This is a genomic window from Streptomyces sp. NPDC006655, from assembly GCF_040703965.1.
Lineage (GTDB): Bacteria > Actinomycetota > Actinomycetes > Streptomycetales > Streptomycetaceae > Streptomyces.
The window spans coordinates 25,201-81,880 of sequence record NZ_JBEYJU010000009.1 but is presented as its reverse complement, the minus strand read 5'-3'; the positions used below and the strand labels follow the sequence as shown (position 1 = coordinate 81,880).

The window sequence follows — 56,680 nt, the reverse complement described above, 5'->3', positions numbered from 1 at the left end:
GTGCCGCAGTGGCTCGGCCGGCTCGGTGCCGGACTGACCGAGATGGGCGAGCGGTTGGACGAGCGGCGGGCCGAGGTGGAGCGGGAGCACGGCGAACCGGAACCGCACCCGTCGTCCGCGCCGGCATCCGCGCCCGTGCCGGCCCAGAAGGCCGAGCGGCCCCAGCGGCTCCGGAAACCCGCCCCGCGCCCCGACCCCGTGACGGCCGTCCCGTGGGGAGTGCGGGTCGCCGCCGAGGCCGGCTGGCGGCTGCTGGTGCTCGCCGGCACGGTCTGGGTCCTGATGCGGGTCATCAGCGCCGTGCAGCTCGTCGTCTTCGCCTTCGTCATCGCGCTGCTGATCACCGCGCTGCTCCAGCCCACGGTCGCCTGGCTGTGCCGGCGCGGCGTGCCGCGCGGTCCGGCCACCGCGCTCACCGCGATCTCCGGGTTCGTGATCATCGGCCTGATGGGCTGGTTCGTGACCTGGCAGGTCATGGAGAACATCGACACGCTCTCCAACCAGATCCAGAGCGGCATCGACGATCTGCGCAACTGGCTCCTGAAGAGCCCCTTCCACGTCACGGACAAGCAGATCAACCAGATCGCCAAGAACCTCCGTGAGGCGATCGGCGCCAACACCGACCAGATAACGTCGTTCGGTCTGGAGGGCGTCCAGGTCGTGGTCGAGGCGCTGACCGGGCTGCTGCTGGTCTTCTTCTCGACGCTCTTCCTGCTCTACGACGGCGCGCGCATCTGGCAGTGGTTCCTGAAGCTGGTCCCCTCCGCCGCCCGCGAGGGGGTGGCCGGTGCCGGACCGCGGGCCTGGCGCACCCTGACCGCCTATGTGCGGGGCACGGTGCTGGTCGCCCTCATCGACGCCATATTCATCGGCCTGGGCATCTACTTCCTGGACGTCCCCATGGCCGTCCCGCTCGCCGTCTTCATCTTCCTGTTCTCGTTCATCCCGCTGGTCGGCGCGGTCGCCTCGGGCGCCCTGGCCGTGGTCGTCGCCCTGGTCACCCAGGGCGTGTTCACGGCGGTCATGACGCTGGTCGTCGTCCTCGCCGTGCAGCAGATCGAGGGCCATGTCCTGCAACCGTTCATCCTCGGCCGGGCGGTCCGGGTGCACCCGCTCGCGGTGGTCCTCACGGTCGCGGCCGGCGGCATGGTCGCGGGCATCGGCGGCGCGGTGGTGGCCGTACCGCTGGTGGCGGTGACGAACACGGTGGTCGGCTATCTCCACCAGCACTCGCACGAACGGTACCTGGAGGACGCGGACGTCGAGGCCGAAGCGGCGGAGGCGGCCGACGCGGAGCCCGAGTTCGTGGAGCCCGAGGACGCGGAGCCCGAGGACGTGGAGCTGGAGGCGGCCGAAGACCCCGCCCACTGACCGGTGGGCGGGGTCTTCGGGGGGCTCCCGGGGTCCGCTACTCGGTCCGCAGGCCGTCGGGGCGCATCAGCCGCAGCAGCGGCGGCAGACTGAGCAGGGTCACCGCGACGACGACCCCCGCGCCGAAACCGGTCATCGACAGCACGCTCACCCAGTCCACCCGCAACGGCACCGCCGTCATCTTCATCAGCACCCCGCCGAGCGTCAGCCCGACCGCCGCCGCGAGCAGCAGGCCCAGCGCGATGGGGATCGCCGACTGCCAGAGCACGGACAGGGTGAGGGTACGTCGCCGGGTGCCGAACGCGATCAGCGCCGACAACAGCTTCCTGCGCTCCCGCAACTGCTCCAGCTGGGTGACCAGCAGGCTCGCCCCGATGAGGGCGAGAACGGCGGCCGCGCCCACGAACAGGCCGGTGCGGATGGTGTCGTACTTCGGGTTGCGGGTGGTCGCCTCCCAGGCCCAGGTGTAGGCGAGCGGGGCGATGCCCATGGCGACGGTGCGCACCTGCTCCTCCGCGTCCGGCACCGCCGTGTCCAGCCGCAGGTACACGGTTCCCCTCAGGGCCGTCAGCGCCTTCGCGGGCAGTGCGGACGGGGTGACCAGGACCCCGTTGAGGTCGGTGCTCAGCGCGTCCTTGCGGGCGGCCACCTTCGGCAGCTTCGCCGGTACGGTCCACGGGGCCTCGACGCCGGGGCTGCCGCTGTAGGACGGGCCGACCCACACCGCGTGGCCCGGGGTCAGCAGCTTGCGGGCCGGGGGGTCGTCGGACCAGGTGGCGGACAGGAAGGCGTCCCCCTCGCGGCAGGCGGGCAGCACCGCCACCTCGCGCAGGGCCGCGCAGTCCCCGACGACCACCTGCATGGTGTTCGCCGGGTCGAGGCGCTTGTCGCCGTACTCCGTCCGGGACAGCGCCACCGCCCCCTTCACCCCCTTGGCCGCCTTGAGTTCGGCCCCCGCGGCGGCCACCTGGACGCCGTCCGGCAGGTCCACCTCCATCTGGGCGCGGTGCGGGTCCTTCCCGGTGTTCTTGGTGTAGTCGGCCTGCACGCCGGAGAACAGCATCTGCAGGGCGATCGCGCCGGCCACCGCCACCGCGACGCCGTTGACCATCCGGGCGGCCGTACCGCTGCTCAACTGAAGTCTGCGCACCGCGAGTTGCCAGGAGACGGGGCCGTCGCCGAGGCGGCCGACGGTGCGTTCCACCACCCAGGGCAGCAGCGCGGTGACGCCGACCAGCAGCGCCAGGACACCACCGGTCACCAGGTACTGGTTGAAGTCCCCGCCGTCGGCGCCCTGTCCGAGCATCGGGTAGAGCATCGCGAGGCCGCCGACCGGCAGCAGCAGCCGCCACCACAGCCGGCGCCGCGCGGGCCGCGCCGTGCGGACCACGCCGAGCGGTTCGATGACGACCCGGCGCATCGTGAACAGGGTGACCAGGACCGCTGCGGCGGGCACCGCGACGGCGACCAGGGCGGCCAGGGCCGGCGTCGGGGTGAGGTAGTCCGGGTAGACGCTGACGTCGAACAGCTCGATCGTGGCCGCCGCCTGGCTGCCCAGCAGGAAGAACCCGGTGCCGAGCACCAGGCCGAGCACGGCGCCCGCCAGGGCCTCCCCGGCGGCGATCCGGCGCACCATCCGGCCGTCGCAGCCGACCAGCCGCAGCGCGGCGAGCCGCCGGTCGCGGCGCTCACCGCCGAGCTGTACGGCGGTGGCGATGAAGATGCCGACCGGGGCCAGCAGCACCACGAAGACGAGCAGCACGAGCAGCAGCAGAATCGGGTCCAGCCCGTCCGCCGACCCCCCGGAGGAGTCACCGAAGTGCTTGATACGGCCGACCTCCGGGCCCTGGCCGATCTCCCGCTCCAGCCCCCGCACGCCCATGTAGTAGGCGAGTTCGGTCGGGCCGATCAGCCCCCGCTCACCGATCGTCCCGACCACCTTCGCGGGCAGCCGCTCGCGCAGCAGTCCGTTGCCGGGCGCCTTCAGCAGCTTCTCCAGGGCGGGGGAGACGTACATCTCGCCGGCCGCCGGGACGCGGTCGATGCCCACCGGCACCGGCGCGTGCGGTCCGTCGGGGTCGACCAGCCGGGCCCGGATGTCCGCGCCGTACCACGAGGTGTTCACATGGCCGACGACGATCGTGTCGTCGGCCGCGGGGATCTTCGGCGGTGTCACCACGAAGTCCTGCCGCGCGGCCTCCTTCGCGTGCCGGGCGTCCAGGATGTTCGGCACCGCCGTCGTGAGCAGCAGCAGTGCGACGCCGAGTCCCACGCCGACCGCGGTCAGCAGGGCCCGGATCCAGCCCTCCCGGCCGCCGGTGAAGGCGAACCGCGCCCCCATGGCCAGATCCCCGGCCCAGCGCCCGCTCATACGGTCCGCTCCATGTCCCGGGACCTGCCGTCCCGTACGACGATCTCGCGGTCGGAGTAGGCGGCCACCCGCGCCTCGTGCGTGACCAGCACGACGGCCGCGTTGGTGGACCGGGCGGCGTCCGTCAGCAGCTCCATCACGCGCTCGCCGTTGAGCGAGTCCAGCGCACCGGTCGGCTCGTCCGCGAACACCACCCGCGGCCCGGTCACCAGGGCCCGCGCCACCGCGACCCGCTGCCCCTGGCCGCCGGAGACCTCGCCGGGCCGCTTCTTCGCGAGGTCGTCGACCTCCAGGCGCGCCATCCATCCGAGGGCCGCCTTCTCGGCCTCCTTGCGGGAGGTGCCGTTCAGCCGCAGCGGCAGCGCCACGTTCTCCACGCAGGTCAGTTCCGGCACCAGTTGCCCGAACTGGAAGACGAACCCGAACTCGCTGCGCCTGAGCGCACTGCGCTCGGCGTCGTTCATGGTCGCCATCTCCCGCTCGGCGTACCGGATCGAACCCGCGTCCGGCGGCACGATCCCGGCGAGACAGTGCAGCAGGGTCGACTTGCCGGACCCGGACGGGCCCATGACGGCGACCACCTCGCCGGCGTGTATCGAGAACTCGGCCCCGTCGAGGGCGACGGTCGGGCCGTAGGCCTTCCGCAGCCCCTCGGCCGCGAGCAGCGAACCAGCGGGAGCACTCACTTGGCCACCTCCGTCCGGAGCCTGTCGAGCCGCGCGGCCGTCAGTTCCAGCCACCGCAGGTCCGCCTCCAGGTGGAACAGGGCGTGGTCGCAGATGAGCTGGTCGGCGAGATCGCCGCGGCGCTTGCGGTCCGTCAGGATGCGCATGCTGCGCAGGTGCTCGGCCCGCTGGCCGTCCAGGATGTCGGCGGCGTCGCGGTGCGTCAGCAGCGCGAGCACGACCTTGGTGTAGAGCGTCGACTGGAGGTACTCCTCCGGCTTCTCGGGCGTCGCCAGCCACCGCTCGACGTCGGTGATCCCGGCGTCCGTGATGGCGTAGCGCTTCCGCTCCGGGCCGCCGCCCGCCTCGATGCCGTCGACCTCGACCAGGCCGTTCTTCAGCAGCCGGGACATCGTCGAATAGACCTGGCCGTAGTGGAGCGGCCGGTCGTGACCGAACTTCTCGTCGAAGGCCCGCTTGAGGTCGTAACCGTGGCGCGGGCCGGACTCCAGGAGCCCCAGGAGGGTGTGACCGATGGACATGCGGAGCACTCTACACACTGTGTATACGCAAGGTGTATACACACCGTGTGCAGGTCGTGGCCCACGGTCCTCCCGTCGGCCTCGCGCCGGGTGTCCCCGCAGGTGGGGGCCGAATGTCACGGTTCTGCGACACCGCGGCGGGTGACAGCGGGGGTGGGTGCCGAGGGCTTCGTCAGGAGCCGGCCGCGTGCCGACCGGGCCGGGATCGGAGCGGGCCCGGCGCCGGTGCGGAAGGCGGGTGCCGACGGGGGCGCACGGCAGGGTGCGAACTCGCGGCACTTCGGGCCTCGGCGCGGCCCGGGGTGTTCAGGCCGACGGGGGTCCCGGGGTGGCGCCGCCCGGTGGCCGGCCCCGGCGTGGCAGGGGGCCTGCCTCGCCGGGGAGACGGCCCGCTTCCGCGAGGGCGCGGCGCAGCAGGAACTCGATCTGGGCGTTGGCCGAGCGCAACTCGTCGCCGGCCCAGCGCGCCAGCGCGTCGTACACCGACGGGTCCAGCCGCAGCAGCACCTGCTTGCGCTGCTGCGGCCGGCGCCGCGGCGCCTCCTCGGGAGAGGGCGAGTCCGTCACTGGTAGAGCGTCCCGGTGTTGAGCACCGGCTGCGGCGCCCGGTCCCCGCACAGCACCACCATCAGGTTGGACACCATCGCCGCCTTGCGCTCCTCGTCCAGTTCCACGATGCCCTGCTCGGCGATCCGCGCGAGCGCCGCCTCCACCATGCCCACCGCGCCGTCGACTATCTGCCGCCGCGCGGCCACCACCGCACCGGCCTGCTGCCGCTGGAGCATCGCGGAGGCGATCTCCGGAGCGTACGCGAGATGCGTGAACCGCGACTCCACGATCCGCACCCCGGCCGCCTCCACCCGCGCCTGGAGTTCGACGGCCAGTTTCTCGGTGATCTCCTCGGCGTTGCCGCGCAGCGAGAGCCCGCTCTCGTCGTGGGCGTCGTACGGGTACTCGATGGCGATGTGCCGCACCGCGGTCTCGGTCTGCGTGGCGACGAACTCCGTGTAGTCGTCGACCTCGAAGACGGCCTGCGCGGTGTCCTGGACCTTCCACACCACGACCGCGGCGAGCTCGATCGGGTTGCCGTAGGCGTCGTTGACCTTGAGGACCGCGGTCTCGTGGTTGCGTACCCGGGTGGAGATCCTCGTGCGCGAGGTGAAGGGGTTCACCCAGCGCAGCCCGTCCTGCCGGATCGTGCCCCGGTACCGCCCGAACAGCTGGACCACCCGCGCCTCGCCCGGCGCCACCGTGTTCAGTCCGCGCATCGCGAGGACGGCGGCGAGGAAGACGAGGACGCCGCCGACCGCGAAGGCGGGGTTGACGGAGGCGGCGGCGAAGAGCGCCACGGCGGCCGCCAGCCCCGAAAGGCCCAGCAGCAGCGCGAGCCCGCCGCCGATGCTGTGCGCCGTGAACTCCCGCACGCGCGGGGCGGGCATCTCGGGTACGTCGGCGGTCAGTGTCGAGTCGTGGACGGACATGGGTTCCCCCCTGAGTGACGATGCCTAGCTCTGTTCTAGCTAAGTGATATCACTTTAACGCGCCGAGCAACCCTGCGTCTCCCCTGGTCGTCGGTTCCGTTGGACAGGGTGCTGATTGTCACGTCGGCGAAAGGCGTGATCGTGCGTCCTTTGTCATAGAGAGCGGTGTTAGCTTTCTGGACTGACCTGAGCCAAGTGCTTGTGCGACAGCCGCACACACGTGTGACAGCCGAGACGAAGCGGAGCAGACGGACTCATGGGACGAGCGGAAGAGAGAAAAGCGCGGCAGCGGGGTGGCCGCCGTGCCGCGCCCCGGAACCGCCCGTCCCCGCCGCCCGAGTCCGAGACGCCGGCGGCGGCCGGCACCACTGCCGCCGCGGCCCCTTCCGTGGCCGAGGGTGCCACCCGCGCGGAGCGCCGCAAGGCCGCCGCGAAGACGAAGCCCGGCAAGCCGGGCAAGGGCGGCAAGCCCGCCCAGGGCCGGATACGCCGGCTGTTCACCTGGAAGAAGATGCTCGGCACGTTCCTGGGCGTCTGTCTGCTGGGCATCGGCACCTTCGTCGCGCTGTACGTGATGGTCAGCGTCCCCGCGGGCAACGCCCTCGCGCAGACCCAGAGCAACGTCTACAAGTACAGCGACGGCACGGTCCTCGCCCGCAAGGGCACCGTCAACCGCGAGATCGTGGACCTGTCGAAGGTCCCGAAGGACGTCCAGCACACCTTCGTCGCGGCCGAGAACAAGACCTTCTACAACGACAACGGCATCAACCTGCGGGGCATGGCCCGCGGCCTCTACAACACCGCGATGGGCCGCGGCACCCAGGGCGGTTCGACGATCACCCAGCAGTACGTCAAGAACTACTACCTCGACCAGGACCAGACCATCACGCGCAAGCTGAAGGAACTGGTCATCACGCTGAAGGTGGACCGCGAGAGGTCCAAGGACTACATCCTCGCCGGGTACATCAACACCAGCTACTACGGCCGCGGCGCCTACGGCATCCAGGCCGCCGCCCAGGCCTACTACCACGTCGACGCCAAGGACCTCAACGTCCAGCAGGGCGCCTACCTCGCCGCGCTCCTCCAGGCACCGAGCCAGTACGACTGGGCGGTGGCGAGCAAGGCAGGCAGGGAGCTGGTGCAGCAGCGCTGGAACTACGTCCTGAACAACATGGTCGGCCAGGGCTGGCTGGACAAGTCCAAGCGGGACGCCATGAAGTTCCCGATCCCCAAGCAGCCGAAGGCCGCCTCCGGTCTCGAGGGCCAGAAGGGCTACCTGGTCGAACTGGCCAACACCCAGCTGGAGAACCAGCTGATGAAGGAACAGGGCATCAGCCGGTCCGACGCGGAGGCCCTCGTCGTCGACCAGGGCTGGACCATCACCCTGAACATCGACCGGAAGAAGCAGGCCAAGCTGGAGGCGGCCGTCAAGAGCCAGCTCACCAGCAAGCTCGACGGCAAGAAGCGCAAGGTCGACAAGAACGTCCAGGCCGGCGCCGTCTCCGTCGACCCCAAGACGGGCAAGATCCTCGCGCTGTACGGCGGCACGAGCTACTACGACCACTACACCGACAACGCCACCCGCGCCGACTACCAGCCCGCGTCCACCTTCAAGCCGATCATCCTCGCGGCCGCCCTGGAAGAACAGGCGAAGACGCAGGACGGCAAGGACATCAACGCGAACACGATCTACGACGGCACCAGCGGCCGTCCGGTCAAGGGCAGCGACATCGCCTTCTCGCCGCCGAACGAGGACAAGGCCGACTACGGCGACATCACCGTGCAGACGGCGATGAACAAGTCCGTCAACTCGGTGTTCGCGCAGATGGGTGTGGACGTCGGCATGAAGAACGTCATGCGGACCGCCGACCAGCTGGGCCTGGACACCACGGGCCTGCAGGCGGTGCCCGCGATGACCCTCGGAAGCATGGGCGCGAGCCCGCTGGAGATGGCCGGGGTGTACGCCACCTTCGACAACCACGGCAGGAAGGTCACCCCGACGGTCATCGCGTCGGCGGAGAAGACCGGCCGCAAGGTCGACATCCCGGACCCGATCGGCGACCAGGTCATCAACCGCACCGCGGCCGACCAGGTGACCTCGGTGCTGACCGGCGTGGTCGACGACGGTACGGCGAAGGTGTCGGTGGCCCAGAACCCGCTGCGCGACGGCCAGCAGGTGGCGGGCAAGACGGGTACCTCCGACAACAACAAGTCGGCCTGGTTCACCGGCTACACGCCCGACCTCGTCACCTCGGTCGGCCTGTTCGGCGAGGACGCCAAGACCCACAACCAGGTCCCGCTGACCGGCGCCACCGGCCTCATCCCCGGCACCGGCCGCATCAACGGTGGCGGCTACCCGGCGCAGATCTGGGCGACGTACACCTTCGGCGTCACCAAGAAGCAGAAGTTCGAGCTGGAGACCGACCTGGGCGCGGCGGTCCAGCCCACCGTGACCCCGTCGAAGTCGGCGACCCCCTCGCAGACGCCTTCCCAGACGCCCAGTGAGACCCCGTCGAAGTCGGCGAGCCCGTCCCAGACGCCGTCGCGGACCCCGTCCCAGACCCCCCCGACGACCTCCCCGCCCCCCACGACGAACGAGCCGTCGCTCCCGGTGGAGACCCCGACGGGCGGCGACACGAACAACCCGCTGGAGCCGGGCAACGGCGGCCAGTAACAACGCCGGCCAGTAACAACGCCGGCCAGTAGCAACGTCGGCCGATAGCAACGCCGTAGGGGCGACTCCCAGAAGTGCCGGGGGTCGCCCCTACGGCGTCACCGGTTCAGCTCGAACCAGACGACCTTCCCGGTGCTGAGCCGCGTCGCTCCCCACCGCCGGGCCAGTCGGTTGACGAGATACAGCCCGCGGCCGCCCTCGTCCGTCGCCCGGGCCTGCCGCAGCCGCGGCAACTGCGGCACGTCGTCGCCCACTTCGCAGCGCAGCACATCCGTCCGCAGCAACCGCAGCGTCACCGGCCGCGAGGCGTACCGCACCGCGTTGGTGACCACCTCGCTGACCAGCAGCTCGACGGAGTCGGACAGCTCCTCCAGCCCCCAGCGGGACAGCGCCCGGCGCGCGAGCCGCCGGGCCCGGCCGGGCGCCGCGTCCTCCGGCTCCAGGTACCAGTACGCCACATCGCTCGGCGCGATCCCGTCGAACCGGGCGGCGAGCAGCGCGATGTCGTCGTCACGGTCACCCGGCCCCAGCATGTCGAGCACCTCGTCGCACAGGGCCTCCAGCGGCGGCGGATGATCCGGCCCCGTCAGCTGCGCGGTCGCGGCGAGCTTCTCCCGCAGCTGCTCTATCCCGGTCCACACGTCACGCAGCCGGGACTCCACCAGACCGTCGGTGTACAGCAGCAGCGTCGCCCCGGCGGGCGCGTCCAGCTCCACCGCCTCGAAGTCGACCCCGCCGACCCCGATCGGCGCCCCCGGCGGCACCCGCAGCACCTCGGCCCGGCCGCCCAGGTGCAGCAGCACCGGCGGCGGATGCCCGGCGTTGGCGATGGTGATGCGGTGCGCGACCGGGTCGTAGACGGCGTACAGGCAGGTCGCCATGCGGTCGCTGCCCAGTCGCTGGGCCTGCTCGTCGAGGTGGTGCAGGACCTCCTGCGGAGGCAGGTCCAGGCCCGCGAGGGTCTGCGCGGTGGTCCGCAGCTGGCCCATGATGGCCGCCGACGTCATGGAGTGGCCCATCACGTCGCCGACGACCAGGGCGACCCGGCTGCCGGGCAGCGGGATCGCGTCGTACCAGTCACCGCCCACCCGCGCGGTCTCGGCCGCCGGCAGATACCGGGACGCCAGCCGTACCCCCGTCGCACTCGGCAGGTGCTCGGGCAGCATGGTCCGCTGCAACTCGTCGGCGATGTAGGCCTCCCGGCCGTACAGCACCGCCTTGTCGATGCCGAGCGCGGTGTGCGTGGCCAGCTGGGCGGCGACCAGCAGATCGTCCGCCTCGAACGCGAGCCGCTCCGGACGGCGCAGGAACAGGGCCGCGCCGATCACCCGGCGGCGGCCGCGCAGCGGGGCCAGGATCGCGCGCTGGGCGCCGGGGACGAGCGACTCGTTGCCCTCGCCGAGGAGTTCGGGCAGGGCGGAGCGTGCCGCGGGGGAGTCCGCGAAAACCGGTCGTACGCCCCGTAGTACTTCGTTGAGGGCACCGCCCGGCCGTACCTCGCACAGCTCGGCGGTGAGCTCGGCCAGCCCGACCTCGGCGGGATCGGGCTCCGGGACGGGAAGCTGCGGAAAACCGCCCTCGGTGTCCCGCTCCTCCGGGATCCGGTCGGTGCGGCGCAGCCGCAGCACCACCGCACCGGTGGGCCGCTCGTCGCCGACCGGCAGCGGGTCGCGCAGGTAGACCAGGATCGCGTCCGAGAAGGTCGGCACGGTCGCCCGGCACAGCCCCATCACGATCTCGTCGAGGTCGATGCCCCGGGCGATCCGGCGGGTCGCGGCGCCCACGAAACGCAGCCGGTCACCGTCCCGCCGCATCGGCATCGGCCGGCCGGGCGGCAGCCCGCGTCCGCTGCGACGCTCCTGGGGGCCCGCGGCCCGCTCCTGCTCCGCGCCCGGCTGGGGCGGGATGCCCTCGGTGGGGCGCGGCCGGTGCGGATCGGGCTCAGCGCTGGTGGGCTGGGCGTGCTCGGGGCCGTTGACGGAGTGCTCCTTGGACGTGCTGGTACCGGGGCCGGAGGGCGTCTCGCCCGGGCGTGCCTGCGCGGATAACGCGGTGCTGCCGAGCGGATGGGGCTGTGCCTGCGCCTGGGGCTGCGGGGCACGCAGGAGCGCCCCGCGGGCCTGAGCGGGGTCGGCGCCCGGCTGCGGGCGCTCGTAGGAGGTGGGGTGCTCCGTCACGCGTGTCGAATCCGTCCGTCCGGGGCTGCGCGCCGGGCGCGCAGGGGGTCCCGCCGAAAGTCCGATACCCGGATTACCTGCCCCAGGAACGGATTTCCGGCGTGACCGGAGACCGTTGCCGTGCCACCGGCGAACGGTCCCGGGCCGGCGCGCCGTTCGCCCGTGCTGCCCTCGTACCCCTCGCTCACGTCCTGCCGCCCCTCGGTGACGTTCGGTCAAGCCCGGAAGATCGCCCGGGAGTTGCGCACGACGCGTGTCCTCGACGCGCCCTTGCGGAGGACGATCCTACGGTTGTGGACCGGGGGCGCATCAAGGGTCTCATGAGGACACGTGCGCGGGCGTCCGGTCCCAGTCCTCCGGCAGCGACGGAACCGCCCAGGCCGGGTCCGGACGCCAGTGCTGCCAGCCGTCCGAGAACGGCGCCCGCCAGGCCCGTACCGCCTCGACCGCGGACAGGCCCGCGGCCCGCGCCGCCGCGGCCTTCGTCGCGTCCATCAGCCCGTCCTGCTGGGCCTGCGCGAACTCGTCCTCGTCGAGCCACTCCCACCTGCGGTCGGGGTGCACCGCGATGTCCAGAAAGTAGTCCTCCGAGTCCACCCCGCCGTCCCAACGGGCCAGCGGCTGCTCAAGGTTGACGTACCAGTTCTTGAAGTGCCAGCCCGGCTCCCAGAACAGCCACACCGACCAGGGCTCACCGGGCCTGGCCAGCTTCAGCACTCCGGTGCCCAGCCAGTGGCCGTGCCCCACGGTCCGCGGCTTGGTGTACCGGGACTCCAGCGGCTCCTCGCGCACCGCGGAGCCGTCGGCGAACACGGGCTTGACACACTCCGTGCCGGGCGCCAGCCACACGGCCAGCAGCTCCGCGTCGTCCCGTACGACGGTGACGGGGCGCGCGATGTGGAAGCCGGTACCGGCGTTCTCCCGGTACCGCCACAGGATCTGACTCCCGGGCGTCCAGAAACCGCTCCCGTTCCCGGTCGCGCCACCCGTTTCCCCGCGCCTCACGCGTCTCACCGCTCCACCGTCTGCCATGCACAGATATTAGGTGCCACAGGCATACGACGCTGCGGCGGACGTCACGGTTCTCACCGGGCGGCGCGAAACGTTCGCACCCGGTTACGGGCGTGTCATCCGCAGGACATCCAGCGCCTCGTCCAACTGCTCGACCGTCAGATCGCCCTTCTCGACATACCCGCCCTCCAGCACCACCTCACGGATCGTCCTGCGCTCCGCCAGCGCCCTCTTGGCGACCTTGGCCGCCTCCTCGTACCCGATGTACCTGTTGAGCGGCGTCACCACGGACGGCGAGGACTCGGCGTACTCCCGCGCCCGCTCCCGGTTCGCGGTGATGCCGTCCACCGTGCGGTCGGCCAGCAGCCGCGCCACGTTGGCGAGCAGCCGCACCGACTCCAGCACGTTCTTCGCGATGACCGGAAGCATCACGTTGAGCTCGAAGTTGCCGGCCGCACCGGCGAACGCGATGGTCTGGTCGTTCCCGATGACCTGGGCCGACACCATCAACACGGCTTCGGGGACGACCGGGTTGACCTTCCCCGGCATGATCGAGGACCCCGGCTGGAGATCGGGCAGCGCGATCTCCGCGAGCCCGGTGCGCGGCCCGGAGGCCATCCACCGCAGATCGTTGGCGATCTTCGTCAGGCCGACCGCGACCGTCCGCAGCTGCCCGCTGGTCTCGACGATCCCGTCCCGCGCGCCCTGCGCCTCGAAGTGGTCGCGGGCCTCGGTGAACGGCAGCCCGGTCACCCGGGCGACCTCCTCGATCACGGCGGCGGAGAACCCCGGCGGGGTGTTGATCCCGGTGCCGACCGCGGTCCCGCCGAGCGGCAGTTCCGCGAGCCGGGGCAGCGAGGCACGCAGCCGCTCGACCCCGTACCGCACCTGCGCGGCGTACCCGCCGAACTCCTGCCCGAGGGTCACCGGTGTGGCGTCCATCAGGTGCGTACGCCCGGACTTCACGACCTCGGCGAACTCCTCGGACTTCCTGCCGAGGGAGTCGGCGAGGTGTTCGAGAGCCGGGATCAGGTCCCGGGTGACGGCGGCGGTGGCGGCGATGTGGATCGAGGACGGGAAGACGTCGTTGGAGGACTGCGAGGCGTTGACGTGGTCGTTGGGGTGGACGTCCCGGCCGAGCCGCTCGCTCGCCAGCGTGGCGATGACCTCGTTGGTGTTCATGTTGGACGAGGTGCCCGAGCCCGTCTGGAAGACGTCGACGGGGAACTGGTCGTCCCAGTCCCCGCGGGCGACCTCCGCGGCCGCCTCCTGGATCGCCTCGGCCACGTCCTCGTCGAGCACCCCGAGCCGTGCGTTCACCTTCGCCGCGGCGCCCTTGACGCGGGCGAGCGCCTCGATGTGGGCGCGCTCGATCCGCCGGCCGGAGATCGGGAAGTTCTCGACGGCGCGCTGCGTCTGGGCCCGCCACTTGGCGTCGGCGGGCACCCGGACCTCGCCCATGGAGTCGTGCTCGATGCGGTAGTCGCTCATACCCGTATAGCGATCGGGACCGCGGGGATGTTCCGGACCGGCCCCACCCGCCCCCGTACGGACCAGGGGCGGGCGCGCCGCGCGGGATCAGCCGAGACCCGGACCCCGCACGGGGATCGTCGTGAACGTCGGCGCGGGGGCGGGGTCCTGGAAGAAGTCGTTGCCCTTGTCGTCGACGACGATGAACGCAGGGAAGTCCTCGACCTCGATCTTCCAGACCGCCTCCATGCCGAGTTCCTCGTACTCGACGACCTCGACCTTCTTGATGCAGTCCTGGGCGAGCCGGGCGGCCGGGCCGCCGATGGAGCCCAGGTAGAAGCCGCCGTGCTCGGCGCAGGCGTCGGTGACCTGCTTGCTGCGGTTGCCCTTGGCCAGCATCACCTTGGAGCCGCCCGCCGCCTGGAACTGCTCGACGTAGGAGTCCATGCGGCCGGCCGTGGTCGGGCCGAAGGAACCGGACGCGTAGCCCTCGGGGGTCTTGGCCGGACCGGCGTAGTACACCGGGTGGTCCTTCAGGTACTGCGGCATCTCCTCGCCCGCGTCCAGCCGCTCCTTGATCTTGGCGTGCGCGATGTCCCGGGCGACGACCAGCGGGCCGGTGAGCGAGAGCCGGGTCTTGACCGGGTACTTGGTCAGCTCGGCGAGGATCGTGTCCATCGGCTGGTTCAGGTCGATCTTCACGACGTCCGACGACTCGTCCAGGTGCTCGTCGGTCGTCTCCGGCAGGAACCGCGCCGGGTCCGTCTCCAGCTGCTCCAGGAAGACGCCCTCGGCGGTGATCTTCGCGACGGCCTGGCGGTCCGCGGAGCAGGACACGGCGATGGCGACCGGGCAGGACGCGCCGTGCCGGGGCAGCCGCACCACGCGCACGTCGTGGCAGAAGTACTTGCCGCCGAACTGCGCGCCGATGCCGATCTTCTGCGTCAGCTCGAAGACCTTCTGCTCCAGGTCCTTGTCCCGGAAGCCGTGCCCCAGCTCCGAGCCCTCGGCCGGGATCTCGTCCAGGTAGTGCGCGGAGGCGTACTTCGCGGTCTTCAGCGCGAACTCGGCGGACGTGCCGCCGACGACGATCGCCAGGTGGTACGGCGGGCAGGCGGCCGTGCCCAGCGAACGGATCTTCTCCTCCAGGAACTTCATCATGGAGGCCTCGTTCAGGACGGCCTTCGTCTCCTGGTACAGGAACGACTTGTTGGCCGAGCCGCCGCCCTTGGCCATGAAGAGGAACTTGTAGGCGCCGCCGTCGGTGGCGTACAGCTCGATCTGGGCCGGCAGGTTGGAGCCGGTGTTCTTCTCCTCCCACATGGTGAGCGGAGCCATCTGGGAGTAGCGCAGGTTGAGGTTGAGGTACGCGTCGTAGATGCCGCGGCTCAGCGCCGCCTCGTCGCCGCCCTCGGTGAGCACGTTCTGGCCGCGCTTGCCCATCACGATCGCCGTGCCGGTGTCCTGGCACATGGGCAGCACGCCGGCCGCCGCGATGTTCGCGTTCTTCAGCAGGTCGAGCGCGACGAACTTGTCGTTGCCCGACGCCTCCGGGTCGTCGATGATCCGGCGCAGCTGGGCGAGGTGGGCGGGGCGCAGGTAGTGCTGGATGTCGTGGATCGCCTCCGCGGCGAGCTTGCGCAGCGCCTCCGGCTCCACCTTGAGGAACGTCCGCCCGTCCGGTCCCTCGACGGTGGACACGCCCTCGGAGGTCACCAGCCGGTACGGCGTGGTGTCCTCGCCCTGGGGGAGCAGATCGGTGTACGCGAACTCAGGCATCTCAGCCCATTCCTCACTCTGACGGACGGCCGCCCGTCGGCGTCGACGGGCGCTGTCCAGCGTAGAACCTGCCGCTGACACGGAACCTGTGAGGTAGGGCTCAGTTCGACACGCCCGGCCATCTCCGACCCCTAGTCGCGATCTATCGCGTTTCGGTACGCTGCTGTCGTGGACCTTCAGAAGCAGACCGTTCAGGGGCACGCCGGAGCGCCGGTCGCCGAGCTGCGCGCCTCGGACGCCGACCGTGACCGCATCGCCGACATCCTGCGGGAGGCGCTCGCCGAGGGGCGCCTGACCGCCGACGAGCACGCCGAGCGCGTGGAGGGGGTGCTGAACGCCAAGACGGTGGGGGAGCTGGAGGTCTTCATACGGGATCTGCCCGCGGCCCACGCCCGTCCGGCCGCCCCCGGTTACACGCCGGTGCCGCCGCGCCCGGCGCCCGGCGCGATCCCCGTCGAGGCGGACAGCAACGTGGTGGCCGTCTTCAGCAGCGCCCGCCGCCGCGGCCGCTGGCGGCCCGGCCGCCGGCTGCACGCGTACGCGGTGTTCGGCTCCGTCGAGATCGACCTCACGGAGGCGATCTTCGAGTACCAGCAGGTCGTCATCAAGGCGTTCTCGGTCTTCGGCGACGTGCAGATCCGGGTCCCGGAGAACGTGTCGCTGCGCGGCACCGGCGGCGGCGTGCTGGGCAACTTCGAGGCCGACACGCTGGATTCGGCCGACCCGGACGCGCCGGTCGTCTACGTCGACGGGTGGGCCGTCCTCGGCAACGTGGAGGCGCGGCCGAAGCGCGGGAAGTTCATCGAGGACATCCTGGACCGGGTGCACGCCAAGGTCGACCGGAAGGTGCGCAAACACCTGGACCGTTGACGGTCGCGAATCGGTGCCGGTCCGGCGGCCTTCGGGGTCGTGAACAAGCCGCCGGGCCACGGCTGTTGAGGACGCTGTGCATAGGCCCGCGCACAGCGGGTAGGCCTTGCTGCATCGTCTCTCGCTCGCGAAGCCGTCGTCAGGAGTAGACCCGTGCTGCAACCGCCGCATTCGTCCCTGCAGGTAGCTGCCGTTCCGGCCCAGCGGGTGCCAGTGCGGGACAGGGACCAAGACGCACCCTGGCACACCGAGGCGGTGTGCCGGCGCGACGAGGCAGGCCTGTTCTTCGCCCCCTCCAAGGAACCCACCGCCGCCCGGCTGTCCCGGGAGGAGGCGGCCAAGCGGGTCTGCGCCCGCTGTCCGGTCATGGTCGAGTGCCGCGAACACGCGCTGCTCCAGCCGGAGCCCTACGGCGTCTGGGGCGGCCTCACGGCGGCGGAACGCCGGGTGGTGCTTGCGAGGCGCAGGCGCCGCGACATGGAGCTGAAGAAGGCGGCACGAGCGACGGCGGCGAACCGCATAGCCCAGGCAGGCTGACGAAAGGCGCCCTCTCCGCACAGAGGGCGCCTTTTCGATGCCGTAGGGGGCAGCGCCCCATAGGGGCGCGGGGAACTGCGCGACGAGCCACGACGCGCCCGCACTCGCCGGCGCATCCCAGCCCCCACCCCCGAAGGCGCTACCTCGCCTTGTCGAAGTCGATCGTGCTGTACGCCCGCAGCTTGCGCAGCCGGTGCTCGGAGTCGATCCGCCGCACCGTCCCCGACTTGGAGCGCATCACGATCGACTCGGTCAGCGCGGTCTCCGACCGGTACCGCACGCCCCGCAGCAGCTCGCCGTCCGTGATGCCGGTGGCGACGAAGAACACGTTCTCCCCGGTCACCAGGTCCTCGGTGGTCAGCACCCGGTCCAGGTCGTGCCCGGCGTCGATCGCCCGCTGCCGCTCCTCGTCGTCCTTGGGCCACAGCTTGCCCTGGATCGTCCCGCCCAGGCACTTCACGGCGCACGCCGAGATGATGCCCTCGGGCGTACCGCCGATCCCGAGCAGCATGTCCACGCCCGTGCCCTCGCGCAGCGCGTAGATGGACCCGGCGACGTCACCGTCGGAGATCAGCTTGATGCGCGCGCCGGCCTCCCGGATCTCCTTGATGATCCCTTCGTGCCGCGGCCGGTCCAGGATGACCACGGTCACGCCCTCCGGCGAGGACCGCTTCGCCTTGGCGACCCGGCGGATGTTGACGGAGATGGGCGCGTCGATGTCGACGAAGTCCGCCGCTTCCGGGCCCGTGACCAGCTTGTCCATGTAGAACACGGCGGACGGGTCGAACATGGCCCCGCGTTCGGCGGCGGCCAGCACGGAGATCGCGTTGGGCATGCCCTTGGCGGTCAGCGTCGTCCCGTCGATCGGGTCGACGGCGATGTCGACCTCGGGCCCGGTGCCGTCACCGACGTGCTCCCCGTTGAAGAGCATCGGGGCCTCGTCCTTCTCGCCCTCGCCGATGACGACCACGCCGTTCATCGACACGGTGGAGACGAGGGTGCGCATCGCGCGGACCGCGGCGCCGTCGGCGCCGTTCTTGTCGCCGCGGCCCACCCAGCGCCCCGCCGCCATCGCGGCGGCCTCGGTGACCCGGACGAGCTCCAGGGCGAGGTTGCGGTCGGGGGCCTCGGAGGGGACATCGAGCTCGGACGGCAGGTGATGATGATTCTCGGTCATCGGAGCGCACCTTTCTGATACGACGACGGCCGGATGAGGGTTTCCCGTCGACTCTATCGCCAGGCTGACAAAATGAGCAGGGGACCCCACGGATGAGCGCAAGGGGCACCTGCGACCATAGAGGGCGTGGCAGGCACGAACGGCAAGCAGAAGACGGTCCGGGACATGATTCTCTCCCTGGCCCTGATCGGCCTCGCGGCGGGCTTCGTCTATCTTCTCGTCCCGCACGACGATCACGCTCCCGACCTTCCGAGGGTGGACTACCGGGTGGAGCTGCTGACGGCGCGCCGCGCCGCGAGCTACCCGGTCGCCGCACCCGAGGGTCTGCCCAGTGGCTGGAAGGCCACGTCGGTGCGGTTCCAGGGCGCGGAGGGCGACCGCTGGCACCTGGGGTACCAGACCCCCGACGGTCAGTACGTCCAGCTCGAACAGTCCACTCAGAAGCCGGCGGACTTCATCGCCGACGCGAGCCAGGGCGCGACGGCCACGAAGACGGCCGAGAAGATCGGCGACCGCACCTGGACGCACTACACGGGCGGCCGCTACGACGCGCTGGTGCTGGACGGCACCCGCGGTTCGACGACGGTGGTGGCCGGCACGGCGTCCTTCGCCCAGCTGACGAAGATGGCGGCGGCGCTGAAGACGTCCTGAGGCGGCTCTGCGTGCTGTGCGCGCCCGTGCACGGAAGAGGCCCCCGGCGACGCCGGGGGCCTCTTCCGCATGGGGGGGGCTGCTCAGACGGTCGTGACGACGTCGTCGTAGGCCAGGCGCGGGCCGCGCGGGAACCAGGCGTCCGGGCCCGGCTTGCCGATGTTGACGACCATCAGCGGGGTGTGGTCGTCGTCCAGGAACTCCTTCTGGACGGCCGCGAGGTCCAGGCCGGTCATCGGGCCGGCGGCGAGGCCGGCGGCGCGGACGCCGATGATGAAGTACGCGGCCTGGAGGGCGGCGTTCAGGGTGGCGTTCTTCTCGCGGGCCTCACGGCTGGCGGCGAACATGTCCTTGGCCTGCGGGAAGTGCGGGAAGAGCTGCGGCAGCTCCTCGTGGAACTCGTTGTCCGCGGCGAGGATCGCGACCAGCGGGGCGGCGGCGGTCTTCTTCTGGTTGCCCTCGGCCATGTGCTGCACCAGGCGCTCACGGGCCTCGGGCGAGCGGACCAGGACGACGCGCAGCGGCGACTGGTTCATGGAGGTCGGGCCGAACTTGACCAGGTCGTAGATCGCCTGGACCTGCTCGTCGGTCACCGGCTCGTCGGTGAAGGTGTTGGCGGTGCGGGCCTCACGGAACAGCAGGTCCTGAGCGGCGGGGTCGAGAACGAGAGACATGGTGAACTTCCTGGGTCGCATCCCTTGGCGAGGGAGTCGGCACGGAATCCGGACCGTGGTCCGGATGGCTTGTCGGTGCGACCTTAGCGAAGGAAGGTTCAAGCTTCAACAAAAGCGGGATAGTGGTGAGCCGCCTCACAGCCTCGCCGTCTCATCCCCTTGTCCCCCCTCGCCCCCTCAGCCCTCCTCGCTCTTCCCTTCCGCTTCCTCCTCCTCGGCCAGCGCCGCGTCCAGCCGGGCCCGCGCCCCCTCCAGCCACCGCCTGCACACCTTGGCCAGCTCCTCGCCCCGCTCCCAGAGCGCGAGCGACTCCTCCAGGCTCGTCCCGCCGGCCTCCAGCCGCCGGACGACGTCGATCAGCTCGTCCCGCGCCTGCTCGTAGGAGAGCGCCTCTTCGGTCCTGCCGCTCATGCACATGCCTTTCTCGTCACCCTGTACTAGCCCTCGACCCGCACCGTGAAGTCGCCCTCCGCGACCCGCGCCCGCAGCACCTCACCCGGCTCGACCTCGCCGCTGTCGCGCACCACGTGCCCGTCGCCTTTCTGCAGCACGGCGTAACCGCGCTTCAGGGTGGCGGCGGGGGAGAGGGCCACCACGCGCGCGTGCGTGTGCGTCAGCTCCGAGTCGGCGCGCTCCAGCAGGTGCCGCAGGGTGCGCCGCGAGCGATCGACCAGCCCGGCCACGTGATCGGCCCGCTCGTCGAGCATCCGGTGCGGATCCTCCATGGCAGGCCGCGCCAGCGCCTGGGCCAGCCCCCGCTCCTCCCGCGCCACCACCCCGTCGACGCACCGCCGGGCCCGGTCCCGCAGCATCCGCACCCGCTCCAGCTCCTCACCCACGTCCGGTACGACCTTCTTGGCCGCGTCGGTGGGCGTCGAGGCGCGCAGGTCGGCGACGTAGTCGAGCAGCGGGGTGTCGGGCTCGTGGCCGATGGCGGACACCACGGGCGTACGGCACTCGGCCACCGCCCGCACCACCTGCTCGTCGGAGAACGGCAGCAGATCCTCCACGCTGCCGCCCCCGCGCGCGACGATGATCACATCCACCGCCTCGATCGCGTCCAGCTCCTTCACGGCCTGCACGACCTGCGGCACGGCGTGCACGCCCTGCACCGGCACGTTGCGCACCTCGAACCGCACCGCCGGCCACCGGTGCCGGGCGTTCTCCAGCACGTCCCGCTCGGCGGCCGAGGCCCGCCCGCACACCAGCCCGATCAACTGCGGCAGGAACGGCAGCGGCTTCTTCCGCTCGGCGGCGAACAGCCCCTCCGCGGCCAGCGCCTTCTTGAGCATCTCGAGCCGCGCCAGCAACTCCCCGACGCCGACCGGCCTTATCTCGGCCGCACGCAGCGACAGCTGCCCACGCGGCGCGTACCACTCCGGCTTCGCGTGCACGACGACCCGGGCGCCCTCCCCGACGACATCGGCGACGGCGTCGAACACCTGCCGGAAACAGGTGACGCCGATCGAGATGTCGTACGACGGATCGCGCAGCGTCAGGAACACCACCCCGGCACCGGGCCGCCGCGACAGCTGGGTGATCTGCCCCTCGACCCACACCGCCCCCAGCCGGTCGATCCACCCGCCGATGAGCCGGGAGATCTCACCGACGGGCACGGGGGTCTCGGCGGACGTGTTCAGAGCCATGCGGCGAGCGTAACGGCGCCCACCGACAGGACCGCCCCGCCGCCGTGCCGCGAACCGGTCCGCTCTCTCCTCAGGACCGTCACCCGGACCCGATCAACACCCCCCGGACGCGGCCTTACGATGGGTGCCATGACTGCTTCGTCTGGCCGCCGTGTCCTGCTCGCCGCCCCCCGTGGCTACTGCGCGGGTGTGGACCGCGCCGTGATCGCCGTCGAGAGGGCCCTGGAGCAGTACGGGGCCCCGGTCTACGTCCGGCACGAGATCGTCCACAACAAGTACGTCGTGCAGACCCTGGAGAAGAAGGGCGCGATCTTCGTCGAGCGGACCGAGGAGGTCCCGCCGGGCAACATCGTGATGTTCTCCGCGCACGGCGTCGCGCCCGTCGTCCACGAGGAGGCCGAGCGCGGCCGGCTCGCCACCATCGACGCCACCTGCCCGCTGGTCACCAAGGTCCACAAGGAAGCCGTCCGGTTCGCGAACGAGGACTACGACATCCTCCTGATCGGCCACGAGGGCCACGAGGAGGTCATCGGTACCTCCGGCGAGGCCCCCGACCACATCCAGCTGGTCGACGGCCCCGACGACGTCGCCAAGGTCGAGGTCCGCGACGAGTCCAAGGTCGTCTGGCTCTCCCAGACCACGCTGAGCGTGGACGAGACGATGGAGACCGTCGACGCCCTGAAGGAGAAGTTCCCGCAGCTCATCTCGCCGCCCAGCGACGACATCTGCTACGCCACGCAGAACCGCCAGCTCGCCGTGAAGCAGATGGGCGCCGAGGCCGAACTCGTCATCGTGGTCGGTTCCCGCAACTCCTCCAACTCCAAGCGGCTGGTCGAGGTCGCCAAGCTGGCCGGCTCGCGCGACGCGTACCTGGTCGACTTCGCCGACGAGATCGACGAGGCGTGGCTGGAGGGCGTCACCACGGTCGGCGTCACCTCCGGCGCCTCCGTCCCCGAGGTCCTGGTCGAGCAGGTCCTGGAGTGGCTCGCCGAGCGCGGCTACGGCGACGTCGAGATCGTCAAGGCGGCCGAGGAGTCCATCACCTTCTCGCTGCCCAAGGAACTCCGCCGTGACCTGCGTGAAGAGGCGGCCGCCCTGGTCGCCGAGCGCGGCGGCGCCGGCACCGGGGCCTGAGAGCAGACCGTACGACGGTGTGACCGCGGGCCGTCCGGCGTCGTGACTGTCCGTCGTACCACGTAACGTGGAGCCATGCAGATCTTCGGCGTGGACATCGGTGGTTCAGGGATCAAGGGCGCTCCCGTGGACCTGGCAAAGGGCGACCTGGCGCAGGAACGCTGCAAGGTGCTCACCCCGCATCCGGCGACGCCCGACGGCGTCGCCGACGGGGTCCGGCAGGTCGTCGACCACTTCGGGTGGACCGGCCCGGTCGGGCTCACCTTCCCGGGCGTGATCACGGACGGCACCCACATCCGTACGGCGGCCAACGTCGACAAGAGCTGGATCGACACCGACGCGCGCACGTTGTTCAGCGAGCGGCTCGGCGGCCTCCCGGTGACCGTGGTCAACGACGCGGACGCGGCGGGCGTGGCCGAGATGGAGTTCGGTGCCGGCCGCGGCCGCAAGGGTGTCGTACTCCTGCTGACCTTCGGCACCGGCATCGGCAGCGCTCTGTTCGTCGACGGCGAGCTGGTCCCCAACACGGAGCTCGGCCATCTGGAGCTGGACGGGCACGACGCCGAGAAGAAGGCCTCCAGCAAGGCCAAGGAGGACCACGACCTCAGCTGGGAGCAGTGGGGGCACCGGGTCACCAAGTACCTCACGCACGTCGAGATGCTGTTCTCGCCGGAGCTGTTCATCATCGGCGGCGGGGTCAGCCGCAAGTCCGACAAGTTCCTGCCCTTCATCGAGGGCGTCAAGGCCGAGATCGTGCCGGCGCAGCTCCAGAACAACGCGGGGATCGTGGGCGCGGCGATGCGCGCGGCGAAACACGCGAAGTAGCCCCCGGCCGACCGCCTCGCCCCGGGGCCGTCCTGCTCCCGGCTGTCCTGCTCCCGTCCCGGCCTTCCTCCAAGGCTCGCCTCAGGGCCTGCGTCGGCGGCGGAGCAGCCGGGCCCGGCGGACGAGGACGATCAGCCCGGTGACCAGGGTGCCGCCGTAGAGCCAGCCGGCCTGCGTGGACAGGGCCGTCACCAGGCCCATCACACTGTCGAGGAACCCGCTGCCGTCGGCGACGGTCAGCAGGCCGACGGCGAACGCGATCGGGGCGACGACGGGAGCGGTCAGCAGATCGCTCGGGCGCACCCACAGCGCGGTCAGCGCGGAGACCGGCAGGAACAGCACGCCGTACACGGTCAGGGACGGACCGAGGAGCAGGTCGTCCAGGAAGCCGAGCAGGACCATCGCCGCCCCGCAGAACAGGGCACAGCCGAGGCTCGTGAGCCGTGGACCCGATCCCGGCCCGGACGCCGCGACGGGCGCCGTACGGGACCGTCCCGTCCCCGGGCGGCGCTCGGCCGTCCCCGGTCGCCGTCTCGCCTGCGGCGGCAGGGGTGCGCGGGGGGCGCCACGGCGTGGGCCTTGCTGTCGGGGTCGGGTCCTGTGATGCTCCACCGGACCAACTTAGGTCGGTTAATGTGCCCATTCGCCGACCAGACACGCCGAAACCAAGCCGAAGAGCAGACCGTGGCCACGTGTTCGACGCGGCCGCGGGCGAGGGGCCCCGAACCCCGTAAACTGGTGGATCGGCCGGCCCGCCGGCACCGGCAGCCCCCCGGCTCACTCACCCACTCACTACGGGAAGTCGCAACGTGTCGCTCACGATCGGAATCGTCGGCCTGCCGAATGTCGGCAAGTCGACCCTGTTCAACGCCCTGACCAAGAACGACGTGCTGGCGGCCAACTACCCGTTCGCCACGATCGAACCCAACGTGGGTGTGGTCGGCGTCCCCGACGCCCGGCTGGCCAAGCTGGCGGAGATCTTCGCCTCGCAGCGGATCCTCCCCGCCACGGTCGACTTCGTCGACATCGCGGGCATCGTGCGGGGCGCCTCCGAGGGTGAGGGCCTGGGCAACAAGTTCCTCGCGAACATCCGTGAGTCCGACGCGATCTGCCAGGTCATCCGTGCCTTCAAGGACGAGAACGTCGTGCACGTCGACGGCAAGGTCTCGCCGAAGGACGACATCGAGACGATCAACACCGAGCTGATCCTCGCCGACCTCCAGACGATCGAGAAGGTCCTGCCGCGCCTCCAGAAGGAGTCGCGCATCAAGAAGGACGTGGCCCCCAAGGTCAAGGCCGTCGAGGAGGCCAAGGAGATCCTGGAGAAGGGCGACACGCTCTTCGGCCACGGCATCGTGCAGGGCTCGGAGCGCGCCGAGCTCCTCCACGACCTGCACCTGCTCACCACCAAGCCGTTCCTCTACGTCTTCAACGTCGACGAGGACGAACTGCTCGACGAGGACTTCAAGACCGAGCAGCGAGCCCTGGTCGCCCCCGCGGAGGCGATCTTCCTCAACGCCAAGCTGGAGGCGGACCTCGCGGAGCTCGACGAGGAGGACGCCCTGGAGCTGCTGGAGTCGGTGGGCGCCGAGGAACCCGGCCTCGCCACCCTCGCCCGCGTCGGCTTCACCACCCTCGGCCTGCAGACCTACCTCACGGCCGGCCCCAAGGAGTCCCGCGCCTGGACCATCAAGAAGGGCGCGACGGCCCCCGAGGCGGCCGGTGTCATCCACACCGACTTCCAGAAGGGCTTCATCAAGGCCGAGGTCATCTCCTTCGAGGACCTGGTCGAAACCGGCTCGGTCGCCGAGGCCCGCGCCAAGGGCAAGGCCCGCATGGAGGGCAAGGACTACGTGATGCAGGACGGCGACGTGGTGGAGTTCCGCTTCAACGTCTGATACGTCCGGCGCAAGGCCGTCCGACCTGTGACGGAGCGGGTCGGGCGGCCTTTGCGGTCCGCGCACAGTCCGCGGCGCGCTGGACGCGGCCGGCACGCGGGACAGCGGCGGCGCCGCTTCGGCGGCCTGCGGCTGAGCATCGGCGGGCCGGGCCGCGTACGCCGTGCCGACCGCGACCCGGGTCCGCTCCGGTCGGCCAAGGCGGTGGCCCAGCAGGCAACGCGCTCAGGAGCGCAGGGCCCGTGGTCGGCCGCTCTGTGATGTTCGACGGCTCGGCCGGTTCACGCCTGGAACTCGGTGAGATCGATGGCGTGAACGCGCAGCGGGTAGCCGTACACCGGGTGTGTCGTCTCCCGCTCGGGCACCATGCCGAGCTTGCGGATGACGTTCTCGGAGGCGTGGTCCCCCACCCGGTTGATGCTGATGACGCGGTCCAGGCCGCGGTCCTGGACCGCGAACTCCAGCGTGGCGTGTGCGGCTTCGGAGGCGTATCCCTGGCCCCAGAACTGGGGGCCGAGCCGCCAGCTGATCGCCACGGCGGGCATCACCTCCGGCAGGAACTCGGGCACGGACAGTCCTGTGAAGCCGATGAGTTCGCCCGAGGCCAGCAGTTCGACGGCGAAGAGCCCGAAGGCCTCGTCGTCCCACTCCTCCTCCCACCGCTCGATGTCCTCGGCCGTTTGCTCCAGGTCGCGCACCGAGCCGTCGTCGATCCAGCGCATGACCCGTGGGTCCGCGTTGATGTCCGCCATCGGCGCGAGGTCGTCGTCGTGCCAGCTGCGCAGGAGGAGGCGAGGTGTGCGGATCTCGGTCATGCGCCCATCCTGCCGAAGGCAGGCGCCGCACCGGTAATCCGGCGCTCGCCCCTGTCCACGACGTAGAGAGACGCCAAGAGCTTGCCGCGTCGCCGGCCTCGGTCGACGTCTGATCGCCGCGCTGTCGAACGCCGGCAGGAGGACGAGGGCCGGTACGACCGCCGCCGGGGACGGGACTCGTTCCCTATGCACCGGAGTCCCGGCGGCTCGCACGGGAAGATCACGGGCAAATCGCTTTGCAAGGCCGAGGGTTCGGGGGCGGAGCGACGCGCACGGCAGGGAGCCGCCCTGGCCGCGCTCGCCCTGGCGGCGGTGGGCACCCAGACGTATGACGTCGCCCCGGACGACCTGCCGGCGCTGCTGGCGACGGCTGGATGAACGGCACCGTGGCCGTCACGTCACCTTCGGGGCCGACGGGCAGGTGCACCGCGTCGGTCCCGGGTTCACCGCGCACCGTCGCCGTACCTGCCCGAACCTGCGGTGCGAGGGCCGCGGCCCGGAGTACGCCGGTGCCCGCGGTCCGGCCGACTGCCCGCCACGACGAGGGAGCCGTACGGTCCCGGCTGGACCCGTGGTGGTCCCGCCTGCTGCGCCGGGGCGGGTGAGTCCACGAGACGGGGAGGGCCCACGGGACCGGTTCTTCCGTCGGCAGGCGGAAGCGCACATCGGTCCGGCGGCAGGACGACCGGGAAAGCCGCGCCGCCTACGGTTCAGGCGTGAGCCAACACGGAGCGGAAGTGGCCGGAGTCGCCTTTCCCGGCCAGGCGATCGACCGGCGAGCGGTCGATGCGATCCTCGACGCCCACGGGGAAACGGCGCTGGTGCAGCGGCTGTTCGGCAGGCTGGGGGTCACCCGGGCCGCGGAGATCGACTTCGCGGACACCCGGGCCGGACAGCCGTGCACCTATGCCGCGGGCCTGCTCTCGGCGTGGCGGCGGTTCGGCGAGCACGCCGACCACCCGGTGACGCTGGGCCACAGCCTCGGCGAGATGACCGCGCTGGCCTACGCCGGCGCCATCGACCCCCTCGACGGCCTCGACCTGATGTTCGAGCTGGGGCTGGTCGGGCATGAGCAGGACCGCGAACGTCCCAGCAGACTCGTCGTCCTCATGGGGCTTGACCCCAGTGAGGTGGACTGGGTGTGCCGGCTCGCGATCGCCGACACCCGCGGCGTGCTCGAACCGTCCGGGTTCAACGGACCCGCCCAGACGATCCTGTGCGGTGACGCCAAGGCCGCGCAACTGGCGGGCGACCTGGCCAGGAACCGTGGCGCGGTGGTCCGGCTGCTGCCGATCCGCGGCGCCTACCACTGCTCGCTCATGGCGGAGGTGCTGCCCCGCTGGCGCTCGGCGGTGGAGCGGGTGCGGTACCGGGACCCCCGTGTCCCCGTGGTCTCCAGTGTGGACGCCCGCCGCCGGGTCACCGCGGACGGACTGGCGGATCTGCTGACCCGGTGGCTGCTGCTGCCGGTGCGGTGGAGCGACGCCGTCGCCGCGGCCGGCGAGGCCGGTGCCCGTGCGCTCTGGGACGCGGGACCCGGGGACATCCTGCGCGACGTGGCCCGCCGGGGCTCCGCCGTTCCCTTCGTACGCCTCGACCCGCTGGAGGTGCCATGAGCGGCCCCATGCTGCTCGCCTGGTCGGCCCGGGACGAACGGGCCGAACCGCTGCTCAGACGGAAGATACTCGGCGAACTCACCCGGCACCCGGGGCATGTCGAGCGGCTGGACCGGCTGCTGGCGGACCACCGGGATCCCGACCTCCCCGTGCGCGGGGCGGCGGTCGTCACCGGCACGCAACCCGCGGACGACGCCCCGGCGGCGGTCCGCGACGCGACCGTGCGGACGACGGCCCGGCACGGGCCGCCTCGGCCGGTCGCCCTGATGCTGGACGGCCACGGCGCCCAGCACACCCGCATGGGTGCCCAACTGTATTGCCAGGAACCGGAGTTCACCCGCCGGATGGACCAGGTGTTCGCCGCCTTCGGTGCGCACGGCGACATGCTGCGGGCCGACTGGCTGGCGGAGGACCCCGTCGTCCCCGTCGACGCCGCCGAACGCGGTCAACCCCTGCTGTTCGCCCTGGGGCACGCGCTCGCCCGTACCGTCGAGAGCTGGGGCGTACGGCCGGCCGCGCTGGTCGGGCACAGCGTGGGCGAGCTGGCCGCGGCGGCGGTCGCCGGGGTCATCGACCCGGTGGACGCGGCGGCACTGCTGGCGGCCCGCTCCGACGCCTACCGCGAGGCGGTACCGGGCGGGCTGCTGGCCGTGGCGGCTCCCGTCGAACGGCTGACGGAGTTCCTCGACGGCGACGTGAGCGTGGGTGTCGTCAACGGGCCGCACCAGACCATGCTCGCCGGCACCGAGGAGGGACTGGCCGGCGTGGCGTCACGGCTGAAGGCGGCCGGGTACACCGCCATCCGGGCGCGGATCCCGTTGCCGTTCCACTCCCGGCTGCTCGCGCCGCTCGCCGCGACGTCCGAGGCGGCGCTGGCGAGGACCGTGCTCCAGCCGCCCGGGACCGACGTCTACTCCACGATCACCGCGCGCCGGCTGCGACCGGAAGAGGCCACCGACCCCGCCTTCTGGGCGGCGCAGGTGTGCCGCCCCGTCCTCTTCGGGCCCGCGCTCGACGCGCTCCTGAGCGAGCGGGACGTCCTGCTGATCGAGGCGGGCCCGGGGCGCATGCTGACGAACCTGGCGCGGCGTCACCCCGCGGTCGTGGCGGGCCGCAGCGCCGTCGTCGCCATGCTGCCGCAGCGCCGGGGCGGCCCCGGCGCGGACCGGCGTGCGCTGCTGGGCGCGGCGGCGGCCTGCTGGCTGGAGGGGTATCCCCTCGACTGGCGTGCGGTGTCCGTTCGAGGGGACGTCTCCCACTCCGGTAGGAGGCCGGGACCCGTCCCGCCGACGGGCGACAGCCGGGACGCGCCCGCCTAGTGTTCTTCGTGTTCCGCAGTGCACGTGCCGGGTCAACTCCCTTACTTTCCAGTGCACTTGGGGTCCGGGATCCCGGCGACTCGCCGCACCCCGCTTCCGCACCACCCGTCTCGTCACCACCCGTCTCGTCACCACCCGTCTCGTCACCACCCGTCTCGTCACCACTCGTCTCAGGAGGAGACATGCAGCGCTATGCCGTCACGTTCCGGGTTCGTCCCGGTACGGAGGAGGACGTCGCCAACCTGCTGGCCAGTTACGACCCGCCGAACCCGGAGATCGACGCCGAGACCCGGCTGCTGAGCACCTCGGTGTTCATGAAGGACCAGCAGATCGTGCGGATGATCGAGTTCGAGGGTGACTTCCGCAAGGTGATGGCCCACCTCTCGCAGGACCCCAGCATCCAGTACGTGGAACAGGAGCTGGACAAGTACCTGGTCGAGGAGGACCGGCGGGACATGTCCAACCCGCAGGGCGCCAAGGAGTTCTTCGCCCGCGCCATGATGCGCACGGTCACCACCCGGGTCCCCGAGGGCTACGGCGCGGTGAAGCCGGCATGAGCGACGCACGCGTGTTCCTGGTCACCGGCCCCACCGGCGACATGGGCGAGGCGGTGACGGCGCGGCTGGCCGCCTCCGGTCACCGGCTGATGCTGGCCGCCCGCAACGAGGCCCGTCTGAAGGAGATAGCCGAGTCCGTCGACGCCGGCGACCGGATCGCCACCGTCGTGGCCGACACGACGGAGCCGCTGCGGGCCCGGCAGGCCGTCTCCGAGACGATCGACCGGTTCGGCCGCGTCGACGGACTGATCCACCTGGTCGGCGGGTTCCACATCGGCCCCGTCATGCTCACCGACCTCGACACCTACCAGCGCATGTACCGGGCCAACGTGCTGTCCGCGGTGGCGGCCACGCAGGCGGTGCTGCCCCAGCTGGAGGGGGGCGGCCACCTGATCTTCCTCAGCTCGGTGCTCGCGAGCGAGCCGTTCCCCGGGTTCGGCGCGTACGCCGCCGGCAAGGCCGCGCTCCAGGCCTGGGTGAAGTCCCTGTCCCACGAGGTCAAGGGCCGGGGCGTGCACGCGCACACGGTCGTGATGACGATGGCCGACACCGAGCGGGCGCGCGCACAGCGGCCGCACATGAACTTCGAGCAGGCGACCAAGCCGTCCGCCGTCGCCGACGTCATCGACTTCCTGGTCGGACCGGGCGCCGACGGCATGTACGGCGCGACGGTGCCGGTGCTCGGCAAGCTGGAGTTCACCACCACCCTGATGTCGGCCCCGCCCGGGGCGCCGCGGCTCGACCGGCTGTGAGCGCCGATGTTCATCGACATCCACGGCCATCTCAGCCCGCCCGGTGAGAAGGGCGGCGGCCCGCCGTCCCTGCGTGACCCGGAGGCCGTCATCGCCCGCAAACGGGCGCTGGGCATCGAACTCACCGTGATCGGCAGCCCGGTGGGGGCGGGCGTGATGCTGCCCCTGCCGGACGTCGACAACTACCGGCAGACCGCGGACCAGGTACGGGCCCACAACGAACTCATGGCCGAACTGGTCGACCGGTATCCGCAGTCCCTGCGTACCTACGCCTACCTGGACCCGACCGGCGACGAGCGCATGCTGTCCCAGGCGCAGGAGCTGATCGCGGACTGGCGGTTCGTGGGCTTCGTCGTCAACTCCAGTGTCAACGACGAATATCTCAGCTCACCGCGCGCCGAGCAGTTCTTCGCGATGGCGGGCGAACTGGCCGTGCCCGTGCTGCTGCACCCGCCGGCCCGGCCCGTGGGCGCCGCCAGCCTCGGCGACTTCGGCATGGTGGAACACGTCGGGCGGTTCAACGACGTCACCGCCGGACTGGCCGCCCTGCTGCGCGCCGGCGTGCCGCAGAAGTACCCCGGCCTGGTGCTGGTGGCGGCCGCGGGCGGCGGCGCCGTCGCCCAGCTCGCCGAGAAACTCGACCTCGCCGCCGTACCGCGGGGCGGCGGCGAACCCGAGTTCCTCCCCAGCGAGGGACTGCGCCGCGTCCACGTGGACACCTCCTGCCCCAGCCCGCACAACCTCGCGGCCAACCTGGCGGTGCTCGGCCCGGACCGGGTCCTGTTCGGTACCGACGCACCGCCCCTGATGGAGGCGCTCGAACCCACGCTGCGCCTGGTGACCGAGGCCGGTCTGGCCGCCGCCGACCTGGAGCGCGTCGCGCACCGCAACGCCCTTGAGCTGTACGGCCTGCAGTCCTCGCCCACGCCGGTTTCCTGACCGGAGAACAGGAGTCGCGGAATGGACAGTGATCTGAAAGGAAAACGCGTGCTCGTCACGGGCGGCACGCGCGGCATAGGCCGCTCCATCGTGCTGGCCTTCGCCGCACGGGGCGCCACCGTGCACACCTGCGGCCGCAGCGATGGCGAGGCGGCCGCCGCCCTGCGCACCGACCTCGGGCAGTACGGCGGCGACCATGTCGTGCACGCCGCCGACGTGGCCGACCCCGCCCAGTGCCGCTCGCTCGTCACGGCCGCCACCGAGGCGCTCGGCGGTCTCGACGTCCTCGTCAACAACGCGGGCGTCGTCAGCCACCGCACCCTCGACGAACTCGACGGGGACGAGTGGAGCCGCGTCCTCGACACCAACCTGCGCGGCACCTTCGAGGTGACCAGGGCGGCGCTGCCCACGATGGGGGAGGGCGGTTCCGTCATCAACATCGCCTCCGCCGTCGCCATGATCGGCATGGTCGCGCGCACCCACTACACCGCGTCCAAGGCGGCGATCTACGGCTTCACCCGCTCCCTGTGCAAGGAGGCCGGACCGCGCGGCATCCGGGCCAACGTGGTGGCCCCGGGGATCATCGAGACCGACCAGGCGGCGGGGCTGACCGGAGAGGTGCGCAAGCGGTACGAGGCGCTGGCCGCCCTGGGCCGGCTGGGCACCCCGGAGGACGTCGCCGACGTGGTGGTGTTCCTCGCCGGGGAAGGCGCCCGGTTCGTCTCCGGCCAGACGATCGTCGTCGACGGAGGCATCTGATGGGCGACGCGCGTACGGTGCGCGCGGTGCTGACGATGACGGTGTCGCCGCAGGCCGCCGAAGCCTTCGAGCGGGAGTGGGCGGCCGTGGCCGCCTGGATCCAGCACCAGGACGGCTGCCTGCGCCAGACGCTGTGCCGTCGGCCGGGTCCCGAGGAGATCACCTATGTGATCACCTCCGACTGGTCCGACCGCGCCACCTACCACCGTTTCGAGACCAGCGAACGACAGGACAGCGCGACCGCGGGACTGCGCGCCATGCGCACCACGGTGCGCATGGACGTCCTCGACATCGTCGAACACAAGGAGGCCTCATGAGCGTCTACGTCATGGTGTCGGCGCGTATCAAGCCCGGTACGTCCAAGGAGTTCGAGCAGGCCTTCGAGGAGGTGCGCGCCAAGGTCGGCGGCACCCCCGGCCACCTCGGCGAGCAGCTGCTGCGGCACAGCGAGGACCCCGAGCGCTACACCCTGCTCGGGCACTGGGAGAGCACCGAGAAGTTCCTCGCCTGGGAGGACGCGCCGATCCACCGGGAGAACACCGTCCCGCTGCGCCCGTTCTGGGCGGGTCCCGTCGAGCGCGTGATCCACGAGATCGCCGTCGACCGCGCCGGTACCGGGGCCAGGCCGTGACATCCGCCGACAGCGGTACGACGACGGCCCCCGCCGGGCGCAGGGCCGTCGTCACCGGCGCCGCCGGGTTCATCGGCTCCCACCTGTGCGAGGCGCTGCTGGCGGCCGGCTGGCTGGTGACCGGTGTCGACCACCTGCGCGGCCACCCGGCCGAGGTGACCGCCCGCAACCTGCGCGCCCTGCGCCCCGACCCGCGGTTCGTGCTGGTCCGCGCCGATCTGGCCACCGCCGAGCTGGAGCCCCTGCTGTACGGCGCGGACACGGTGTTCCACCTGGCCGCACGGCCCGGGGTGCGGGCCTCGTGGGGCGAGGAGTTCGCCGAGTACGCCGACAGCAACGTGCTGGGCACCCACCGCCTGCTCGACGCGGCGGGTCGCGCGGGTGTCCGGCGCGCGGTGGTCTCGTCGTCCTCCAGCGTCTACGGCGGCGCGGAGGACGGCGCGACGGCCGAGTCGAGGCTGCCGGCCCCGCTGTCGCCGTACGGCGCGACCAAGCTGATGACCGAACAGCTCGCCCTGGCCCACGCCCGCCGGCCGGGCGCGGTCACCAGCATGGTGGCCCTGCGCTACTTCACGGTGTACGGGCCCAGGCAGCGCGCGGACATGGCCATCACCCGGATGATCGAGTCCGCGTTCACGGGCCGGCCGTTCACCGTGTACGGGGACGGGCTGCAACGCCGCGACTTCACCTTCGTGTCCGACGCGGTGCGGGCGAACCTGCTGGCCGCCGACGCGGACGCGCGGGCCGTCGCCGTCAACGCCGGCAGCGGCGAGCCCGTCACCGTGCTGGAGCTCATCCGGCTGGTCGGCGAGGTGGTGGGCCGGCCCGTGGTGTACGAGCACGGGCCGGCCGCCGACGGAGACGCGCGCAGCACCCATGCCGACCTGACCGCCGCGGCGGAGCTGCTCGCCTACGGGCCCACCGTCGACCTGCGCACCGGGCTGCGGCGCCAGGCCGAGTGGATGCGCTCGGCCGCCGCCGGGCCGCGCGCGCTCCAGCCGGTCGGCGGGTGACGCCCTATGCTGCCCGCGCTGCGCAACCGCAACTACCGCATGTGGCTCATCGGGCTGTCCGTCGCGAACATCGGTACCTGGATGCAGCGGACGGCCCAGGACTGGCTGGTCCTCGAACTCACCGGCAAGTCCGGGACCGCTCTGGGCACGGTCACCGGCCTGCAGTTCCTGCCCATCCTGCTGGTGGGGCCGGTGGGCGGCATGCTCGCCGACCGGTTCCCCCGGCGCCGCCTGCTGCTGTGGACGCAGCTGGTGGCGGGGGTGTGCGGGGTCGCGCTGGCCGCACTGGTCCTCGGCGGGGCGGTGCGCACCTGGCACGTCTACCTGATCGCCCTGCTCCTGGGGCTCGTCAACGCGGTGTTCCAACCCACCGTGCAGGCCTTCGTGCTGGAGCTGGTGACCCGCGAGGAGGTGCCCAGCGTGGTCGGCCTGTCCGGCGGCTCCTTCCATGCCGCCAGGCTGGTCGGCCCCGGGCTGGCCGGCGCCCTGATCGCCGCCACGGGGACCGGGCCGGTGTTCCTGATCGCCGCCGCCACGGTGCTCTCGCCCGTCACCGCGCTGCTGCGGATGGACCCGGCCGGACTCCACGAGGTCCCGGCCGAACGGGGCGGGCTGTCGATGATCGTCGACGGGCTGCGCTACGCGGCGCGCGATCCGGGGATCCGGCTGGTCCTGGGCGTCACCGCGTTCGTCGGGACCCTGTCGGCGAACACCCAGATCACCAACGCCCTCATGGCGACCAAGGAGTTCGGCCGCGGGGCCCGGGAGTACGGCCTGCTGGGCTCGGTGGTCGCCGTCGGCTCGCTGGCCGGAGCGGCGCTGGCGGCGCGCCGCAAGGCGGTGCCGCTGCGGTTCGTCGCGGCCAGCGCGCCCGCGTTCGCCGCGGCGAACCTGGTGTCCGGTCTCATGCCGGGCTACGCGTGGTTCGCCGTGGCGCTGGTACCGGTGGGCGTCGCGCAGCTGACCTTCATCACCGCCGCCAACTCCAGCCTGCAACTGCGGTCGGCCCCGGAGATGCGCGGGCGCGTCATGGCGCTGTTCATGATGCTCACCATGGGCACCACCACCATCGGCGCCCCCCTGGTCGGCTGGCTCGCGCAGGCGTGGGGGGCGCGCGCCGCGCTCGTCGGCATCAACCTCGCCGCCCTGCTCGGCGCGGCCCTCGTACTCCTGCTGCACAGGCCCGCGTTGCGGTCCCCCGGGGCCGAGGAACACAAGGACGGACACAGGGAGGTCGAGGTGGGGACGACATGAACCCCGGGAAGGCGGAAGAGACGGGATGTGTGATCGCCGGGGGCGGACCGGCCGGGGCCGTGCTCGGCTGGCTGCTGGCCCGGGCCGGCGTCGAGGTGGTCGTACTGGAGAAGTACGCCGACTTCCGGCGCGACTTCCGCGGCGACACCGTGCACGCGTCGACCCTCCAGATCATGGACGACCTGGGCGTGGGCGCCGAGTTCCTGGCCATCCCGCACCAGCGCGAGTCGTCGGTGCTGGCGGTGACCGACGACGGCGAGATGCCCCTCGCCGACTTCTCCGACCTGCGCATCAAGTACCCCTTCATCGCCTACATGCCCCAGTGGGACCTCCTCGACTTCGTCACCTCGCAGGCCCGCCGGTACCCCTGGTTCCGCATCGAGATGAACGCGCGGGCGACCGGCCTGATCGAAGCGGACGGCCGGATCGCCGGGGTGCGCTACGAGCAGGACGGCACGGAACGCGAGCTGCGCGCCCCGCTGACGGTGGCCGCCGACGGGCGGCGCTCCGTGCTGCGCGCGGACGCGGGCCTGCCGGTACGGGAGTTCGGGACGCCGATGGATCTGCTGTGGTTCCGGCTGACCAGGAAGGACACCGATCCCGCCCGCACCTTCGCACGGCTGAGCCGGGGCAGCATGGTGGCGATGATCCACCGCGGTGACTACTGGCAGGCCGCCTACGTCATTCCCAAGGGGACCGCGGACGCCTGGTCCGACGCCGCCGGCCTCGACCAGTTCCGCCGGCGGATCGAGACGCTGATCCCGTGGCTCGGCGGCCGTACCGCGGAGATCACCTCCTGGGACGACGTGCACGAGCTGGACGTACGGCTGGACCGGGCGGAGCGGTGGTACCGCGACGGGTTCCTCGCCATCGGGGACGCGGCGCACGCGATGTCCGTGGTCGGTGGTGTCGGCATCAACCTCGCCGTCCAGGACGCGGTCGCCGCGGCGCGCATCCTGGCCCCGGCCCTGATCACCGGCCGGGTCGACGAGCGCCTGCTCGCGCGCGTGCAGAAGCGCCGGTCGCTGCCGACCGCGCTGACCCAGCGGTTGCAGCGGACCATCCAGGACCGCTTCGTGACGCCGCTGCTGGAGGGCCGGACCGAGGGCCGGCCGCCGGCCCTGCTGCGCACGCTGTTCCGGCTCGGTCCGCTGCAACGCGCCAAGGCCCGGATCGTCGCGGTCGGGTTCCGTCCGGAGCGGGCGACCGGCCTTCCCCAGGTGAAGGAGGTGCCCGACGGTGGCTGACACCCGGGCCGTCGCACGGCCCCCGCGCTCCGCCCGCCTCGGCCGCATCGCCCTGCGCCAAGGGGCGCTGGTGCTCCTGCCGGTGGCGGGGGCCCTGCTGTTGCTGCTGCACGCCCGGTCCGTGGGGGCGGGCGGCGGCGCCGCGCAGCCGACCGCCGCGAGCGGACCCGATCCGATCCCCAAGCTGCTCATGGTCCTGCCGGTGATCCTGCTGGCGTGCCGGGCGTGCGCGGCGCTGTTCGCCCGGATCGGGCAGCCCCAGGTGGTCGGCGAGATCTTCGCCGGCGTCCTGCTGGGCCCCTCGCTGCTGGGGCTCGTCTGGCCCGCCGGGTACGCGTGGCTGTTCCCGCCGTACCTGGCACCGGCGCTGAACGTCCTGGCCCAGGTGGGGCTGGTGCTGTTCATGTTCCTCGTCGGGTACGAACTGGACGTCGGGCTGCTGCGCGGCCGCGGTGAGGCCCTGATGACGGTCAGTCAGGCGAGCATGGCGATCCCCTTCGCCGGCGGTGTCCTGCTCGCCACCGCGATGTACGGGGCGCTGGCGCCGCCCGGCGTGTCCCTGCTGACGTTCGCCCTCTTCATCGCCGTCTCCATGAGCGTGACCGCGTTCCCGGTGCTGGCCGGTCTGCTGGTCGAACGGGGCCTGGACCGGACCCTGCTCGGGGCGATGGCGCTGGCGTGCGCGGCCCTGAACGACGTCGCGGCCTGGTGCCTGCTGGCCGTGGTCGTGGCCCTGGCGACCAGCGCCTCGCTCGGCGGTGTGGCCGTCACCCTCGCGCTGCTGGTGGCCTACGTCCTGGTGATGTTCCTGTGCGTCCGGCCGCTGCTGGCCCGCCTGGTCCGCTCCGGCCTGCCGCAGGGGGTGCTCTTGCCGGTCGTCCTGTCGGCGGTGCTGCTCTCGGCCCTGGCCACGGAGGAGATCGGCGTGCATCCGATCTTCGGCGCGTTCCTCCTCGGCGTGGTGACACCGCGCGGGGAGCGGAACGTGCACCGGGCGATGGCACCCGTGCGGACGTTCACCACGACGCTGCTGCTGCCGCTGTTCTTCGTCTCCACCGGGTTGCGCACCAGGTTCGGGCTGCTCGGTTCGGACCCGCGGCTGTGGGGCTGGTGCCTGCTGGCCCTCGGCGTGGCGGTGCTCGGGAAGGGGGTGGGCAGCACCGTCGCGGCACGCGCGGCCGGTGTCGACCGGCGGCACGCGCTGTCCCTCGGCGCGCTGCTGAACTGCCGCGGACTGACCGAACTCGTGGTGCTCAGCGTCGGGTTGGACCTGGGCGTGATCGACTCGACGGTGTTCGCGATGCTCGTGATGATGACGCTGGTGTCGACCGTGATGACAGCACCCGCGCTCAGCCTGATCGAACGGACGGTGCGAGCTCCTGACGGATCCGCACACGTCGCGGCCTGACCGGCCGGGGGCCTTCGGGCCCCCGGCCGGCGGCTCAGGCGAGCTCGCGGTAGCCACCCGCGTGGAACAGCAGCGGCCGGCCGGAGCCCAGGGGATGGGCGGCGACGACCCTCCCGAGCACGATGTCGTGGTCCCCGGTCGGCAGCACCCGGTGCGTCAGGCACTCCAGCACCGCGTGCGCTCCGCCCAGCACCGGCGAGCGGGTCACGCCCGGACGCCAGCGCACCGCGCCGAACCGGTCGTACCCCGGCCGGGCGAACTGCCGGGACAGCTCTTCCTGGCCCTCCGCCAGCACGTTCACCGCGAACGCGGTGGCGGCCGAGAAGGGTTCGTGCAGTTGCGACCGGTGCCGGACGCAGAACAGCACGACCGGCGGGGTGAGGGAGACCGAGCAGAACGAGTTGACCGTCATGCCGACCGGTCCCCGACCGGTCGGCACGGTGATCACCGCGACACCCGTGGCGAACTGCCCGAGGACGGCACGGAGATGGTCGCCGTCCACTTCGGAATCGAGCGCGAACACATCTGTAGTCATGTCGCGAGACTAGCCGGTGAATTCCGGCGGAGCCTCATCCGTACAGAGCTGAAGAATTCTCCTCCGTACGGGGGAGGCGTTCCTGCCGCAGTGCCGTGGTGGACGGATGCGGCCGGGGGAAGTGGCCTCGGAAACGGCTCCCTAGAATCACCGGTGAATCCGAAGGGAAACCCGGAAGGAAAACCGGAAGGAAAAGGGGGCCGAATGCGAATCCTCTTCACGTGCGTACCGGGAACCGCGCATTTCCACGCGATGCTGCCGCTGGTCCGCGCGGCGCGCGCGGCAGGACACACGGTCGCCGCGGCGACCGCCGAGACGTTCGGGGCGGCCTTCACCCGCGAGGGCGTCGAGCTGCTGCCGTCAGGGGTGGACTGGTCCCAGTCCGACCCCACGTCCCTGCCGCAGTTCCACCAGAGCTCCGGGCCTCCGATCAGGGCGTTCGCCGAGGTCGCCGGCATGGGCATGGTCGACGACCTGGTGGCCCACGCCCGCCACTTCGAGCCCGACCTGATCGTGTGGGACGCCATGGAGTTCGGCGGCTGGGTCGCGGCCGAACTGCTCGGCCTGCCGCAGGCCGCCGCCGCCTCCGCGATGGGCACCCCGCGCCCGGTCATGCAGGCCATGGCCGGGGAGGCGATCGCGGCCCTGGCCGCCAAGTACCGGCTCCCCGAGGACCCGCAGCTGCACCGCATGTTCAGCCACCTCTACCTGCACCGCAAGCCGCGCACCCTGGACCTGCCCTACGGGGAGCGGCTCGCCCACGAGTTCCGCTACCGGCCCGACATGTTCGACGAACCGGCGCCCCCCGCTCCCGGCTGGCTCACCGCCGCCGAGGGGGCCCCGCTCGTCCACCTGTCCCTGGGCACGACCTTCGTCGGCACCCCGGCCGCCCGCGCCGTGCACCGGACCGTACTGGAGGCGCTGGCCGACGAGCCGGTGCGGCTCGTCGTCTCCACGGGCCGGGGCACCGACCCGGCCGAGTACGGCACCGTGCCCTCCAACACCCGGCTGGTCCCCTACGTCGACCACCGCGCCCTGCTGCCGCACTGCGCCGCGTTCCTCAGCCACGGCAGCTTCAGCTCCATCCTCGTCGCCCTCGCCTCCGGCGTGCCGCTGTGCTTCCTGCCGATGGGCGCCGACCAGCCGGTGGTCAGCATGCACCTGGCCAATCTGGGGCTCGGCGTGAACCTCGCCAACGTGTACACCCCGCCGGCGCCGTCGCTGGACCCCGCCGCCCTGACCCCGGACGCGGTGCGCAAGGCCGTACGCACCGTGATCGACGACTCCGGCTACGCCGAGGCGGCCTCCCTGGTGCGCGACGACTTCCGCCGGCTCCCTCCCGTCTCCGCGGTGGTCGAGCGCCTCGAAGCACTCGCCGGGGGATGAGGAGGAATTCCCGCTCTGCTGCGCACGGTCGTCCTTTCTCCACCGGACGGGGGAGCGGAACCGTCCCCCGTCGGACACGTGGATTCATCACCAGGGCGGGCGACAGGAGCGGGACAGGAAATTAGTTTTTCTCCATCCAGAGACCGAGAATCTGACCGAGGGGGTCGCATGCCAGACCGTGCGCTCATTGTCGCCCGGATGCATCCGGAGAACGCCGAGCACATCGCCAAGCTGTTCGCGGAATCCGATTCCGGCCCGCTGCCGGACATTCTCGGTGTGCGGCGCAGGCACCTGTTCGGATACCGGGATCTCTACTTCCACTACGTCGAATTCGAGGGGGACCACCGCTCGGCGCTGCGCGAGGCCGCCGGCCGGGAGGACTTCCAGGAGCTCAGCCGTCGGCTGCGCCCGCTGGTCGATCCCTACGACCCGGACTCCTGGAAGAGCCCCGGCGACGCCCTCGCCGCCGAGTTCTACCAGTGGACCCCGGACAGCGGGGGACGCCGATGACCACCACCGCCGAACCGCCGGTCCTGCTCCCGGTCGACGAGCCGAAATGGGCCCGCTGCCGGGGCTGCGGCAGACCCGCCTACCTGCCGCGGCTGCGCCGGGACCTGGGGGTGTGCCGCGAGTGCGGACACCACGGCCGGCTGAGCGCCGCGGACCGCCTCGACCAGCTGCTGGACCCCGGTTCGTTCACCCCGGCCGGCACCCGCCACCGCAGCGTGGACGTCCTCGGCTTCACCGACTCACGGCCCTACGGGGACCGGCTGCGCGCCGCCCGGGAGCGGACCGGGCTCGACGACGCCGTGCTCAGCGGCACCGGTGAGATCGCCGGCCGACCCGTCCTGGTCGCCGTCATGGACTTCGCGTTCATGGGCGGCAGCATGGGCGCCGCCGTCGGGGAGGCCGTCACCGAGGCCGCCGAGCGGGCCCTCGACCTGAGGATCCCGCTGCTGGTGGTCACCGCCTCGGGCGGGGCCCGTATGCAGGAGGGGGCCGTCTCCCTGATGCAGATGGCCAAGACCAGCCAGGCCTTCGCCCGGCTGCGCCGCCACGGCGTGCCCAGCATCTGCCTGCTGACCGACCCCACGTACGGCGGGGTCACCGCGTCGTTCGCCACCCTGGGCGACATCCTCGTCGCCGAGTCGGGCGCCGCCATCGGCTTCGCCGGTCCCGAGGTGATCGCCAAGGCCACCGGGAAGCGGCTGCCGGAGGGATTCCAGCGCGCAGAGCACCTCCTCGAACACGGCATGCTCGACCGCGTCGAGCCGCGCGCCGGTCTGCGCGGCCTGCTCGGCCGGCTGCTGGCGCTGCTGGCCGGCGACCCCGCGACGGACGACGTCCCGGCGGCCCCGGCGGACGCGGAGCCGCTGACGGACCCCGAGGCCCTCACCGCCCGGCCCGCCTGGGACACCGTGCGCACCGCACGCGACCCGCGGCGGCCCACCACGCTGGACCACGTCGGCATGATCGCCGACGACTTCGTGGAACTGCACGGCGACCGCCTCTACGCCGACGATCCCTCCGTGGTCGGCGGCCTGGCGGCCCTCGGCGGACGCACCGTCATGCTGATCGGGCACCAGAAGGGCCACGACACCCAGGAACTGGTCCGCCGTAACTTCGGCATGCCCCAGCCGGAGGGCTATCGCAAGGCCCTGCGGCTGATGCGGCTCGCCGACCGGCTCGGCATCCCCGTCGTCACCCTCGTCGACACCCAGGGCGCCTTCCCGGGGCTCGGCGCCGAGGAGCGCGGGCAGGCCTGGGCGATCGCCGAGTCGATCCTCGGCATGGCCGAACTGACCGTCCCCGTCGTCTCGGTGATCCTCGGCGAGGGCGGCAGTGGCGGTGCGCTGGCCCTCGCCGTGGCCGACCGGGTGCTCATGCTGGAGAACGCCTGCTACTCCGTCATCAGCCCGGAGAGCTGCTCGACCATCCTCTTCGGCGACCCCGCGCACGCGGCCCAGGTCGCCGAGGCGCTCCGGCTGACCGCGCCCGAACTGCTGCGGCTCGGTGTGGTGGACGCCGTACTGCCCGAGCCCCCCGGCGGGGCGCAGGCGGCGCCCGCCGTCATGGCGGCGACCCTGCGGCACGCGATCGTCCGGGCCCTGGACGGACCACCCGCCGACCGCCCCGGCGAACCGGCGCGCTCGCGGTACGAGCGGTTCCGGCGGCTCGGCACCGCGTCCGCGCGGACAGGTGGTCACGATGACTGACCGGACGGCGGCGAACGGCGCGGCGGCGACCAGGATCCTGCTGCCCGACCCCGCCGAGGACCGTGACGAGCAGCGGCTGAAACTGCTGCGCGAGGAGATCGGCAAGCTGGTCCGCGACCTGCCCGGCACGCCCACCGCGGTGACCGGGCGGGTGGGGGAGGCCCAGCTGGAGGTCGTCTGGACCCCGGACCCCGCCGCACCGCCGGCCGCCCCCGGGGAGCCGGCCGGGCCGGCCCCGGCCGCCGGGTCGCCGCCCGTGCCGGGCCGCACGGTCACGGCCCCGCTCGTCGGCACGTTCTACCGCGCCCCCGAGCCCGGAGCCCGGCCGTTCGTCGAGGCGGGCGACCGGATCGTGGCGGGCCAGACGATCGGGATCGTCGAGGCGATGAAGCTGATGAACCACGTCGTCTCCGAGTGGGACGGGGTGGTGGCCGAGATCCTGGCCGAGGACGCCATGGCCGTGGAGTACGGGCAGGCACTCCTGCGCCTCGAGCCGGACGAGACCTGAGACGGGGCTGGGGGTGTCATGTTCCGCAAGATCCTGATCGCCAACCGGGGCGAGATCGCGCTGCGCGTCGCCCGTGCCTGCCGGGAGCTGGGAGTGGCCAGTGCCGCCGTGTACTCCACGGCGGACGCGCGGTCCGCGGTGGTGCGGTTCGCGGACGAGGCCGTGCACATCGGCCCGCCGCCGGCCAAGCGCAGCTACCTCGACGTGCCGAACGTCATCGAGGCGGCGCTGAAGTGCGGGGCCGACGCGATCCATCCCGGATACGGTTTCCTGTCCGAGGACGCCGACTTCGCCGAGGTGTGCCAGGACAACGGCATCACCTTCGTCGGCCCGCCCCCCGAGGTCATGCACCGCATCGCCGACAAGGCGACGGTGCGCGGCCTGATGGCCGGAGCGGGGCTGCCGGTGCTGCCGGGCTCCGAAGGCGCCGTCGCCACCCTCGCCGAGGCCCGGGAGATCGCCGACGCGATCGGCTTCCCGCTGGTGATCAAGGCGGCCGCGGGCGGTGGCGGCCGGGGTATCGCGGTCGTGCAGGAACCGGACGACCTCCCGGCGGTCTTCCGGGAGACCCGGGCGACGGCCCAGGCCCTGTTCGGCGACCCGAGCGTCTATGTGGAGCGGTATCTGCCCGCGGCGGCCCACGTCGAGGCGCAGATCCTGTGCGACGGCCGGGGCGCCGTCCTGCACCTGGGCGAGCGCGACTGCTCCCTGCAGCGGCGCCGGCAGAAACTGGTCGAGGAGACGCCCTCACCCAGGCTCTCCGCCGGGCAGCGCGAGGAGATCGGCCGGTACGCCGTCGCCGCCGCCCGCGCGGTGGGCTACAGCGGCGCCGGAACCGTGGAGTTCCTCGCCGACGAGGCCGGCCGGCTGACCTTCATGGAGATCAACGGCCGTATCCAGGTCGAGCATCCGGTGACGGAGATGGCGACGGGCATCGACATCGTCGCCGAGCAGATCCGGGTCGCGGCCGGGGAGCCGCTCACCCTCACCCAGGACGACACCATGGTGCGCGGGGTCGCGATCGAGTGCCGGATCAACGCCGAGGACCCGGTACAGGGGTTCCGGCCGACCCCCGGGACGCTGGACGTGTTCCGGCCGCCGGCCGGGCCGTTCATCCGGACCGACTCCGGCTTCGCCGAGGGCGACACCGTCCCCGCCCACTACGACTCGCTGCTGGCCAAGGTGATCGCCTGGGCGCCCACGCGAGAGCGGGCCGTCGCCCGGCTCACCCGCGCGCTGGAGGAGTTCCAGGTGGAGAGCGGGCAGGTGGCCACCACCATCCCCCTCGTACGCGACCTGATCGCCCAGCCGGAGTTCCTGGCCGGGACGCACTCGACGCTGTTCGTGGACCGGTTCCTGGCCAGGCGGGCGGAGGGCACGTGATGAGCCGACTGGAACTCACGGCCCTGTTCCCGGCCTGCCGCGACGGCCGCAACGTGGTGCTGGTCCTGCCGGTGGAGCGGCTGTGCGAGACCACGGTGCGCAGCGCCGCGGCGTACACCCGCGACCGGGGCGGGACGCTCACGTTCGCCCTGATCATGCCGTGGCCGCCGCCCATGAGCGCCGGCGCCGTGGCGCTGCCCTACGGCGAGCTGTGGTTCGAGTACGAACTGCGGACCGACATGGACCTGTCGGAGATCCTGTACGACACCGACGTGCCGTGGACCCTGGTCCCGGTGTTCCACGTGTCGCGGGACATCCCGTACCTGGCCGGCTCCGTCGGCGCCGGCGTCGTCCTGATCCCGGACAGCGGTCGCTCGGGCTGGTTCTCCCCCGCCCGGCGCAGGGCGCGCCGGCTCGCCGTCGAGGTGTCCCGGCGCACCGGTGCCGCGGTGCACTCCGTGCCGGTCCCGTGGCACGAAGGGGTCATCCCCAAGGACTCGCCCGTCTGATCCTGGAATCGGCCGTGCGGAGGAGAAGGAAATCCGCACCTCGGAGGAGGCGGAACACCGACACCCGGAGGAAGCGTCCGAACTCGCTTCGGCAGTAATTTCTTACCCAGCGAAAGGGGAGGGTTGAATGTCGTCCAGCGGCCCCACGAAAAACGACTCTGATTTCGACGTGGTGATTCTGGGATCGGGAATCGCCGGTTCCACGCTCGGGGCCATTCTGGCCCGCAACGGAGCGTCGGTCCTGCTGATCGACGCCGGCACTCATCCGCGGTTCGCGGTGGGCGAGTCCACCACCCCGCACACCCTGGTGCTCTTCAAGCTGCTGGCGCGCCGGTACGGCGTGCCGGAGCTGGAGATGCTCACCTCCTACGAGAGCTGCCTCCAGGAGATGGGCACCTCCAACGGCATCAAGCGGCACTTCGGGTTCATGGTGCACCACGAGGGACAGGAGCCCGACCCGCGTGAGGTGAACCAGTTCAACGCCCCCGCCAAGCTGAACCAGTCGAGCCACCTGTTCCGGCAGGACAGCGACGCCTACCTGTTCTACGCCGCCGTGCGCTACGGCTGCACCGCCCGGCAGGGCTACCGGGTGACCGACGTGGAGTTCGGCGACGACCAGGTGACCGTCGTGGGCCAGGACGGCAGGCGCCACACCGCGCGCTACCTCGTGGACGCCAGCGGGTTCCGTTCGCCGCTCGCGCAGAAGCTGGGGCTGCGGGAGGAGCCGGCCCGGTTCAAGCACCACTCCCGTTCCCTGTTCACCCACATGGTGGGCGTGAAGACCACCGACGAATGCCTGCGCATCCCGTTGGAGGAGATGCCCCCGGTGCCGTGGTTCCAGGGGACCATGCACCACATGTTCGAGCGCGGCTGGTTCTGGGTGATTCCCTTCAACAACGAACCGCGTTCCCGCAACCAGCTCGTCAGCGTCGGACTCACTTTCGACGAGCGCCGTTATCCGAAAGCCGCCGACCTGACGCCCGGCGAGGAATTCGCCCGGCATGCGGCCCGTTTCCCGGCGGTGGAACGGATATTCGCCGACGCCCGCCCGGTGCGGGAATGGGTGTCGACCGACCGGCTGCAGTATTCCTCGTCGCGGACGGTCGGCCATCGCTGGTGCCTGATGTCGCACGCGGCGGGATTCCTCGACCCGCTCTTCTCCCGTGGCATATCCAACACGGCGGAGGTCATCAACGCGCTCTCCTGGCGGCTGCTCGCGGCCCTCAAGGACGACGACTTCTCGACGGACCGGTTCGCGTTCGTGGAACGGCTGGAGCAGGGCCTGCTCGACTTCAACGACGCGATGGTCAACAGCTCCTTCGTCTCCTTCGAGAACTACGAACTGTGGAACGCCGTGTTCCGCGTGTGGGCGTACGGCGGGGTCCCGGGCAACCTGCGCCTGGAACGGCTCATCGACGCCTACGAACGGACCGGCGACGACAGCGTGTTCAGCGCGCTGGAGGACGGGCCGAACGTCGGTCTGTGGTGGCCGGACCAGCCCGGTTACCGCGAGCTGTTCGACCACATGGTCCGGCTCTGCGACCAGGTCGACGCGGGCACGCTCGACGCGACGGAGGCCGGCCGCGACCTCATGGGGCGCATCGCCACCGCCGACTTCGTCGCGCCCGGCTTCGGCTTCCGCGAGCGCGACGCACGCTTCGTCACCCCGACCAAGCAGATGCTCAAGGACATGATGCGGTGGATCGCCACCGACGCCCCGGAGAACATGCGCCACCTCGCCCAGGGCTTCGACTTCGCCGCACCGCCCGGCCGCTGAGCACGCCTTCCGCGCTCCACGGCAGTTCCCCACAGCGGGACCCACTGCCGGACCCGCAGCACCACGACCCCACCCCGTTTCCGTCAAAGGAGAAGCACCCATGGGTGTCCCCGTTTCCGACCAGGACCTGATCGGCATGCTGCTCGCCGTCGGCGCCGACCGCTCCCTCACCGTCGCCGACCTCGACAGCACCTTCGAAGAGCTCGAACTGGACTCGCTCGCCCGGGCCGAGTTCGCCGCCAAGCTGAAGGAGCGCACCGGCGTCGACGCCGAGGAGCAGACCACCGCCGACGCCACGCCCAACGCGGTGCGCCTGACCGTCGCCGGCGACACTCCCGTCACCACGGGCCGGTGAAGCGGAGCATGCCCGGACACACGGACAACGAGATCGTCGTCGACGCACCCCTCGACTTCGTCTGGGAGACCACCAACGACGTCCGGTCCTGGCCGGACCTGTTCACCGAGTACTCCGCCGTCGAGGTGCTGGAGTCCGGCCCCGACTCGGTCACCTTCCGGCTGACGATGCACCCGGACGAGGACGGGAACGTCTGGTCGTGGGTGTCGCGCCGCGAGACGGACCGCGCCACCCGCACGGTGCGGTCCCAGCGGATCGAGACCGGCTTCTTCGAGTACATGCACCTGCGCTGGACCTACGAACCGGTCGACGACGCCCGGACCCGGATGCGCTGGCAGCAGGACTTCACGATGAAGCCGCAGGCACCCGTGGACGACACGGCGATGCAGGAGCGTCTGAACCGCAACACCGCGATCCAGATGAAGGCCGTCAAACACGCGCTGGAGGCGCGCCGTTCCCGCGTCGTCGGCGTCGGCGACGTGCCGGCCAACCGCCGGCGCGGCGCGGACCTGCGCACCCAGCTGTCGCCCGGCACCGTCGGCACGACCTGCGGGTTCTCCGGGACCGTGCGGCTGGAGCCCGGCGAGGTGATCACCGAGCACTACCACCCGTACTCGGAGGAGTTCATCCACGTGGTGGAGGGCCGGCTCAGGGTGGACCTGGGCGAGGAGCGCCGGACGGTCGATGCCGACCAGGCGGTGTTCGTGCCCAGGAACGCCCGGCACCGCATCGTCAACGAGTCGGGCGCCGCGGTCCGCGTGGTGTTCTTCCTCGGCCCACTGGCGCCCAGGCCCGACCTCGGCCACGTCGACACCGAGACGCTGGCCGAGTGGCAGGCGGGGGCCGCGACATGACCGGCAACGGCGCCCGCCGCCCGCGCAGGGTCGTCGTCACCGGCATCGGTGCCGTGGCGCCCGGCGGCAGTACCCGCGAGGACTTCTGGGCCAGGATCGTCAGCGGGAAGCCGGCGACCCGCCGGGTGACGTTCTTCGACGCCTCCGAGTACCGCTCCCAGGTCGCGGCCGAGGCCGACTTCGACCCGGCGGTGGCGGGCCTGACCCCGCAGGAGATCCGGCGCAACGACCGCTACGGGCAGTTCGCCCTCGTGGCCGGGTCCGAGGCGGTGTCCGACGCAGGCCTGGACACCGGTGCCTGGAACGGCGAGCGCGCCGGAGTGCTCCTCGGCAGCGCCGTCGGCGCCACCATGCGGCTGGAGGACGAGTACGTCGTCCTCAGCGACCACGGCCGCCGGTGGGAGGTCGACGGGCGGTACGCGATGCCGTTCATGTACTCGGTCTTCGTGCCCTCCGCGGTCGCCACCGAAGTGGCCATCAGGCACGGCGCCCACGGACCGTCGGCGGTCGTGTCGACGGGCTGCACCTCGGGGATCGACGCCATCGGCCTCGCCGCCCAGCAGATCGAGGAGGGCACCGTCGACGTGATGCTCTGCGGGGGCAGCGAATCACCCATCTCGCCCATCTCGTACGCCTGCTTCGACGCCATCCGGGCCACCAGCCCCCGCAACGACGACCCCGAGGGCGCGTCGCGGCCCTTCGACGCCGACCGGCAGGGATTCGTCATGGGGGAGGGCTGCGCGGTGCTCGTCCTGGAGGAGCTGGAGCACGCCAGGCGGCGCGGGGCCCACGTCTACTGCGAGGTCACCGGCTACGCGAGCCACGCCAACGCCTACCACATGACCGGCCTGCACCCCGACGGAGTGGAGATGAGCCGGGCCATCGACGAGGCGATGGCCCAGGCCGCGCTGAACCCCGAGGACATCGGGTACATCAACGCGCACGGCTCGGGCACCAAGCAGAACGACCGGCACGAGACCGGGGCGTTCAAGCGCAGCCTGAACGGAGCGGCGTACCGCATCCCCATCAGCTCCATCAAGTCGATGATCGGGCACTCCCTCGGGGCCATCGGCGCCATGGAGATGGCCGCGTGCGCGCTGGTGATCGACCGGGACGCCATCCCGCCGACCGCGAACCTCACCACGCCGGATCCCGAGTGCGATCTCGACTACACCCCGCTGACCGCACGCGAGGCGCACGTCGACCACGTCCTGTCCGTCGGCAGCGGCTTCGGCGGGTTCCAGTCCGCGATGGTCTTCTCCCGTCTGAAGGAGCTGTGACGCCCATGCCTGCGACGACCGAAGCCCGCCGCCGGGCGGTGATCACAGGCATCGGAGTGGTGGCGCCGACGGGCCTCGGCGTCGCCGAGCACTGGAAGACCACGCTCGCGGGCCAGTGCCGGATCTCGCCGTTCACCCGCTACCCGGACACCTCGCCGATCCGGCTGGCCGGCCAGGTCGAGGACTTCGACCCGGCCGAGCACATCAGCAACAAGTTCCTCGTGCAGACCGACCGCTGGACCTGGTTCGCCCTCGCCGCGGCCGACCACGCCCTCGCCGACTCGGGGCTCGACCCGGCCGCCCTGGACCCGTTCGACGTGTCCGTGGTGACGGCGAGCGCCTCCGGCGGCAACGAGTTCGGGCAGCGGGAGATCGAGGCCCTGTGGGCCCGGCACCCGTCCGCGGTCAGCGCCTACCAGTCCATCGCGTGGTTCTACGCGGCCAGCACCGGGCAGATCTCCATCCGCCACGGCCTCAAGGGCAGCTGCGGCGTCCTCGTCGCGGACAGCGCCGGGGGCCTCGACGTCCTGGCGCAGGCGCGCCGGAACATCGAGCGCGGCGGAGTCGCCGTCGTGGCCGGCGGCACCGAGGCCCCGCTCACGCCGTACGCGCTGGTCTGCCAGAACGACCTCGGCCGCTTCAGCCGGGCGTCCGAACCGGCCGCGGGCTACCGGCCGTTCGACGCCGCGGCGGCGGGTTACGTCCCCGGCGAGGGCGGCGCCGTGCTGGTCGTCGAGGAACTGGCGGCGGCCCGCGCCCGGTCGGCCTCCGTCTACGCGGAGGTGCTGGGGCACGCGGCCACGCACGACGCGTACCACCCCTACGATCCCGCACCGGACGGGCGGCAGCTCGCCCGCGCGATGTCCGAGGCGATCGGCCGGTCGGGGCTGACTCCCGAGGACGTCGACGTGGTCTTCGCGGACGCCGCGGGCGTCGCCGACGCCGACGCCGCCGAGGCGCTCGCCCTGCGCACGGTCTTCGGGGACCGGGCGCGGGAGGTCCTCGTCACCGCGCCGAAGTCCATGGTCGGACGGCTCTACTCGGGCGGCCCCCCGCTGGACGTGGCCTGGGCCTGCCTCGCCCTCACCCACGGGGTCGTACCGCCCACCGTGCACCTGGACCCGGCGTCGGCCGGACACGGCCTGAACTTCGTGGTGGAGCCGGTGCGTCCGGCCCGGCTGCGCACGGCACTCGTGGTGGCCCGCGGCGTCGGGGGCTTCAACAGCGCCCTGGTCCTCGCCGCCCCCGGCCCCGCCGGGGAGCCGTCACCCGCGCCCACCGAGGAACGATGAGGAGGAGTGTTCCGATGGCCGACGTCATCACCGCACCCCTGCCGGAACTCGACGCCGACGGCGTGTTCGCCCGGCGCAGCGGTCACGAGCAGGTGGTGTTCTGCCAGGACGAGAGCAGCGGTCTGCGGGCCATCATCGCCGTGTACTCGACGGCGCTCGGCCCGGCTCTGGGCGGCACCCGGTTCTACCCCTACCGTGACGAGACGGCCGCGCTCACCGACGTACTGCGGCTGTCCCGGGCGATGGCCTACAAGAGCGCCGTCGCCGGACTGGATCTGGGCGGCGGCAAGGCCGTCATCATCGGGGACCCCAGGCGCGTCAAGACGGAGGCGCTGCTGCGCGCCTACGGCAGGTTCGTGCAGGCCCTCGGCGGACGGTACGTGACCGCGTGCGACATCGGCACCACCGAACAGGACATGGACGTCGTGGCCCGCGAGTCGCGGCACGTCACCGGACGCAGCAGGGCGGCGGGCGGGGCCGGCGACTCCTCCGAGCTGACCGCGTACGGGGTGCTTCAGGCGATGCTGGCCGCCGCCGAACACACCTGGGGCGAGGCGGATCTGACCGGACGGCGGATCGGCGTCGAGGGCGTGGGCAAGGTGGGCCGGCGCCTGGTCGGCCATCTCGTCGAGGCCGGCGCCTCGGTGCTGGTCGCGGACCCCGACCCCGTCGCCGTCTCCGCCGTGCTCGCCAGACACCCGCAGGTGACCGCGGTGGCCGACGAGCACGCGCTGCGCCGCGCCGAGATCGACCTCTACGCCCCCTGCGCGCTGGGCGGATGCCTCGACGAGTCCACCGTGTCGGAGCTGCGCGCCGAGATCGTCTGCGGCGGGGCCAACAACCAGCTCGCCACCGAACGGGTGCAGAAGCTCCTGTCCGACCGCCGGATCCTGTACGTCCCCGACTACGTGGCCAACGCCGGCGGCCTGATCCAGGTGGCCGACGAGATCGACGGCTTCGCGTTCGGCCGGGCGAAGGCGCGGGCGTCCCGGATCTTCGAGACCACCCGTGCGGTCCTCGGCCGGGCGGTCGCCGACGGCATCCCGCCCGCGACCGCCGCCGACCGGCTGGCACGGCAGCGCATGTCCGAGATCGCCGCCCTGCGGTCGATCCACCTCTCCGCCTGACACCGACGCGAAGCCGAGAGGAGACGACGATGTGGAGCTCACTGCTGACGTTCCTGGGCCTGCTGGGCAGCGGAATCCAGGCGGGCGCCCTGCTCATGGTCCTGTACGGGGTGTGCCCGACGTTCCGGCGGCTCTCCGTGCCGGAGTGGATGTCGCTGCACGTCTCGCTGGACCGCAGCATCGAGCGGTACATGCCCGCCGTGAACCTCACGACGGGCGGGGCGACCCTGCTGCTGCTGTTCACCGCGCAGGACCCGGCCGTGCGCCTGCTGCGCGGTCTCGCACTGGCCTGCAACATCGCGCTGGCGTTGATGTCCGAACTGGTCAACGTCCGCATCAACAAGGCGATCGCGCGACGGGTGGCCGCAACGGCACCGGCCGCACCGTCCGCCGCCGGCGGTGTGCTCACCGCACCGCCGCCCGACGAGGCGGACGAACGGCGGCTCATCGCGGTCCGCGAACGCTGGATCCACTGGCACCAGTGGCGAACCCTCGACATCGTCCTCGGATTCGCCCTGCTGGTGACGGCCCTTCTGACGGTGTCCGGCTGAGTCCGTGCCCGGCCCCGTCCCCCACCCGAGAATTGGAGTACGCGTGAGGATCACCGTCATCGGATGCGGCTACCTGGGTGCCACCCACGCGGCCTGCATGGCCGACCTCGGGCACGAGGTGCTCGGCGTGGACGTCGACCTGGAGAAGACGGCCGCACTCGCGGAGGGACGGCCGCCCTTCTTCGAACCCGGCCTCGCGCGGATCCTGGCGCGCGGCGTCGCCTCCGGCCGGCTGCGGTTCACCGACTCCTACGCCGAGGCGGCCGAGTTCGGGGAGCTGCACTTCCTGGCCGTCGGTACCCCGCAGCGGTTTGACGGACGTGCCGATCTGCGGCAGTTGACCTCGGCGGTGGGCGAACTCGCCCCCCATCTGCGGCGCCCCTGCGTGGTGGTCGGGAAGTCGACGGTGCCGGTCGGCACGGCCGAGGCACTGACCGGCATGCTCCGGCGGCTGGCACCGGTGGGCGCGGCCGCCTCGCTCGCCTGGAGCCCGGAGTTCCTGCGCGAGGGTCACGCCGTCGAGGACACGTTGCGCCCCGACCGCCTGGTCATCGGACGGGCCGAGGGCGACACCCGTTCGGCCGGGGCCCTGCGCGAGGTGTACCGTGCGCTCGTCCTCGCCGGGGTGCCGACCGTGGAGACCGACCTGGCCACCGCGGAACTCATCAAGACCGCGGCCAACTCCTTCCTCGCCACGAAGATCTCCTTCATCAACGCCATGGCGGAGGTCTGCGAGGCCGTCGGCGCGGACGTGTGGCAACTCGCGGACGCGCTGGCCCACGACTCCCGCATCGGCGGGCAGTTCCTGCAGCCCGGCCTCGGTTTCGGCGGGGGATGCCTGCCCAAGGACATCCGCGGCTTCGCCGCCCGTGCCGAGGAGGTCGGGGCCGGCCGGGCGCTGGCCTTCCTGCGCGAGGTGGACGGCATCAACGTCCGGCGGCGCGAGCGCCTGGTCGAACTCACGGTGCGGGCCTGCGGCGGGACGCTGGACGGCCGCAGGGTCGGCGTGTGGGGCGCGGCCTTCAAACCGGGCACGGACGACATCCGGGACTCGCCCGCACTCGCGGTCGCCGCGGCCCTGCGCGAGCGCGGCGCCGAGGTCGTCGTGTACGACCCGCGGGCCCTGGACAACGCGCGCAAGACCTTCCCCGGCCTGGAGTACGCGGAGTCGGCGACGGCCGCGGCCGAGGGGACGGACGCGCTGCTGCACCTCACCGAATGGCGGGAGTTCGGCACGGTCGACCCCGTCCCGCTGGCCGCGCGGGTCCGGTCGGCGCGGCTCGTGGTCGGCAGGCCCGGCCTGGACCTGGACCGATGGCGCGGCGCGGGCTGGACCTGCGACGTGCTCGGCCGCGGCGAGACCCGTCCGGGGACGGCCGCACCGGCCCTGGACGGGAAGACGGAAATTGACGTGTAGGAACGCTATATGTACCGTCGCTACTGATCGATCGCATCTGTCGCCCGTCGTCGTCACGGGCGTGCGGCCTCGCACCGGGAGAGGAAGGCAATGGGGGCTCTTGGACTCGCGCGGCTGGAATTCGCGCTCACGGTGGTCTTCCACTACCTGCTCGTCGCTCTGACACTCGGCCTGGTCCTGCTCGTCGCCATCACCTACACCCGCTGGGTGCGCACCGGGGACCCGGTCTTCGAGCGCATGACCCGCTTCTGGGGACTGCTGTACGTGGTCAACTACGCGGTCGGCATCGGCGCGGGTCTCGCGATGGAGTTCCAGCTGGGCATGAACTGGTCCGGGCTGGAGGACGCGGCGTCCGGTGTGTTCGGCGCCCCGCTGGCGGTGGAGACGGTGGTGGCCTTCTTCGCCGAGTCGACCTTCCTCGCCCTGTGGATCTTCGGCAGGCACCGGCTGCCGAAGAAGACCCATCTCACCCTGCTCTGGCTGGTCGTGGCCGCCGCCTACATGTCGGCCGTCTGGGCGCTGATCGCCAACGGCTTCCTGCACCACCCCGTCGGCTACCGCAAGCACGGCTCGGTACTGGAACTCACCAGCCCCGGAGCCCTGATCACCAACTCCAACGCCTGGATAGCCATCGGCCACATAGTCGGCGCCGCCGTGCTGACCGGAGGCTTCTTCATGCTCGGCGTCACCGCCCACCTCCAGCGGCGCGGGCGCGCCGACCGCGAGTTCCTGCGCAGGTCGTTCCGCACCGGGGCGCACGCGGCCTGCTGGGGCGCCGTCATCACGGCCGGCCTCGGTGCGCTCCAGCTCCAGCTGGTCACCAAGAAGCAGCCGGTCAAGTTCGCCGCGTTCATCGACTCCCAGGAGAAACTCACCGCCTACGCGGCCCGGTTGCGCAAGCAGTTCGGGCAGGTCGACATGCCGCCCGCCACACTGGTGCGGTACGCGGCGCTGACCATGATGGTGATCGGCCTGATCGCCCTCATCGTCGGCGTCTGGTCCCTGATCGCCGTCCGCAAGGACCGGATCCTGTCCTCCCGTGTGCTGACCTGGCTGCTCGTCCCGATGACGGCCCTGCCCTTCGTGGCCAACATCGCCGGCTGGGTCTTCCGCGAGGTCGGCCGGCAGCCGTACACGGTCTACGGACTGCTCAGCACCGAGGAGGCACTGACGCCTTCGCTCACCGTCGGCGAACTCACCGTCTCCCTGGCCGTGTTCGTGACCGTGGTGGCCGTACTGCTGGTCCTCGACTGGGTCCTGCTGGCCCGTGTCGCCCGGCGCGGACCGGCCGAGGACACCGGTCTGTGGACCGGCAGCATGGCGGACGACCTGCCGTCCGATCCGCAGGACGACGACCGCGACGTCGCCGTACTGGTCTGAGTACCGAAAGAGGAGAGTCCGCCCATGGGTTACGCCACGCTGTGGCTCTGCGCCTTCGGGGTGCTGTTCACCGGTTACCTCGTGCTCGCCGGCATCGACTACGGCGTCGGACTCGTGCTGCCGTACGTGGCGCGCGAGGACGCCGAACGCAGGCTCGCCCTCAACGCGCTGGGCCCGTTCTTCCTCAGCAACGAGGTGTGGCTGCTGGCCGCCGTCGGCACGATGATCGGCACCCTGCCGGGTCTGGAGTCCCGCCTGCTGACCGGCGCCTACCCGCTGGTGGTCGTCGCGGTGGTGGGGGTGGTCGTGGTGAACGTCTCCGTGCAGCTGCGCAGCCGGAGCACCGGGGCGAGGACGCGCGCCTTGTGGGACGCGCTGGTCCTCGGCGGTGCCGCGGCCGCGGCCTTCGGCTGGGGCGCGCTGCTGGCCGCGCTCGCCGGCGGCGTCGACCTGGACGCCGCCGGTTCCGTGACGGGCGCGGCGGGCTCCGTGACGCCGCTCTCCCTGCTCGGCGGCGTGACCGCGGTGGCGTTGTTCGCCGTGCACGGGGCCGCGTTCCTCACCGCGCGCGCCTACGGCGCGGTGGCGGAGCGGGCGCGGCGCGCGGTGCCGGCCCTGGCCGCCGCGGCCGGTCTGCTGCTGCTCGCCACCCTGGTCACCGGGATGTCCGGCGGCCTCCCCGACGGGGCCTTCCGGCATCCCGTGTTCGCGGTCGTGGCGCTGCTGGGTGTGACGGCCAAGCTGGCGGTGGTGGTGTGGCGCACGCCCCGCTCCGCCTGGCAGGCGTTCGCCGCTTCCGCGACGGCGGTGGCCCTGGCCCCGGTCGCGGTCGTCGCGGGCAAGTACCCGGCACTGATCACCGCGCGACAGTCCGGTCACCGTGCCCCGGCGGTCGCCGAGCTCGCGGGCTCCAGCACCTCCCTGGCCCTGATCACCTGGACCGCGGGTCCGGTACTGCTGCTGGTCATCGCCGTCCAGGCCTACGCGTGGTGGATCTTCCGAGGCCGGATCACCCACCGCTCCCCGGTCTTCTACTGAGCCGGACCCGCAGACGCGACACCCGGAGGAACCTGGACATGAGCAGCGGAGGAGGCGGCCGCGGCGGCCCGTTCGACGTCCAGCGCGTGCGACGGGTGCCGGTGCTGCGCCGGTTCCTGGTGCTGCGCACCGCGAGCGCCGTGGCCGGTGCCGCGCTCACGGTCGCCCAGGTGCTGGTCGTCGCCCGCGCGGTCACCGGCGGGTCCGCGAGCCGGGCCCTGCTCATGACCGCGGGGGCGGTCCTGGTCGGCCGCTGCGGGCTCGCCTGGTGGGACCGGTGGTCGGCCGAGACCGCCGCCGCCCGCTGGAAACGGCGGTTGCGGCTCGACGCCGACCGGGCCGTACGCGAGGCGGGCGTGCGCGGCGACGCCTCGGCGGGATCCCTGGCCACCCTGCTCACCCAGGGCGTCGACTCGGTCGACGGCTACGTCACCGGTCCGCTCGCGGCACTGCCGGACGCGGTGGTGAGCCCCCTGGTGATCCTCGCCGCGCTCTTCGTCCTCGACTGGCCCTCGGCGCTGGTCGTCCTGGTGACCCTGCCCTTCGTACCGGCGCTGCTCGCGCTCGTCGGCCTGTACACCCAGGCCCGCGCCCGGCACCGGCTGCGGGCCGTGCTGCGGCTGGGCGGCCAGTTCACCGAGGCGGTCTCCGGGCTCGTGTCGCTCCGCCTGCTCGGCCGGCAGGACCGCACCGCCGTACGGGTGCGCACGGCCGCCGAGGAGCACGGGCGGATCACCATGAGGGTGCTCCGGCTCGCCTTCCTGTCGTCGTTCGTGCTGGAGACCCTCACGTCGCTGTCGGTGGCCCTGATCGCGGTCCCGGTCGGCTTCCGGCTGCTGGACGGCGCCATGAGCCTCGCGTCCGCCCTCGCCGTCCTGCTCCTGACCCCCGAGGCGTACCGGGCGCTGCGCGTCCTCGGCACCCAGTTCCACGCCGCCCAGGACACGCACGCCGTCCTCGACGAGCTCGACGGGCTGACGCGCGGCGCCCCGGCACCCGCGCGGGCACCCGCGCGCACCCGTCCCCGGCTGCCCGCACCCGACCCGGCCGACGGGACGCTCGTCCTGCACGACCTGGCGGTGGGATACGACACCCCCGTGCTCACCGGGGTCCGCATGGAGCTGCCGCCCCGCCGCAGGTATGTCCTGACCGGCCCGAGCGGCGCCGGGAAGAGCACCCTGCTGCGTACCGTGGCGGGAGTGCTGCCGCCGCTCGCCGGGCACATCCGCTCGGGGGCCGTGGACCTCGGCGACCTCGACCCGGACCGCTGGACGCGGCGGATGGCGATGGTGCCGCAACGCCCTCACCTCTTCCACGGCACGGTCGCCGACAACCTGCGCCTGGCACGGCCCGACGCCGGGCGGGACCGCATGTGGTACGCCCTCGAACAGGCCGGAGCCGCGGACTTCGTCCGCCGGCTGCCGGACGGCCTGGACGCGTCGGTGGGAGAACGCGCCGCCCGGCTGTCCGCGGGGGAGCGGCAGCGGCTCGCCCTGGCGCGCGCGCTGCTGCGCGAGCCCTCGCTCCTGCTGCTGGACGAGCCGACCGCACGCCTGGACGGCGAGTCCGAGGAACGTGTGCTCGGCGCCCTGCGGCGGCTGGCGGGTACCGTCACCCTCCTCGTCGTCACCCACCGGCCCGCGGTGGCCGAGACCGCCGACGCACTGATCGAGGTCGGCAGCGGCCGTGCCGTCCTGACCGGATCCACGTCCCGGACGGCGGCCCCATGACCCCGTCCCCGGGAACCCGGCCCGACGGCGGCCCCATGACCCCGTCCCCGGGAACCCGGCCCGACGGCGGCCCCATGAC

General features: G+C 72.0%; 54 protein-coding genes (1 of these 54 cut by a window edge). 38 read left to right on the top strand and 16 right to left on the bottom strand.

What is annotated here, in order from left to right; translation table 11 throughout:
- On the top strand, positions 1-1,371 hold the 3' portion of the coding sequence (locus tag AB0958_RS07730; RefSeq protein WP_366889426.1) for an AI-2E family transporter. The gene continues 9 nt to the left of window position 1, outside the view; only the last 1,371 of its 1,380 coding nucleotides appear in the window; its start codon lies off the left edge, out of view; the stop codon is at positions 1,369-1,371.
- Positions 1,372-1,408: 37 nt separating this feature from the next.
- Here AB0958_RS07730 and AB0958_RS07725 read toward each other — a convergent pair whose 3' ends face one another.
- The 5 genes from AB0958_RS07725 to AB0958_RS07705 all read right to left on the bottom strand — a co-directional run bounded on the left by AB0958_RS07725 (position 1,409) and on the right by AB0958_RS07705 (position 6,430).
- Positions 1,409-3,742 (bottom strand): FtsX-like permease family protein, encoded by a 2,334-nt coding sequence (locus AB0958_RS07725; protein WP_366889425.1) that lies wholly within the window; start codon positions 3,740-3,742, stop codon positions 1,409-1,411.
- Positions 3,739-4,428 (bottom strand): ABC transporter ATP-binding protein, encoded by a 690-nt coding sequence (locus AB0958_RS07720; protein WP_366889424.1) that lies wholly within the window; start codon positions 4,426-4,428, stop codon positions 3,739-3,741. Before AB0958_RS07720 ends, AB0958_RS07725 begins: the two co-directional genes overlap by 4 nt.
- The gene (locus tag AB0958_RS07715) at positions 4,425-4,949 is read right to left on the bottom strand and encodes a PadR family transcriptional regulator (protein WP_366889423.1); all 525 of its coding nucleotides are present in this window, start codon (positions 4,947-4,949) and stop codon (positions 4,425-4,427) included. Before AB0958_RS07715 ends, AB0958_RS07720 begins: the two co-directional genes overlap by 4 nt.
- A gap of 306 nt (positions 4,950-5,255) precedes the next feature.
- The gene (locus AB0958_RS07710; protein ID WP_366889422.1) at positions 5,256-5,516 is read right to left on the bottom strand and encodes a hypothetical protein; all 261 of its coding nucleotides are present in this window, start codon (positions 5,514-5,516) and stop codon (positions 5,256-5,258) included.
- The gene (locus AB0958_RS07705; protein WP_366889421.1) at positions 5,513-6,430 is read right to left on the bottom strand and encodes an SPFH domain-containing protein; all 918 of its coding nucleotides are present in this window, start codon (positions 6,428-6,430) and stop codon (positions 5,513-5,515) included. The genes AB0958_RS07710 and AB0958_RS07705 overlap by 4 nt, the downstream gene beginning before the upstream one ends.
- A gap of 256 nt (positions 6,431-6,686) precedes the next feature.
- On the opposite strand from AB0958_RS07705, the gene AB0958_RS07700 reads away from it, so the two are divergent.
- A complete protein-coding gene (locus AB0958_RS07700; RefSeq protein ID WP_366889420.1) occupies positions 6,687-9,104 on the top strand; it encodes a transglycosylase domain-containing protein in 2,418 nt (805 codons plus the stop codon).
- A gap of 98 nt (positions 9,105-9,202) precedes the next feature.
- On the opposite strand, the gene AB0958_RS07695 is transcribed toward AB0958_RS07700, so the two are convergent.
- From AB0958_RS07695 to AB0958_RS07680, 4 genes are all read right to left on the bottom strand, one after another.
- A complete protein-coding gene (locus AB0958_RS07695) occupies positions 9,203-11,281 on the bottom strand; it encodes a SpoIIE family protein phosphatase (protein ID WP_366889419.1) in 2,079 nt (692 codons plus the stop codon).
- Between the two features lie 318 nt (positions 11,282-11,599).
- Entirely contained in the window at positions 11,600-12,313 is a 714-nt protein-coding gene (locus tag AB0958_RS07690) for a DUF402 domain-containing protein (protein WP_366889418.1), read from the bottom strand.
- A gap of 84 nt (positions 12,314-12,397) precedes the next feature.
- Positions 12,398-13,783 carry a class II fumarate hydratase gene (locus AB0958_RS07685; RefSeq protein ID WP_366889417.1) on the bottom strand — a complete coding sequence of 462 codons (1,386 nt, stop codon included), beginning with the start codon at positions 13,781-13,783 and terminating at the stop codon, positions 12,398-12,400.
- 87 nt (positions 13,784-13,870) lie between these two features.
- The gene (locus AB0958_RS07680; protein WP_358978475.1) at positions 13,871-15,541 is read right to left on the bottom strand and encodes a fumarate hydratase; all 1,671 of its coding nucleotides are present in this window, start codon (positions 15,539-15,541) and stop codon (positions 13,871-13,873) included.
- 168 nt (positions 15,542-15,709) lie between these two features.
- Between AB0958_RS07680 and AB0958_RS07675 the strand changes: the two genes are divergently transcribed.
- Both AB0958_RS07675 and AB0958_RS07670 read left to right on the top strand, forming a co-directional pair.
- On the top strand, positions 15,710-16,411 hold the full coding sequence (locus AB0958_RS07675) for a DUF1707 domain-containing protein (RefSeq protein WP_366889416.1): 702 nt from the start codon (positions 15,710-15,712) through the stop codon (positions 16,409-16,411).
- Positions 16,412-16,564: 153 nt separating this feature from the next.
- On the top strand, positions 16,565-16,948 hold the full coding sequence (locus tag AB0958_RS07670) for a WhiB family transcriptional regulator (protein ID WP_350781383.1): 384 nt from the start codon (positions 16,565-16,567) through the stop codon (positions 16,946-16,948).
- A 139-nt stretch (positions 16,949-17,087) separates the two neighbouring features.
- Here the strand turns inward: AB0958_RS07670 and glpX are convergent, their stop codons facing one another.
- Positions 17,088-18,125, bottom strand: a complete 1,038-nt coding sequence (glpX, locus tag AB0958_RS07665; RefSeq protein WP_366889415.1) for a class II fructose-bisphosphatase — start codon at positions 18,123-18,125, stop codon at positions 17,088-17,090.
- Between the two features lie 126 nt (positions 18,126-18,251).
- On the opposite strand from glpX, the gene AB0958_RS07660 reads away from it, so the two are divergent.
- Positions 18,252-18,776, top strand: a complete 525-nt coding sequence (locus tag AB0958_RS07660) for a DUF4245 domain-containing protein (protein WP_366889414.1) — start codon at positions 18,252-18,254, stop codon at positions 18,774-18,776.
- An 83-nt stretch (positions 18,777-18,859) separates the two neighbouring features.
- On the opposite strand, the gene AB0958_RS07655 is transcribed toward AB0958_RS07660, so the two are convergent.
- The 3 genes from AB0958_RS07655 to xseA form a co-directional block, all read right to left on the bottom strand.
- The gene (locus AB0958_RS07655) at positions 18,860-19,450 is read right to left on the bottom strand and encodes a malonic semialdehyde reductase (RefSeq protein WP_366889413.1); all 591 of its coding nucleotides are present in this window, start codon (positions 19,448-19,450) and stop codon (positions 18,860-18,862) included.
- A 177-nt stretch (positions 19,451-19,627) separates the two neighbouring features.
- Positions 19,628-19,861: an exodeoxyribonuclease VII small subunit gene (locus AB0958_RS07650; protein WP_358978465.1), complete on the bottom strand. Its 234-nt coding sequence runs from the start codon at positions 19,859-19,861 to the stop codon at positions 19,628-19,630.
- 26 nt (positions 19,862-19,887) lie between these two features.
- A complete protein-coding gene (xseA, locus tag AB0958_RS07645) occupies positions 19,888-21,096 on the bottom strand; it encodes an exodeoxyribonuclease VII large subunit (RefSeq protein ID WP_366889412.1) in 1,209 nt (402 codons plus the stop codon).
- 120 nt (positions 21,097-21,216) lie between these two features.
- Between xseA and AB0958_RS07640 the strand changes: the two genes are divergently transcribed.
- On the top strand, positions 21,217-22,230 hold the full coding sequence (locus AB0958_RS07640) for a 4-hydroxy-3-methylbut-2-enyl diphosphate reductase (RefSeq protein ID WP_366889411.1): 1,014 nt from the start codon (positions 21,217-21,219) through the stop codon (positions 22,228-22,230).
- A 75-nt stretch (positions 22,231-22,305) separates the two neighbouring features.
- Positions 22,306-23,055, top strand: coding sequence for a polyphosphate--glucose phosphotransferase (gene ppgK / locus AB0958_RS07635; protein ID WP_366889409.1), 750 nt, complete (start codon positions 22,306-22,308; stop codon positions 23,053-23,055).
- 81 nt (positions 23,056-23,136) lie between these two features.
- Here the strand turns inward: ppgK and AB0958_RS07630 are convergent, their stop codons facing one another.
- The gene (locus tag AB0958_RS07630; protein ID WP_366889408.1) at positions 23,137-23,667 is read right to left on the bottom strand and encodes a DUF6542 domain-containing protein; all 531 of its coding nucleotides are present in this window, start codon (positions 23,665-23,667) and stop codon (positions 23,137-23,139) included.
- A gap of 197 nt (positions 23,668-23,864) precedes the next feature.
- On the opposite strand from AB0958_RS07630, the gene ychF reads away from it, so the two are divergent.
- A complete protein-coding gene (ychF, locus tag AB0958_RS07625) occupies positions 23,865-24,953 on the top strand; it encodes a redox-regulated ATPase YchF (protein WP_358978455.1) in 1,089 nt (362 codons plus the stop codon).
- Between the two features lie 281 nt (positions 24,954-25,234).
- On the opposite strand, the gene AB0958_RS07620 is transcribed toward ychF, so the two are convergent.
- Positions 25,235-25,768 carry a GNAT family N-acetyltransferase gene (locus tag AB0958_RS07620; protein ID WP_366889407.1) on the bottom strand — a complete coding sequence of 178 codons (534 nt, stop codon included), beginning with the start codon at positions 25,766-25,768 and terminating at the stop codon, positions 25,235-25,237.
- A gap of 186 nt (positions 25,769-25,954) precedes the next feature.
- Here AB0958_RS07620 and AB0958_RS07615 point away from each other — a divergent pair, with 186 nt between their 5' ends.
- The 13 genes from AB0958_RS07615 to AB0958_RS07555 all read left to right on the top strand — a co-directional run bounded on the left by AB0958_RS07615 (position 25,955) and on the right by AB0958_RS07555 (position 37,263).
- Positions 25,955-26,146, top strand: a complete 192-nt coding sequence (locus AB0958_RS07615; RefSeq protein ID WP_366889406.1) for a hypothetical protein — start codon at positions 25,955-25,957, stop codon at positions 26,144-26,146.
- A gap of 338 nt (positions 26,147-26,484) precedes the next feature.
- Positions 26,485-27,384 (top strand): ACP S-malonyltransferase, encoded by a 900-nt coding sequence (locus AB0958_RS07610; RefSeq protein WP_366889405.1) that lies wholly within the window; start codon positions 26,485-26,487, stop codon positions 27,382-27,384.
- Positions 27,381-28,703: an acyltransferase domain-containing protein gene (locus AB0958_RS07605; RefSeq protein ID WP_366889404.1), complete on the top strand. Its 1,323-nt coding sequence runs from the start codon at positions 27,381-27,383 to the stop codon at positions 28,701-28,703. Before AB0958_RS07610 ends, AB0958_RS07605 begins: the two co-directional genes overlap by 4 nt.
- A gap of 182 nt (positions 28,704-28,885) precedes the next feature.
- A complete protein-coding gene (locus tag AB0958_RS07600) occupies positions 28,886-29,260 on the top strand; it encodes a TcmI family type II polyketide cyclase (protein WP_132888619.1) in 375 nt (124 codons plus the stop codon).
- Positions 29,257-30,012, top strand: coding sequence for an SDR family oxidoreductase (locus AB0958_RS07595; protein ID WP_366889403.1), 756 nt, complete (start codon positions 29,257-29,259; stop codon positions 30,010-30,012). Before AB0958_RS07600 ends, AB0958_RS07595 begins: the two co-directional genes overlap by 4 nt.
- Before the next feature lie 6 nt (positions 30,013-30,018).
- The gene (locus AB0958_RS07590; RefSeq protein WP_366889402.1) at positions 30,019-30,951 is read left to right on the top strand and encodes an amidohydrolase family protein; all 933 of its coding nucleotides are present in this window, start codon (positions 30,019-30,021) and stop codon (positions 30,949-30,951) included.
- Between the two features lie 21 nt (positions 30,952-30,972).
- Positions 30,973-31,710: an SDR family NAD(P)-dependent oxidoreductase gene (locus AB0958_RS07585; protein ID WP_366889401.1), complete on the top strand. Its 738-nt coding sequence runs from the start codon at positions 30,973-30,975 to the stop codon at positions 31,708-31,710.
- On the top strand, positions 31,710-32,027 hold the full coding sequence (locus AB0958_RS07580; RefSeq protein ID WP_366889400.1) for an antibiotic biosynthesis monooxygenase family protein: 318 nt from the start codon (positions 31,710-31,712) through the stop codon (positions 32,025-32,027). The genes AB0958_RS07585 and AB0958_RS07580 overlap by 1 nt, the downstream gene beginning before the upstream one ends.
- Positions 32,024-32,341 carry an antibiotic biosynthesis monooxygenase gene (locus AB0958_RS07575; protein WP_366889399.1) on the top strand — a complete coding sequence of 106 codons (318 nt, stop codon included), beginning with the start codon at positions 32,024-32,026 and terminating at the stop codon, positions 32,339-32,341. The genes AB0958_RS07580 and AB0958_RS07575 overlap by 4 nt, the downstream gene beginning before the upstream one ends.
- Complete coding sequence (locus tag AB0958_RS07570) at positions 32,338-33,354, top strand: NAD-dependent epimerase/dehydratase family protein (protein ID WP_366889398.1); 1,017 nt, start codon at positions 32,338-32,340, stop codon at positions 33,352-33,354. The genes AB0958_RS07575 and AB0958_RS07570 overlap by 4 nt, the downstream gene beginning before the upstream one ends.
- 6 nt (positions 33,355-33,360) lie before the next feature.
- A complete protein-coding gene (locus AB0958_RS07565) occupies positions 33,361-34,608 on the top strand; it encodes an MFS transporter (RefSeq protein ID WP_366889397.1) in 1,248 nt (415 codons plus the stop codon).
- The gene (locus tag AB0958_RS07560; protein ID WP_366889395.1) at positions 34,605-35,855 is read left to right on the top strand and encodes an FAD-dependent oxidoreductase; all 1,251 of its coding nucleotides are present in this window, start codon (positions 34,605-34,607) and stop codon (positions 35,853-35,855) included. The genes AB0958_RS07565 and AB0958_RS07560 overlap by 4 nt, the downstream gene beginning before the upstream one ends.
- A complete protein-coding gene (locus AB0958_RS07555; RefSeq protein WP_366889393.1) occupies positions 35,848-37,263 on the top strand; it encodes a cation:proton antiporter in 1,416 nt (471 codons plus the stop codon). The genes AB0958_RS07560 and AB0958_RS07555 overlap by 8 nt, the downstream gene beginning before the upstream one ends.
- A gap of 34 nt (positions 37,264-37,297) precedes the next feature.
- On the opposite strand, the gene AB0958_RS07550 is transcribed toward AB0958_RS07555, so the two are convergent.
- Positions 37,298-37,798: a flavin reductase family protein gene (locus tag AB0958_RS07550; RefSeq protein ID WP_366889392.1), complete on the bottom strand. Its 501-nt coding sequence runs from the start codon at positions 37,796-37,798 to the stop codon at positions 37,298-37,300.
- Positions 37,799-38,002: 204 nt separating this feature from the next.
- Here AB0958_RS07550 and AB0958_RS07545 point away from each other — a divergent pair, with 204 nt between their 5' ends.
- The 17 genes from AB0958_RS07545 (at position 38,003) to cydD (ending at position 56,601) form a co-directional block, all read left to right on the top strand.
- Positions 38,003-39,184, top strand: coding sequence for a glycosyltransferase (locus AB0958_RS07545; protein ID WP_366889391.1), 1,182 nt, complete (start codon positions 38,003-38,005; stop codon positions 39,182-39,184).
- Between the two features lie 168 nt (positions 39,185-39,352).
- Positions 39,353-39,694, top strand: coding sequence for a TcmI family type II polyketide cyclase (locus AB0958_RS07540; protein ID WP_366889390.1), 342 nt, complete (start codon positions 39,353-39,355; stop codon positions 39,692-39,694).
- Positions 39,691-41,400: an acetyl-CoA carboxylase carboxyltransferase subunit alpha gene (locus tag AB0958_RS07535; RefSeq protein WP_366889389.1), complete on the top strand. Its 1,710-nt coding sequence runs from the start codon at positions 39,691-39,693 to the stop codon at positions 41,398-41,400. The genes AB0958_RS07540 and AB0958_RS07535 overlap by 4 nt, the downstream gene beginning before the upstream one ends.
- The gene (locus AB0958_RS07530; protein WP_366889388.1) at positions 41,393-41,908 is read left to right on the top strand and encodes a biotin/lipoyl-containing protein; all 516 of its coding nucleotides are present in this window, start codon (positions 41,393-41,395) and stop codon (positions 41,906-41,908) included. The genes AB0958_RS07535 and AB0958_RS07530 overlap by 8 nt, the downstream gene beginning before the upstream one ends.
- An 18-nt stretch (positions 41,909-41,926) precedes the next feature.
- Positions 41,927-43,291 carry an acetyl-CoA carboxylase biotin carboxylase subunit gene (locus tag AB0958_RS07525; protein ID WP_366889387.1) on the top strand — a complete coding sequence of 455 codons (1,365 nt, stop codon included), beginning with the start codon at positions 41,927-41,929 and terminating at the stop codon, positions 43,289-43,291.
- On the top strand, positions 43,291-43,800 hold the full coding sequence (locus AB0958_RS07520) for a hypothetical protein (protein ID WP_366889386.1): 510 nt from the start codon (positions 43,291-43,293) through the stop codon (positions 43,798-43,800). The genes AB0958_RS07525 and AB0958_RS07520 overlap by 1 nt, the downstream gene beginning before the upstream one ends.
- A 169-nt stretch (positions 43,801-43,969) precedes the next feature.
- Positions 43,970-45,577 (top strand): tryptophan 7-halogenase, encoded by a 1,608-nt coding sequence (locus tag AB0958_RS07515; protein ID WP_366889385.1) that lies wholly within the window; start codon positions 43,970-43,972, stop codon positions 45,575-45,577.
- 100 nt (positions 45,578-45,677) lie between these two features.
- The gene (locus AB0958_RS07510; protein ID WP_366889384.1) at positions 45,678-45,932 is read left to right on the top strand and encodes an acyl carrier protein; all 255 of its coding nucleotides are present in this window, start codon (positions 45,678-45,680) and stop codon (positions 45,930-45,932) included.
- Positions 45,933-45,940: 8 nt separating this feature from the next.
- The gene (locus tag AB0958_RS07505) at positions 45,941-46,786 is read left to right on the top strand and encodes a cupin domain-containing protein (protein WP_366889383.1); all 846 of its coding nucleotides are present in this window, start codon (positions 45,941-45,943) and stop codon (positions 46,784-46,786) included.
- Complete coding sequence (locus AB0958_RS07500; protein ID WP_366889382.1) at positions 46,783-48,066, top strand: beta-ketoacyl-[acyl-carrier-protein] synthase family protein; 1,284 nt, start codon at positions 46,783-46,785, stop codon at positions 48,064-48,066. The genes AB0958_RS07505 and AB0958_RS07500 overlap by 4 nt, the downstream gene beginning before the upstream one ends.
- A 5-nt stretch (positions 48,067-48,071) precedes the next feature.
- Positions 48,072-49,358 (top strand): beta-ketoacyl synthase N-terminal-like domain-containing protein, encoded by a 1,287-nt coding sequence (locus AB0958_RS07495; RefSeq protein ID WP_366889381.1) that lies wholly within the window; start codon positions 48,072-48,074, stop codon positions 49,356-49,358.
- Between the two features lie 14 nt (positions 49,359-49,372).
- A complete protein-coding gene (locus tag AB0958_RS07490) occupies positions 49,373-50,485 on the top strand; it encodes a Glu/Leu/Phe/Val dehydrogenase dimerization domain-containing protein (protein ID WP_366889380.1) in 1,113 nt (370 codons plus the stop codon).
- A 29-nt stretch (positions 50,486-50,514) separates the two neighbouring features.
- Positions 50,515-51,036, top strand: a complete 522-nt coding sequence (locus AB0958_RS07485; RefSeq protein WP_366889378.1) for a DUF1772 domain-containing protein — start codon at positions 50,515-50,517, stop codon at positions 51,034-51,036.
- Positions 51,037-51,079: 43 nt separating this feature from the next.
- Positions 51,080-52,453, top strand: coding sequence for a UDP-glucose/GDP-mannose dehydrogenase family protein (locus tag AB0958_RS07480; protein ID WP_366889377.1), 1,374 nt, complete (start codon positions 51,080-51,082; stop codon positions 52,451-52,453).
- Between the two features lie 90 nt (positions 52,454-52,543).
- On the top strand, positions 52,544-53,833 hold the full coding sequence (locus AB0958_RS07475) for a cytochrome ubiquinol oxidase subunit I (protein WP_366889376.1): 1,290 nt from the start codon (positions 52,544-52,546) through the stop codon (positions 53,831-53,833).
- 24 nt (positions 53,834-53,857) lie between these two features.
- Entirely contained in the window at positions 53,858-54,871 is a 1,014-nt protein-coding gene (locus AB0958_RS07470) for a cytochrome d ubiquinol oxidase subunit II (protein WP_366889375.1), read from the top strand.
- Between the two features lie 38 nt (positions 54,872-54,909).
- Positions 54,910-56,601 (top strand): thiol reductant ABC exporter subunit CydD, encoded by a 1,692-nt coding sequence (gene cydD, locus AB0958_RS07465; RefSeq protein ID WP_366889374.1) that lies wholly within the window; start codon positions 54,910-54,912, stop codon positions 56,599-56,601.
- Positions 56,602-56,680 lie beyond the last annotated feature (79 nt).

Coding starts and splice junctions, on each gene's coding strand:
- AB0958_RS07510 (WP_366889384.1), top strand. CDS start 45,678: ATGGGTGTCCCCGTTTCCGACCAGGACCTGATCGGCATGCTGCTCGCC.
- AB0958_RS07500 (WP_366889382.1), top strand. CDS start 46,783: ATGACCGGCAACGGCGCCCGCCGCCCGCGCAGGGTCGTCGTCACCGGC.
- AB0958_RS07620 (WP_366889407.1), bottom strand. CDS start 25,768: ATGACCGAGATCCGCACACCTCGCCTCCTCCTGCGCAGCTGGCACGAC.
- AB0958_RS07495 (WP_366889381.1), top strand. CDS start 48,072: ATGCCTGCGACGACCGAAGCCCGCCGCCGGGCGGTGATCACAGGCATC.
- AB0958_RS07475 (WP_366889376.1), top strand. CDS start 52,544: ATGGGGGCTCTTGGACTCGCGCGGCTGGAATTCGCGCTCACGGTGGTC.
- AB0958_RS07680 (WP_358978475.1), bottom strand. CDS start 15,541: ATGCCTGAGTTCGCGTACACCGATCTGCTCCCCCAGGGCGAGGACACC.
- cydD (WP_366889374.1), top strand. CDS start 54,910: ATGAGCAGCGGAGGAGGCGGCCGCGGCGGCCCGTTCGACGTCCAGCGC.
- AB0958_RS07700 (WP_366889420.1), top strand. CDS start 6,687: ATGGGACGAGCGGAAGAGAGAAAAGCGCGGCAGCGGGGTGGCCGCCGT.
- glpX (WP_366889415.1), bottom strand. CDS start 18,125: ATGACCGAGAATCATCATCACCTGCCGTCCGAGCTCGATGTCCCCTCC.
- AB0958_RS07560 (WP_366889395.1), top strand. CDS start 34,605: ATGAACCCCGGGAAGGCGGAAGAGACGGGATGTGTGATCGCCGGGGGC.
- AB0958_RS07715 (WP_366889423.1), bottom strand. CDS start 4,949: ATGTCCATCGGTCACACCCTCCTGGGGCTCCTGGAGTCCGGCCCGCGC.
- AB0958_RS07505 (WP_366889383.1), top strand. CDS start 45,941: ATGCCCGGACACACGGACAACGAGATCGTCGTCGACGCACCCCTCGAC.
- AB0958_RS07585 (WP_366889401.1), top strand. CDS start 30,973: ATGGACAGTGATCTGAAAGGAAAACGCGTGCTCGTCACGGGCGGCACG.
- AB0958_RS07655 (WP_366889413.1), bottom strand. CDS start 19,450: ATGTCTCTCGTTCTCGACCCCGCCGCTCAGGACCTGCTGTTCCGTGAG.
- AB0958_RS07650 (WP_358978465.1), bottom strand. CDS start 19,861: ATGAGCGGCAGGACCGAAGAGGCGCTCTCCTACGAGCAGGCGCGGGAC.
- AB0958_RS07615 (WP_366889406.1), top strand. CDS start 25,955: ATGCACCGGAGTCCCGGCGGCTCGCACGGGAAGATCACGGGCAAATCG.
- AB0958_RS07550 (WP_366889392.1), bottom strand. CDS start 37,798: ATGACTACAGATGTGTTCGCGCTCGATTCCGAAGTGGACGGCGACCAT.
- AB0958_RS07685 (WP_366889417.1), bottom strand. CDS start 13,783: ATGAGCGACTACCGCATCGAGCACGACTCCATGGGCGAGGTCCGGGTG.
- AB0958_RS07575 (WP_366889399.1), top strand. CDS start 32,024: ATGAGCGTCTACGTCATGGTGTCGGCGCGTATCAAGCCCGGTACGTCC.
- AB0958_RS07690 (WP_366889418.1), bottom strand. CDS start 12,313: ATGGCAGACGGTGGAGCGGTGAGACGCGTGAGGCGCGGGGAAACGGGT.
- xseA (WP_366889412.1), bottom strand. CDS start 21,096: ATGGCTCTGAACACGTCCGCCGAGACCCCCGTGCCCGTCGGTGAGATC.
- AB0958_RS07640 (WP_366889411.1), top strand. CDS start 21,217: ATGGGTGCCATGACTGCTTCGTCTGGCCGCCGTGTCCTGCTCGCCGCC.
- AB0958_RS07580 (WP_366889400.1), top strand. CDS start 31,710: ATGGGCGACGCGCGTACGGTGCGCGCGGTGCTGACGATGACGGTGTCG.
- AB0958_RS07545 (WP_366889391.1), top strand. CDS start 38,003: ATGCGAATCCTCTTCACGTGCGTACCGGGAACCGCGCATTTCCACGCG.
- AB0958_RS07725 (WP_366889425.1), bottom strand. CDS start 3,742: ATGAGCGGGCGCTGGGCCGGGGATCTGGCCATGGGGGCGCGGTTCGCC.
- AB0958_RS07705 (WP_366889421.1), bottom strand. CDS start 6,430: ATGTCCGTCCACGACTCGACACTGACCGCCGACGTACCCGAGATGCCC.
- AB0958_RS07485 (WP_366889378.1), top strand. CDS start 50,515: ATGTGGAGCTCACTGCTGACGTTCCTGGGCCTGCTGGGCAGCGGAATC.
- AB0958_RS07490 (WP_366889380.1), top strand. CDS start 49,373: ATGGCCGACGTCATCACCGCACCCCTGCCGGAACTCGACGCCGACGGC.
- AB0958_RS07590 (WP_366889402.1), top strand. CDS start 30,019: ATGTTCATCGACATCCACGGCCATCTCAGCCCGCCCGGTGAGAAGGGC.
- AB0958_RS07520 (WP_366889386.1), top strand. CDS start 43,291: ATGAGCCGACTGGAACTCACGGCCCTGTTCCCGGCCTGCCGCGACGGC.
- AB0958_RS07600 (WP_132888619.1), top strand. CDS start 28,886: ATGCAGCGCTATGCCGTCACGTTCCGGGTTCGTCCCGGTACGGAGGAG.
- AB0958_RS07595 (WP_366889403.1), top strand. CDS start 29,257: ATGAGCGACGCACGCGTGTTCCTGGTCACCGGCCCCACCGGCGACATG.
- AB0958_RS07525 (WP_366889387.1), top strand. CDS start 41,927: ATGTTCCGCAAGATCCTGATCGCCAACCGGGGCGAGATCGCGCTGCGC.
- AB0958_RS07540 (WP_366889390.1), top strand. CDS start 39,353: ATGCCAGACCGTGCGCTCATTGTCGCCCGGATGCATCCGGAGAACGCC.
- AB0958_RS07470 (WP_366889375.1), top strand. CDS start 53,858: ATGGGTTACGCCACGCTGTGGCTCTGCGCCTTCGGGGTGCTGTTCACC.
- AB0958_RS07565 (WP_366889397.1), top strand. CDS start 33,361: ATGCTGCCCGCGCTGCGCAACCGCAACTACCGCATGTGGCTCATCGGG.
- AB0958_RS07535 (WP_366889389.1), top strand. CDS start 39,691: ATGACCACCACCGCCGAACCGCCGGTCCTGCTCCCGGTCGACGAGCCG.
- AB0958_RS07605 (WP_366889404.1), top strand. CDS start 27,381: ATGAGCGGCCCCATGCTGCTCGCCTGGTCGGCCCGGGACGAACGGGCC.
- ppgK (WP_366889409.1), top strand. CDS start 22,306: ATGCAGATCTTCGGCGTGGACATCGGTGGTTCAGGGATCAAGGGCGCT.
- AB0958_RS07530 (WP_366889388.1), top strand. CDS start 41,393: ATGACTGACCGGACGGCGGCGAACGGCGCGGCGGCGACCAGGATCCTG.